The 56,413-nt window shown below is 72.1% G+C and carries 49 protein-coding genes and 1 pseudogene (2 of these 50 only partly in view); 19 read left to right on the top strand and 31 right to left on the bottom strand.

Annotated elements, in window-relative coordinates; all coding sequences use genetic code 11:
- On the bottom strand, window positions 1-1,040 hold the 5' portion of the coding sequence (locus tag ACWDRW_RS15475; RefSeq protein WP_451723432.1) for an arginine deiminase. 217 nt of this gene lie to the left of the window's left edge; the window shows 1,040 of its 1,257 coding nt (coding positions 1-1,040); the start codon lies at window positions 1,038-1,040; its stop codon lies beyond the left edge, outside the window.
- 18 nt (window positions 1,041-1,058) lie between these two features.
- Window positions 1,059-2,486, bottom strand: a complete 1,428-nt coding sequence (locus ACWDRW_RS15470) for a basic amino acid/polyamine antiporter (protein WP_451723430.1) — start codon at window positions 2,484-2,486, stop codon at window positions 1,059-1,061.
- Window positions 2,487-2,645: 159 nt separating this feature from the next.
- On the opposite strand from ACWDRW_RS15470, the gene ACWDRW_RS15465 reads away from it, so the two are divergent.
- Window positions 2,646-3,743, top strand: coding sequence for a baeRF3 domain-containing protein (locus tag ACWDRW_RS15465; protein WP_451723428.1), 1,098 nt, complete (start codon window positions 2,646-2,648; stop codon window positions 3,741-3,743).
- Window positions 3,744-3,768: 25 nt separating this feature from the next.
- Here the strand turns inward: ACWDRW_RS15465 and ACWDRW_RS15460 are convergent, their stop codons facing one another.
- A complete protein-coding gene (locus ACWDRW_RS15460; RefSeq protein ID WP_451723426.1) occupies window positions 3,769-4,182 on the bottom strand; it encodes an SsgA family sporulation/cell division regulator in 414 nt (137 codons plus the stop codon).
- 414 nt (window positions 4,183-4,596) lie between these two features.
- Between ACWDRW_RS15460 and ACWDRW_RS15455 the strand changes: the two genes are divergently transcribed.
- Window positions 4,597-6,024, top strand: coding sequence for a PP2C family protein-serine/threonine phosphatase (locus tag ACWDRW_RS15455; RefSeq protein WP_451723424.1), 1,428 nt, complete (start codon window positions 4,597-4,599; stop codon window positions 6,022-6,024).
- 133 nt (window positions 6,025-6,157) lie between these two features.
- Here ACWDRW_RS15455 and ACWDRW_RS15450 read toward each other — a convergent pair whose 3' ends face one another.
- On the bottom strand, window positions 6,158-7,648 hold the full coding sequence (locus ACWDRW_RS15450) for a DNA-binding protein NsdB (protein WP_451723422.1): 1,491 nt from the start codon (window positions 7,646-7,648) through the stop codon (window positions 6,158-6,160).
- 254 nt (window positions 7,649-7,902) lie between these two features.
- Between ACWDRW_RS15450 and ACWDRW_RS15445 the strand changes: the two genes are divergently transcribed.
- Together ACWDRW_RS15445 and ACWDRW_RS15440 are read left to right on the top strand one after the other, a co-directional pair.
- Window positions 7,903-9,042, top strand: coding sequence for an aminoglycoside phosphotransferase family protein (locus ACWDRW_RS15445; protein WP_451723420.1), 1,140 nt, complete (start codon window positions 7,903-7,905; stop codon window positions 9,040-9,042).
- Between the two features lie 172 nt (window positions 9,043-9,214).
- Window positions 9,215-11,152 carry an N-acetylmuramoyl-L-alanine amidase gene (locus tag ACWDRW_RS15440; protein ID WP_451723418.1) on the top strand — a complete coding sequence of 646 codons (1,938 nt, stop codon included), beginning with the start codon at window positions 9,215-9,217 and terminating at the stop codon, window positions 11,150-11,152.
- 5 nt (window positions 11,153-11,157) lie between these two features.
- On the opposite strand, the gene ACWDRW_RS15435 is transcribed toward ACWDRW_RS15440, so the two are convergent.
- The 7 genes from ACWDRW_RS15435 to ACWDRW_RS15405 all read right to left on the bottom strand — a co-directional run bounded on the left by ACWDRW_RS15435 (window position 11,158) and on the right by ACWDRW_RS15405 (window position 17,156).
- On the bottom strand, window positions 11,158-11,655 hold the full coding sequence (locus ACWDRW_RS15435; RefSeq protein ID WP_451723417.1) for a hypothetical protein: 498 nt from the start codon (window positions 11,653-11,655) through the stop codon (window positions 11,158-11,160).
- A 150-nt stretch (window positions 11,656-11,805) separates the two neighbouring features.
- Window positions 11,806-12,711, bottom strand: a complete 906-nt coding sequence (locus ACWDRW_RS15430) for a universal stress protein (protein WP_451723416.1) — start codon at window positions 12,709-12,711, stop codon at window positions 11,806-11,808.
- Window positions 12,712-12,844: 133 nt separating this feature from the next.
- Window positions 12,845-13,087, bottom strand: a complete 243-nt coding sequence (locus ACWDRW_RS15425) for a DUF397 domain-containing protein (protein ID WP_451723414.1) — start codon at window positions 13,085-13,087, stop codon at window positions 12,845-12,847.
- Between the two features lie 82 nt (window positions 13,088-13,169).
- On the bottom strand, window positions 13,170-14,336 hold the full coding sequence (locus tag ACWDRW_RS15420) for a thiolase domain-containing protein (protein WP_451723413.1): 1,167 nt from the start codon (window positions 14,334-14,336) through the stop codon (window positions 13,170-13,172).
- Complete coding sequence (locus ACWDRW_RS15415) at window positions 14,333-15,376, bottom strand: thiolase domain-containing protein (RefSeq protein ID WP_451723412.1); 1,044 nt, start codon at window positions 15,374-15,376, stop codon at window positions 14,333-14,335. Before ACWDRW_RS15415 ends, ACWDRW_RS15420 begins: the two co-directional genes overlap by 4 nt.
- Window positions 15,373-16,314, bottom strand: a complete 942-nt coding sequence (locus ACWDRW_RS15410; RefSeq protein WP_451723410.1) for a Zn-ribbon domain-containing OB-fold protein — start codon at window positions 16,312-16,314, stop codon at window positions 15,373-15,375. Before ACWDRW_RS15410 ends, ACWDRW_RS15415 begins: the two co-directional genes overlap by 4 nt.
- Window positions 16,315-16,325: 11 nt before the next feature.
- Window positions 16,326-17,156, bottom strand: coding sequence for a crotonase/enoyl-CoA hydratase family protein (locus ACWDRW_RS15405; protein ID WP_451723408.1), 831 nt, complete (start codon window positions 17,154-17,156; stop codon window positions 16,326-16,328).
- Window positions 17,157-17,338: 182 nt separating this feature from the next.
- Between ACWDRW_RS15405 and ACWDRW_RS15400 the strand changes: the two genes are divergently transcribed.
- The 5 genes from ACWDRW_RS15400 (at window position 17,339) to ACWDRW_RS15380 (ending at window position 24,458) form a co-directional block, all read left to right on the top strand.
- The gene (locus ACWDRW_RS15400) at window positions 17,339-18,940 is read left to right on the top strand and encodes an acyl-CoA synthetase (protein WP_451723406.1); all 1,602 of its coding nucleotides are present in this window, start codon (window positions 17,339-17,341) and stop codon (window positions 18,938-18,940) included.
- 171 nt (window positions 18,941-19,111) lie between these two features.
- The gene (locus ACWDRW_RS15395) at window positions 19,112-21,757 is read left to right on the top strand and encodes a LuxR C-terminal-related transcriptional regulator (RefSeq protein WP_451723465.1); all 2,646 of its coding nucleotides are present in this window, start codon (window positions 19,112-19,114) and stop codon (window positions 21,755-21,757) included.
- 126 nt (window positions 21,758-21,883) lie between these two features.
- A complete protein-coding gene (locus tag ACWDRW_RS15390) occupies window positions 21,884-23,515 on the top strand; it encodes an MFS transporter (protein ID WP_451723405.1) in 1,632 nt (543 codons plus the stop codon).
- Window positions 23,512-24,045: a hypothetical protein gene (locus ACWDRW_RS15385; protein WP_451723403.1), complete on the top strand. Its 534-nt coding sequence runs from the start codon at window positions 23,512-23,514 to the stop codon at window positions 24,043-24,045. The genes ACWDRW_RS15390 and ACWDRW_RS15385 overlap by 4 nt, the downstream gene beginning before the upstream one ends.
- Window positions 24,046-24,260: 215 nt before the next feature.
- Window positions 24,261-24,458, top strand: coding sequence for a hypothetical protein (locus ACWDRW_RS15380; protein ID WP_451723401.1), 198 nt, complete (start codon window positions 24,261-24,263; stop codon window positions 24,456-24,458).
- Between the two features lie 19 nt (window positions 24,459-24,477).
- Here ACWDRW_RS15380 and ACWDRW_RS15375 read toward each other — a convergent pair whose 3' ends face one another.
- Window positions 24,478-25,884: a DUF2252 domain-containing protein gene (locus ACWDRW_RS15375; RefSeq protein WP_451723399.1), complete on the bottom strand. Its 1,407-nt coding sequence runs from the start codon at window positions 25,882-25,884 to the stop codon at window positions 24,478-24,480.
- Window positions 25,885-26,119: 235 nt separating this feature from the next.
- On the opposite strand from ACWDRW_RS15375, the gene ACWDRW_RS15370 reads away from it, so the two are divergent.
- From ACWDRW_RS15370 to ACWDRW_RS15355, 4 genes are all read left to right on the top strand, one after another.
- Window positions 26,120-26,740: an HdeD family acid-resistance protein gene (locus tag ACWDRW_RS15370; RefSeq protein WP_451723398.1), complete on the top strand. Its 621-nt coding sequence runs from the start codon at window positions 26,120-26,122 to the stop codon at window positions 26,738-26,740.
- Window positions 26,741-26,833: 93 nt separating this feature from the next.
- The gene (locus tag ACWDRW_RS15365) at window positions 26,834-27,292 is read left to right on the top strand and encodes a PLDc N-terminal domain-containing protein (RefSeq protein ID WP_451723463.1); all 459 of its coding nucleotides are present in this window, start codon (window positions 26,834-26,836) and stop codon (window positions 27,290-27,292) included.
- 32 nt (window positions 27,293-27,324) lie between these two features.
- Window positions 27,325-27,744, top strand: coding sequence for a DUF7144 family membrane protein (locus tag ACWDRW_RS15360; protein ID WP_451723396.1), 420 nt, complete (start codon window positions 27,325-27,327; stop codon window positions 27,742-27,744).
- A 134-nt stretch (window positions 27,745-27,878) separates the two neighbouring features.
- Window positions 27,879-29,618 carry a sulfatase gene (locus tag ACWDRW_RS15355; RefSeq protein ID WP_451723394.1) on the top strand — a complete coding sequence of 580 codons (1,740 nt, stop codon included), beginning with the start codon at window positions 27,879-27,881 and terminating at the stop codon, window positions 29,616-29,618.
- A gap of 65 nt (window positions 29,619-29,683) precedes the next feature.
- Here ACWDRW_RS15355 and ACWDRW_RS15350 read toward each other — a convergent pair whose 3' ends face one another.
- Together ACWDRW_RS15350 and ACWDRW_RS15345 are read right to left on the bottom strand one after the other, a co-directional pair.
- The gene (locus ACWDRW_RS15350; protein WP_451723393.1) at window positions 29,684-30,532 is read right to left on the bottom strand and encodes an alpha/beta fold hydrolase; all 849 of its coding nucleotides are present in this window, start codon (window positions 30,530-30,532) and stop codon (window positions 29,684-29,686) included.
- Window positions 30,533-30,757: 225 nt separating this feature from the next.
- Window positions 30,758-32,254, bottom strand: coding sequence for an acyl-CoA synthetase (locus ACWDRW_RS15345; protein ID WP_451723391.1), 1,497 nt, complete (start codon window positions 32,252-32,254; stop codon window positions 30,758-30,760).
- Window positions 32,255-32,375: 121 nt separating this feature from the next.
- Here ACWDRW_RS15345 and ACWDRW_RS15340 point away from each other — a divergent pair, with 121 nt between their 5' ends.
- On the top strand, window positions 32,376-34,787 hold the full coding sequence (locus ACWDRW_RS15340; protein ID WP_451723390.1) for a penicillin acylase family protein: 2,412 nt from the start codon (window positions 32,376-32,378) through the stop codon (window positions 34,785-34,787).
- A 7-nt stretch (window positions 34,788-34,794) separates the two neighbouring features.
- Here ACWDRW_RS15340 and ACWDRW_RS15335 read toward each other — a convergent pair whose 3' ends face one another.
- From ACWDRW_RS15335 to ACWDRW_RS15325, 3 genes are all read right to left on the bottom strand, one after another.
- Window positions 34,795-36,051, bottom strand: coding sequence for a DUF418 domain-containing protein (locus ACWDRW_RS15335; protein WP_451723389.1), 1,257 nt, complete (start codon window positions 36,049-36,051; stop codon window positions 34,795-34,797).
- A 102-nt stretch (window positions 36,052-36,153) separates the two neighbouring features.
- Window positions 36,154-37,707 carry an acyl-CoA synthetase gene (locus ACWDRW_RS15330; protein ID WP_451723387.1) on the bottom strand — a complete coding sequence of 518 codons (1,554 nt, stop codon included), beginning with the start codon at window positions 37,705-37,707 and terminating at the stop codon, window positions 36,154-36,156.
- Window positions 37,704-38,828, bottom strand: coding sequence for an NAD(P)H-dependent flavin oxidoreductase (locus ACWDRW_RS15325; protein WP_451723385.1), 1,125 nt, complete (start codon window positions 38,826-38,828; stop codon window positions 37,704-37,706). The genes ACWDRW_RS15330 and ACWDRW_RS15325 overlap by 4 nt, the downstream gene beginning before the upstream one ends.
- A gap of 212 nt (window positions 38,829-39,040) precedes the next feature.
- Here ACWDRW_RS15325 and ACWDRW_RS15320 point away from each other — a divergent pair, with 212 nt between their 5' ends.
- Window positions 39,041-40,807 carry a serine hydrolase gene (locus ACWDRW_RS15320; protein WP_451723384.1) on the top strand — a complete coding sequence of 589 codons (1,767 nt, stop codon included), beginning with the start codon at window positions 39,041-39,043 and terminating at the stop codon, window positions 40,805-40,807.
- A gap of 254 nt (window positions 40,808-41,061) precedes the next feature.
- Here the strand turns inward: ACWDRW_RS15320 and ACWDRW_RS15315 are convergent, their stop codons facing one another.
- The 6 genes from ACWDRW_RS15315 to ACWDRW_RS15290 all read right to left on the bottom strand — a co-directional run bounded on the left by ACWDRW_RS15315 (window position 41,062) and on the right by ACWDRW_RS15290 (window position 45,093).
- Window positions 41,062-41,277, bottom strand: coding sequence for a hypothetical protein (locus tag ACWDRW_RS15315; RefSeq protein ID WP_451723383.1), 216 nt, complete (start codon window positions 41,275-41,277; stop codon window positions 41,062-41,064).
- A gap of 97 nt (window positions 41,278-41,374) precedes the next feature.
- Complete coding sequence (locus ACWDRW_RS15310) at window positions 41,375-42,370, bottom strand: MBL fold metallo-hydrolase (RefSeq protein WP_451723382.1); 996 nt, start codon at window positions 42,368-42,370, stop codon at window positions 41,375-41,377.
- Window positions 42,367-43,221 (bottom strand): NAD(P)H-binding protein, encoded by an 855-nt coding sequence (locus tag ACWDRW_RS15305; protein WP_451723381.1) that lies wholly within the window; start codon window positions 43,219-43,221, stop codon window positions 42,367-42,369. Before ACWDRW_RS15305 ends, ACWDRW_RS15310 begins: the two co-directional genes overlap by 4 nt.
- Window positions 43,218-44,105: an alpha/beta hydrolase gene (locus ACWDRW_RS15300; protein WP_451723380.1), complete on the bottom strand. Its 888-nt coding sequence runs from the start codon at window positions 44,103-44,105 to the stop codon at window positions 43,218-43,220. Before ACWDRW_RS15300 ends, ACWDRW_RS15305 begins: the two co-directional genes overlap by 4 nt.
- Window positions 44,102-44,491, bottom strand: coding sequence for a nuclear transport factor 2 family protein (locus ACWDRW_RS15295; RefSeq protein WP_451723379.1), 390 nt, complete (start codon window positions 44,489-44,491; stop codon window positions 44,102-44,104). The genes ACWDRW_RS15300 and ACWDRW_RS15295 overlap by 4 nt, the downstream gene beginning before the upstream one ends.
- 107 nt (window positions 44,492-44,598) lie before the next feature.
- A complete protein-coding gene (locus ACWDRW_RS15290) occupies window positions 44,599-45,093 on the bottom strand; it encodes a nuclear transport factor 2 family protein (protein ID WP_451723377.1) in 495 nt (164 codons plus the stop codon).
- Window positions 45,094-45,234: 141 nt separating this feature from the next.
- Between ACWDRW_RS15290 and ACWDRW_RS15285 the strand changes: the two genes are divergently transcribed.
- Window positions 45,235-46,152: a LysR family transcriptional regulator gene (locus ACWDRW_RS15285; protein ID WP_451723376.1), complete on the top strand. Its 918-nt coding sequence runs from the start codon at window positions 45,235-45,237 to the stop codon at window positions 46,150-46,152.
- A 40-nt stretch (window positions 46,153-46,192) separates the two neighbouring features.
- On the opposite strand, the gene ACWDRW_RS15280 is transcribed toward ACWDRW_RS15285, so the two are convergent.
- Window positions 46,193-47,044 carry a helix-turn-helix transcriptional regulator gene (locus ACWDRW_RS15280; RefSeq protein WP_451723374.1) on the bottom strand — a complete coding sequence of 284 codons (852 nt, stop codon included), beginning with the start codon at window positions 47,042-47,044 and terminating at the stop codon, window positions 46,193-46,195.
- 87 nt (window positions 47,045-47,131) lie between these two features.
- On the opposite strand from ACWDRW_RS15280, the gene ACWDRW_RS15275 reads away from it, so the two are divergent.
- On the top strand, window positions 47,132-47,911 hold the full coding sequence (locus ACWDRW_RS15275) for an SDR family NAD(P)-dependent oxidoreductase (RefSeq protein ID WP_451723373.1): 780 nt from the start codon (window positions 47,132-47,134) through the stop codon (window positions 47,909-47,911).
- 63 nt (window positions 47,912-47,974) lie between these two features.
- Here ACWDRW_RS15275 and ACWDRW_RS15270 read toward each other — a convergent pair whose 3' ends face one another.
- The 7 genes and pseudogenes from ACWDRW_RS15270 to ACWDRW_RS15240 all read right to left on the bottom strand — a co-directional run bounded on the left by ACWDRW_RS15270 (window position 47,975) and on the right by ACWDRW_RS15240 (window position 55,728).
- Window positions 47,975-49,546, bottom strand: a complete 1,572-nt coding sequence (locus tag ACWDRW_RS15270) for a phytoene desaturase family protein (RefSeq protein ID WP_451723372.1) — start codon at window positions 49,544-49,546, stop codon at window positions 47,975-47,977.
- A gap of 84 nt (window positions 49,547-49,630) precedes the next feature.
- Window positions 49,631-51,868, bottom strand: a complete 2,238-nt coding sequence (locus ACWDRW_RS15265) for a tetratricopeptide repeat protein (RefSeq protein ID WP_451723371.1) — start codon at window positions 51,866-51,868, stop codon at window positions 49,631-49,633.
- The gene (locus tag ACWDRW_RS15260) at window positions 51,850-52,797 is read right to left on the bottom strand and encodes an oxygenase MpaB family protein (protein WP_451723369.1); all 948 of its coding nucleotides are present in this window, start codon (window positions 52,795-52,797) and stop codon (window positions 51,850-51,852) included. The genes ACWDRW_RS15265 and ACWDRW_RS15260 overlap by 19 nt, the downstream gene beginning before the upstream one ends.
- A 383-nt stretch (window positions 52,798-53,180) precedes the next feature.
- Window positions 53,181-54,104, bottom strand: a complete 924-nt coding sequence (locus ACWDRW_RS15255) for a DUF1918 domain-containing protein (RefSeq protein ID WP_451723368.1) — start codon at window positions 54,102-54,104, stop codon at window positions 53,181-53,183.
- Window positions 54,105-54,334: 230 nt separating this feature from the next.
- Entirely contained in the window at window positions 54,335-54,793 is a 459-nt protein-coding gene (locus ACWDRW_RS15250; protein WP_451723365.1) for an Hsp20/alpha crystallin family protein, read from the bottom strand.
- A pseudogene (locus ACWDRW_RS15245) lies at window positions 54,780-55,076 on the bottom strand (nicotinate phosphoribosyltransferase); the annotation flags it as partial. The pseudogene ACWDRW_RS15245 and the gene ACWDRW_RS15250, both read right to left, overlap by 14 nt.
- Before the next feature lie 49 nt (window positions 55,077-55,125).
- A complete protein-coding gene (locus ACWDRW_RS15240) occupies window positions 55,126-55,728 on the bottom strand; it encodes an Rv1733c family protein (protein ID WP_451723363.1) in 603 nt (200 codons plus the stop codon).
- A gap of 132 nt (window positions 55,729-55,860) precedes the next feature.
- Here ACWDRW_RS15240 and ACWDRW_RS15235 point away from each other — a divergent pair, with 132 nt between their 5' ends.
- Window positions 55,861-55,989 carry a hypothetical protein gene (locus ACWDRW_RS15235; protein ID WP_451723361.1) on the top strand — a complete coding sequence of 43 codons (129 nt, stop codon included), beginning with the start codon at window positions 55,861-55,863 and terminating at the stop codon, window positions 55,987-55,989.
- A gap of 276 nt (window positions 55,990-56,265) precedes the next feature.
- Window positions 56,266-56,413 carry the 5' portion of a universal stress protein gene (locus ACWDRW_RS15230; protein WP_451723359.1) on the top strand. The gene runs 725 nt beyond the window's last position, so the window shows 148 of its 873 coding nt (coding positions 1-148); its start codon is at window positions 56,266-56,268; the stop codon falls past the right edge of the window.

Below are 56,413 nucleotides of genomic sequence, written 5' to 3'. Positions count from 1 at the left end.
ACGTCTCCGCCGGTCTCCACCACCCGGAGCCCCGGCAGCCCGAGCGCCTTGGCGACGACGTCGACGAAGGCCGCGGGGGCCTCGTCGATCAATTCGAAGCCGGGCGCCCTGTCGGTGGGGCGCAGGGAGAAGGTGTGGACGCCGTCCATGATGGTCGGATACAGGGTGACCAGGTCGCGGTCGGCGAAGGTGAACACGGTGTCCAGGTGCATGGCCGAGCGCAGCCTCGGCATGCCGGCGACGATGACGTGCTCGGCGGCGCCGCCCTCGAAGAGCGCCTTGGCGACCTGGGTGATGGCCTGGCGCGAGGTGCGCTCGCTCATCCCCATCAGGACGACGCCGTTGCCCACCGGCATGATGTCGCCGCCCTCGAACGTGGCCTGGCCCCAGTCGAGTTCGGGGTCGCCCCACCACACCCGGGAGTGCGCGTAGTCGGGGTGGAAGGTGTACACCGCCTTCATGAGCAGGGTCTCGTCGTGCCGGGCGGGCCAGTACAGCGGGTTGAGGGTGAGCCCGCCGTAGAGCCAGCACGTGGTGTCGCGGGTGTAGAGGGTGTTGGGCAGCGGCGGCATCAGGTACTCGCGGACGCCGGTGGACTCACGGGCCAGCGCGATGGTGCCGGTGCGGTGCTCGTCGGGCAGGTCGCGGGTGGACAGGCCGCCGATCAGGTACCGGGCCAGCTCGGCCGGTTCGAGGGACTCCAGGTAGGCGCGGGTGCCGTCCACCAGGCCCAGGCCGACCTCGTTGGGCACGATCTTCCGGTCCAGCAGCCAGTCGCGGGCGCCCGGCACCGCCATCGTCCGGGCCAGCAGTTCGTGCAACTCGACCACTTCGACGCCCCGTTCGCGCAGCTTGTTGACGAAGTCGGCGTGGTCGCGCTGGGCGTTCTCGACCCACATCACGTCGTCGAAGAGCAGGTCGTCGGAGTTGGTCGGGGTGAGCCGGCGATGGGCGAGCCCGGGCGCGCAGACCAGCACCTTGCGCAGCCGGCCGACCTCGGAGTGGACGCCGTACACGGGAGCGGTTTCCTGACTGGTCACGGTGCACCTTCCGGGGGTTCAGAGGCTGATCCAGCCCGCTGCCAGGGCCACGACGCCGATCACCGCTCCGGCCACCGACACGGCGAGGACGAGGAGTTCGGGCAGGCTGAAGACCCGACGGCCCTGCTCCTTGCGGGCCATCACGAACAGGACGGTGGCGGGGGCGTAGACGATGAGGGAGACGAGGAGGTACTTGAATCCCGCCGCGTAGATGAGGAACGCGGTGTAGAACGTCGCGAGCGCGGCGACGACCAGTTCGGTGGTCCGCTCCCGTTCCCCGGCCGCGGCGATCCGCAGCGCGAAGCCCGCGGCGAGCAGGAAGGGGATGAGGGTGAGCGCGCTGGTCAGGTTGAGGGCGAAGTCGAAGGCGTCGCTCGAGAAGTACGTGACGACGAGGACGACCTGACTCAGGGCCGTCGTCAACACCAGCGCGGGCACGGGGACGTCGGCGGGTGTGGACCGCTTGAGGAAGCGGGGCATGTCGTCGTCCTTGGCGGCGACGAAGAGCACTTCGGCGGCCATCAGGGTCCAGGCGAGGTAGGCACCGAGGACGGAGACGATGAGGCCGACGCTGACGAAGACCTGACCCCAGTTGCCGACGGCGTGCTCCAGCACCCCGGCCATGGAGGGCTGGCGCAGCTCGGCGATCTCCTCCATCGGCATCAGGCCGTACGACACGATGGTCACCGAGGCGAAGATCGCGAAGACGCTGAGGAAGCCGAGCACGGTCGCCCGCCCGACGTCCTCGCGGCGCCGTGCGTGCCGGGAGTAGACGCTGGCGCCCTCGACGCCGAGGAAGACGAAGACCGTGGCCAGCATGGTCCCCTTGACCTGCTGGAAGAGGGAGCCCGCATAGTCGGCGCCACCGAAGTTGTCGGCGAAGACGGCGGGCTCGAAGTAGAACAGCGCGAGCACGACGAAGACGATGATCGGCACCACCTTGGCGATGGTGACGATCCGGTTGATGGCCGCGGCCTCCTTCACCCCGCGGCTGATCAGCCAGAAGAACAGCCACAACCCCACCGAGGAGAGCACCATGGCGAGGACGGTGTCGCCGTCGCCGAGGGCGGGGGCGATCGCGCCGATCGTCGACATGATCAGCACCCAGTACGTCACGTTGCCCACGCAGGCGCTGGCCCAGTAGCCGAAGGCGGCGAAGAAGCCGAGGTACTCCCCGAACCCGGCCTTCGCGTACGCGTAGACGCCTGCGTCTAGGTCGGGGCGGCGCACCGCGAGCGTCTGGAAGACGAACGCGAGCATCAGCATGCCCGTGCCGGCCACCGCCCAGGCGATCAGCGCCCCCGCCACCCCGGTCTCCTGGGCGAACCGGCGCGGCAGGGAGAAGACACCGGCGCCGACCATGGAGCCGACGACCATCATGGTGAGGGTGGGCAGGCTGAGCTTGGCGGCGCGGGACCGCTCGGTCGCGGTCTCGACCTCGGCCATGGGCGTCCTTGCACGGGCGGGCACCACCGCAGTGCGGCGATGCGGAGCGGCATCCGGCGACCCGAGTGACGGTAACAGCGAAATGTCTGGAATGCCCGGCCAGTTTGCCCTGTATCCGCCCCCGATGCCCGATCGGCGAATCAGTCCTATCGTGCTGTCATGGAGCATGCACTGAGTCCCGCCACACTCGCCGAGCTGCGCCGCCCGCGCCCCTATCCCGCGGTGTCCGTCCTGACCCCGACGCACCGCAGGGAGCCCGAGAACGCCCAGGACCCGGTCCGGCTGCGCAATGTCGTGGCCGACGCGAAGAAGCAGCTGGAGGCGGATCCCGCGGTCAGCAGGGACCGGCGGATCGACGTCGTACACCAGCTCGAGGAAGCGCTCTCTGAGGTCGACCTGACGCACGCCGAGGACGGCCTGGTCATCTTCGCCGCCCCGGGCGAGCACCAGGTGTGGTCACTGGCGCGCACGGTTCCCGAACGCGTGGTCCTCTCGGACACCTTCCTGACCCGCAACCTGGTCTCGGCGCAGGCCGCCGAGCGGCCGTTCTGGGTGCTCTCGGTCTCCGCCGACCGCGTCACCCTGTGGAACGGCGGCACCGACCGGGTCACCGAGGAACACGCCGGCGGCTTCCCGCTCACCCGGAGCATGGACAACTTCGACGCCGAGCGACAGGAGCGGATCGGCGATCTGCAGAGCACCTTCCGCGACGAGGGCACCCGGCACTTCCTGCGGGACGCCGACACCGCGATGGGCAAGCTGCTCCGCGAGGATCCGCGCCCGCTGTACGTCACCGGCGAGACGGCCGCGCTGTCCCTGCTCGACGAGGTCGGCAGTGTCGCCCACGGCGCCGTCCACGTCCGGCACGGCGGCCTCGCGGACGCCACCCCGGACGCGGTGTGGCAGGCGGTGCGGCCCGTGGTCGCCGCCGACAGCCGCAGGACCACCGACCAGGTGTCCCGGGAACTGGAGACGGCCCGGGGCCGCAAGGCGTACGCGGCCGGTGTCGACGAGGTGTGGCAGAGCGCCCGTGAGGGCCGGGTCCGGCTGCTGGCGGTCGAGGAGAACTACCGCGCGACCGTCCGCGACGACTCCGGCGACCACCTGATCCCGGCCGAGAGCGGCGACCTCGACGCCCGCGAGGACATCGTGGACGAGATCGTCGAGCAGTGCCTGGAGACCGGGGCCGACGTCCGCTTCGTACCGGACGGCACGCTGGGCGACGCGACCGGCATCGCGGGCATCCTGCGCTACTGAGCCGGCCCCGCCGCCCGGCCACGTCTCACACGCTGCCGAAGAGCGCGCTCAGCCCCTCGTCGACGGCCGCCGCGACGTCCTCCTGTCCGACCGCGACCACGGCGTAGCTGCGCAGCAGGAAGCGGCGCAGCGCGGAGCTCTCGAAGCGCAGCAGGGCGAGCCCGTACGGCGAGTGGAACTCCAGCACCGTACGGGTCCGCCCGCACGGCCAGATGTGCACGTCTCCCGCTCCGGCCGGACCGCGCAGCCCTTCCGCGAGCAGCGCGCGGGCGAAGGTCCAGCTGACGCCCTCGCCGTCGAGCGAGGCCTCGGGCGGAAAGTCGATGTGCACGGCCAGCGGATCCGCGGAGCTGTAACGCAGCGTGGCGGGCGCGGGCAGCTCCTGCTCGTCGGCGGTGATCAGTCGACCACGGGCCGGCTGCTCCAGGATGAATTCCATGCGGTCCCCCATTGATGGTGAAAGGTCGGTCGTAACCGATCTGCCTTTAGGACCGCACAGGGGCCACTCGCAATACGCCTGAGCCCCCATTCGATGACGTGACCTGCGTCACACATGCGTCCGACGGTCCCGCATGGGCGATACCGGATAGAACACACTGCCGTAGAACATATAAATGAGCGCCCCGCCGACACCTCTCGGGACCGCCAAAACGCGTACGCCGCCTACGACTTGACCCTTCGGTGAGGTACGCCGTTCGCACGACGAGATCGTGCCGTGGAGACTGTGGCATATGCCAGAAGCACCACCGGATCGTGTGTTGCCAAATCCCTTACAGCGCGTCGTGGGCTGTGCAACAGTCGTAACGGTCCCTCCGTCAATCTGGTCGAACCGTCCCCTTCACCGGAGTGCGTCATGCCGTCCCATCTCTCCGCGGACCGCCCCGCCGCCCAGCCGCCCGGTCGCGGCTCGGTCGACGCGCTCATATCGCAGGCGCGACGCTTGAAGGTCGACGTGGACGCCGTACGGCGGGACACGCCGAGTGACGGCGCGGACCCGCAGGATCGCTGGCAGCGCGCCCTGTACGACCTCGCTCTGACCCAACTCGACGACCTCGACGCCCACTTGGCCCAGCTGCGGGAGGGACCGTCGCCGGTACCCGCCGCACCGGCGACGCCCGCGGCCGAGCCCGCGCCGCCCGCCCCGCGCGGCGGCTCACTGCTCAGCCGGGTCGGCAGCGCGGAATGGAACCTCCTGACGGACGAGGCCAGTTGGTCCGGCGAGCTGTACCAGATCCTGGGCCGGGACCCCGCCGCTCCCCCGCTGACCCTCGACGAGCTGCCGTCCCTGGTGCTCGACGAGGACCGGCCGAAGCTGACCGCGATGGTCACCGACTGCCTCGTCGACGCCAAGCCCATCGACGGGGAGTTCCGCGTCGTCCGCCCGGCCGGGGAGGTGCGGACCGTGCACATGATGGGCGAGCCCGTGCTCGGCGCCGACGGCAGCACCGCCGCCATGTGGGCCGTACTGCGGGACGTCAGCGAACTGCGCCGCAGCCAGCGCACGGTCAGCGAGACCCGTGACTCGCTCCAGCGCCAGCGGGACCGCGCGCAGAGCGAGCACCGGCTGGCGGTCGAGCTGCAGGAGGCCGTGCTGCCGCCGTGGCGCGGCACCCTGCGGCTCCCGCACCCTGGCGCGCCGAGCCTGGACCTGGCCGCCCACAGCCTCCCCTCCGCGACCGGCTCCCTCATCGGCGGCAACTGGTACGACGCCCTCGAACTCCCCGGCGGCCAGACGATGTTGAGCGTCGGCGACCTCACCGGACAGGGTGTCGCCGTGGCCTCGGGCATGGCGACGCTGCTGGGTGCCGTGCGCGGCATGGCGATGGCCGGCACCGAGCCGGGCCAGCTGATGTCCTGGCTCAACCAGCTGCTCGACGCCACCGTGCAGCCTGCCCTCGGCAGCGCGGTCTGCTGCCGCTACCAGCCCGAGACCCGCACCCTGCTGTGGGCACAGGCAGGGCACCCCGCCCCGCTGCTGTTCCGCGACGGGACGGGGTGCAGGCTGGAGCCACCGAACGGCGTCCTGCTGGGCGCCACCACCGGTGCCTCGTACGGCCAGGCGGAGATGGCCCTGGAGACCGGCGACCTGCTCGTGCTGCACACCGACGGACTGATGTCGGGGCACAGCGGCGCCGACGCCGTGGACCGTCTCCTCGACCTGGCTCCGCGGTTCGGCGAGGCACGCACCGCGCAGGACTGTGTGCGGCTGGTCGTGGAGGAGTTCGGCGAGAGCGGGCGCGAGGACCACGCCTGCGTGCTCGCCGCCAGGGTGACGTCGTAGTCGGGTGGATTCGTCAGCGTCGGATGGATTCGCCAGCGGTCGCCGGAATCCATGAGCCCCTCGGCCGGATCCGTGAGCGATCGGCCGGATCCTCAAGCCCTAGCGCACAGGCCCCCTATGCCCGTGCGCCTTCCTATGCCCGTGCGCTGTGCCCGCCCTTCGCCGTCCTCGGCAGGGCCAGCTTGATCTCCTCCCGCAGCTCGTTGATCTTCGGGTAGCCGGAGTACTCGGCGGTCAGCCGGTACATCTGGCGCAGCCGGTCCCAGGTGCGGTGGGAGGAGTTGGATCCCATCGACACCAGCGCGAGGCGCGCGTAGCGGTCGGCCTGTTCGGGGTCGTCGGCGATGAAGCAGGCGGAGGCCATGGACAGGAAGTCGAAGATCTTCGACCGCTGCCGCCCGTCGACCCGCAGCGCCAGGGCCTTCTCCGCGTAGTGCTGGGCGTGCGCGGCCGCTTGGGGCTCGAACTCCGCCAGCGTGCGGTAGGCCAGGGCCTGCATGCCGTACAGGTCCTCCTCCTTGAAGGTCTGCATCCAGCTCGGGGGCGGCACATCGCCCTTGTCGGAGACGAACAGGTCCTCCGCCTGTCCGAGGGTGCGGCGCATCGCCTGACCCTTGCCCATGGAGGCCTGCGCCCAGGCCTCGATGGTGTAGAGCATCGCCCGGGTCCGCGGCAGCACCTCGTCGCCGGAGCCGGACTGGGCGAGCTTCATCAGGTCGAGTGCGTCGTCGGGCCGGCCCAGATGCACCATCTGGCGAGCCGCTCTGGAGAGCGCCTCCCCGGCGCGGGGCCGGTCGCCGCCCTCTCGGGCCGCGTGGGCGGCGATGACGAAGTACTTCTGGGCCGTGGGCTCCAGGCCGACGTCGTGCGACATCCAGCCCGCGAGTACGGCGAGGTTGGCGGCGACGCCCCACAGGCGCCGCTGGAGGTGTTCGGGGTGGTGATAGGCGAGCATGCCGCCCACTTCGTTGAGCTGTCCCACCACAGCCTTGCGTTGCAGCCCGCCTCCGCGGGCCGCGTCCCAGGCTCGGAACACCTCCACCGAGCGCTCCAGTTCCTCGATCTCCTGCGACCCGATGGGGGCTGCCTCGTAGCGGTCGAACCCAGCGGGGTCGGCGTGCAGGGGATCGTCGAGTCGGGGAGCGTCGGCCTTGAGAGTCGGATCGGTGTGCAGCCAGTCGTGCATGGCGCTGCTGAGTGCGGATCCCGCGGCGAGCGCGGCACCCGCGCCCACCAAGCCGCGTCGGTTGAGCATGAGGTCCATTCCCGTGAATTCGGTGAGGACCGCGGCAGTCCGTTCGGGCGCCCACGGCACGCCGTCGGGATGTTCCACATTCCCGCCGCCCTGCCGCTTCCCCGCACGCCCGTGCCGGACCAGACCGAGGTCCTCGATGGTCACGACACGGCCGAGTCGCTCGGTGAACAGCGCCGCCAGCGCCCTCGGCACCGGATCGCGCGGGATCTCTCCCATGTCGATCCAACGCCGCACCCGCGAGGTGTCGGTCGACAGCTGGGGGTGGCCCATGGCCGCCGCCTGCCGGTTGACCAGCCGCGCGAGTTCGCCCTTGGACCAGCCGGCCAGGCCGAACAGGTCCGCGAGGCGGGAGTTGGGTTGTCCGTTCACGTCAAGCCCCCAGGTTCTCGGCTGAGTTGACAGTAGCCCGGTGAGAGTTGCCGGGCGACTATTCGCCAGGGTTCGCCAGGGTGCGCCAGATGGTGTGCCACTGGGCAACGGGTGTCAGGTAGGAACGCGCCACCCCGACCCGGTCGCCGCTCTCCCAAGGGCGCACTCCCCAGGGTGCTCCCGGGCGACCGGGCCGGGTAAGGGCGTTCGCGCTTCGCAGGCATTGCAGGCACACGAAGGGATCTGTTTCGCCCATGTACGCAGCATCGTCCTCCGTGTCCGCCCCGCCCCGGCCGCCGCACCCCCGCCCGGCGGGCAGCGGCCCCTACCTCGACCCCGCCCGCTCGGCGGCCCCCGTCCTCGGGGCGGGCCGGCCACGGCGCGCCGCGGGGCTCGGCACCCAACCGCTCAGCGGGAGACTCGACTTGTCCGGCCCTCAGGGCGCCCAGCTGCGCACGGCCATCGCGTCGGTGCACCGGATCTGCCCGGAGTTCGCCCCGGTCCAGGTGCTGCGCCGGAGCGGGCGGGCCGTACTCCTCGTGGGGACGACGGGGCGCAGCACGGCCGTCGCCAAGTGTTTACTGGACCACTCCCCGGGATGGGCCGAGCGGATCCGGCACGAAATAGCTGCATACCGCTCGTTCGTCCGGCACCGCCCCCCGGTGCGGGTGCCGAGGCTGATCGCAGCGGATCCGGACAACTGCACGCTGGTCATCGAGCGGATGCCGGGCCGGGTGGCCGCCCTGCAGCGGCACCCGGTCGAGCCCCCGCCCCGCGCGGACATCAGGGCGGCCCTCGGGGCGATCTGCCGGCTGAACGCCTGGCGGCCGCCGGCGGGCACCTTCGACGCCCCGCTGGACTACCCCGCGCGCATCTCCCGCTATCACGAGCTGGGGCTGCTCACCGACCGGGACATGGGCGACCTGCAGAAGCTGTTGCACGGCATCGCGCACGCGGCGGGCCGGCAGGGCATGGGCCAGTTCTGCCACGGCGAAGCACTGCTGTCGAACATCCTGCTCTCACCGGCCGGTCCAGTGCTGGTGGACTGGGAGCACGCGGGCTGGTACCTGCCGGGGTACGACCTGGCCACCCTGTGGTCGGTCCTCGGGGACGCACCGGTCGCGCGGCGACAGATCAGCCAGATCGCCCAGTCGGCGGGGCCGGCCTCCCGGGACGCCTTCCTGGTGAACCTGATGCTCGTGCTGACCCGCGAGATCCGTACCTACGAGACAGCCGTGCAGCGATCGATGCACGACACGGCCCCGGCGGCACCGGGTACGGCCCACCCGGGTGCTGCGCCGTCCGGCGAGGAACAGCGCCTGCTGCTCAGGCGGCTGCACGACGACTGCCAGCTGGCCCGCCGGGCCGTGCGTGCCGCGGTCGGCACTCGCTGACGGGGACGGTGGTCCGCGGCGCGCCCTGAACTGCGGCGCACCGCGGACCTTCGTATGCCCCCCTCCTCGCCTGCCCCTGGGCATGATTGACGGATCGTCGGCAGGCCGGTACCACGGACGCATTGCCCGGCCCCGCACGGCTCATCGCGCCCGACCGTCACAGGAGGCTGCTTTGCGACGATCCGTCACCGCCCTGAAGAGAGCCGCCGGTCCGGTGGCCTGCGCCGCGATCGTGCTTCCGCTGCTCGGCGCGGCCCCTGCCGAACCCCAGTCGTCCGCCCTCCGCCTCCAGTCGGCGTTCGCCGCGGCCGCCGCCGAGTACGGCGTCCCGCGCAGCGTGCTGCTGGGCGTCTCCTACCTCCAGTCCCGTTGGGACACGCACGCCGGTGCGCCGAGTGTGACCGGCGGCTACGGCCCGATGCATCTCACGGACGCCCGGACCGCGCTCGCGGGCGCGGCGCATCACAGCGAGGGCGTGGAGGACGCCCGCGGCGACCAGGCCCGTCCCCCGCTGGTCCCCGAGGAGCGGATCCCGGACGCCGGTGAGCTGCCGGCCCGCCTGAAGACGCTGCCGAGAGCGGCGCGGCTGACCGGCCTGAGCCCCGAGAGGCTCCGTACGGACCCGGCCGCCAACGTGGCGGGCGGTGCCGCCCTGCTCGCGGCGGCGCAGCGGAAGCTGGGCGCGCCCATGAGCGCGGATCCGGCGGACTGGTACGGCGCGGTGGCGCTGTTCTCCGGCGCCGACGACCGCGCGACGGCGGCGGCGTACGCGAACGACGTCTACGAGGTGATCCGGACCGGCGGTGAGCGGTTCACCGACGCCGGGCAGCGGGTCGTCCTGGCGGCGCGGCCGACACTGGCGCCGGACACGGGGACCCTGGCGGGCGCCGGTCTGCGTGCCTCGGCCCCCGGTGCCACCGAGTGCCCCGCGTCGGTGTCCTGCGAGTGGATCCCGGCGCCGTACGAGGAGTTCGGGGACGGCGACTACGGCAACCACGACCTGGGGAACCGGCCGGGGACGCAGAGCATCGACTACATCGTCGTGCACGACACCGAGGGCGCCTGGGAAGGTGTCCTCAAGCTCGTGCAGGACCCGACCTACGTCTCCTGGAACTACTCGCTGCGCTCCACCGACGGCCACATCGCCCAGCACCTGAAGGCGAAGGACGTCGGCTGGCACGCGGGGAACTGGTACGTCAACGCCAAGTCGATCGGCCTGGAGCACGAGGGGTTCCTGGCCGACCCGGACGCCTGGTACACGGAGGCGATGTACCGGTCCTCGGCCCGGCTGGTGCGGTACCTCGCCAAGAAGTACGACATCCCGCTCGACCGGCAGCACGTCCTCGGCCATGACACGGTGCCGGGACCGACCACGGCGACCGTCCGGGGCATGCACACCGACCCCGGCCCCTACTGGGACTGGGCGCACTACTTCGAGCTGCTCGACCGTCCGTTCGAGCCGACCGCCGGGAAGAAGGGCGGCGTGGTGACCATCCGCCCGGACTACGCCGAGCACCAGCCGCAGTACACGGGCTGCACGGCCGCCGGCCAGCCCTGCCCGGCGCACGGTTCGAGCGCGGTCCGGCTGTACTCCGGGCCCGGTACGTCGTACCCCCTGATCAAGGACATCGGCCTGGGAACGACCCCGAGCACCGGGGTGAACGACCTGTCCTCGCGGGTCTCCACCGGGCAGCAGTACGCCGTGGCCGGGCGGGACGGGGACTGGACGGCGATCTGGTATCTCGGCCAGAAGGCCTGGTTCCACAACCCGGCGAAGGAGCCGACGGCCGTGAACGCGACGGGCCTGGTGGTGACGCCCAAGGCGGGCCTGGAGGAGGTCCCGGTGTACGGGCGTGCCTATCCGGAGGCCTCCGCCTATCCGGCGGGAGTGCCCGCGCAGCCGGTGTCGCCGCTGCCGTACCGGCTGCCGAAGGGGCAGAAGTACGTGGTCGGGGACAAGGTGCCCGGGCAGTACTACTACGCGGTGACCTTCGACGAGGCATCGCACCGGGTGGTGACCGGGAAGGATCAGTACTACGAGATCCAGTTCGGCCACCGCGTGGGATTCGTGCGGGCCGCGGACGTGACGGTCGTGTCCGCGGCCGGTTAGCCGCCTCAGCCCTGCTGGAACAGCTCCGCGGGCAGCGGCTTCAGCAGGGCGTAGAGGTCGTCCGTGATCGGGCGGTCCCAGGCGGCGATGGTCACCAGGACGTTGTCGCTGCGGTCGAACTGGACGCAGGAGATCCGGCTCTCCGAGAGCTTCAGGCGGCGCACGATCAGGAGGTTGTCGCCCTGCATCACCGGCACGTCCTCGGTGCCGACGACGGTGACCTCCTCCTCGTTCTCCAGTGCCAGGAGCAACTGGGCGACCTCGAAGGGGATCTCGCCCTCTTCGGTGTCCCGGGCCGGGGAGCCCTCCGGCAGATTGCCGATGATCATCGCGGGGCCGCGGCCGCCGAACAGGTCGTAGCGCAGGAAGACGCCCTGGCAGCTGCCGTCGGGGGCGGGCAGCAGCCCGGCGCCCAGGTTGCCGGGCCAGTCGCCCGGGTCCATGGCCAGGACGTCGAATTCGGGCCCGGCGGGGGTGGCGCTGCGGCGGCGGAGGAACGACATAGCGCCATGCTACTTGGCGCTGCGCTGTGCTGGGCGGGCTGGGATACGCCTATGGGGGTGCCACGCCGCGCCGCCGGGCGAGTGCGGTCCGACGTGGCCTGTCGCGCGGTTCCCCGCGCCCCTTGGCGGTTTTGCGGCCCGGCCTTTCCTTCACTCCTCCGGCGGAGACGGCGGGACCACCGCGATCGGGCTCGCCGCGTGCAGGAGGACTGCCTGGGTGACCGAGCCGATCATGCGGGTGGGGGCCAGCAGGCGGCGGCGATGGCGGCCGACGACCACCAGGTCGGCGTTCTTGGAGGCGGCGACAAGGTGGCCCGCGGCGTCGCCGGGAGCCACGTGGGCCTCGGCCCGGACGTCCTCGTACCGGCTGCGGTGCGGGGCCAGGAAGCCCTCCGCCAGGGCTCGGGTCTCGTTCTCCACCGCCTTGTCGTCCAGCGCCGGGGGCAGGATCTGGGCGGGGGCCGCGGTCCAGATCTGGACCGGGGACGGGTAGGCGGCCACCACCTGGAGGCGGGCGGCGCGCCGGGCGGCCTCCGCGAAGGCGAAGTCGAGGATCGCCTCGTCGGGGCTGTCGACCTGGAGGCCGACGACCACGCGCGGCCCGGGGCCGGTCGGCGCGCCCTCGTGGACCTCGCGGCCGGGCCGGGGCACCACCACGACCGGGCACTCGGCGTCGCGCGCCGCGGCCATGCCGTTGGAGCCGAGCAGGAGGCTGGCGAAGCCGCCACGCCCGCGCGAGCCGAGCACCAGCAGCTGGGCCACGGAGCCCAGTTCGGGCAGCACGGCCCCCGGGGCGCCCTCCAGCGTCACGTACTCCATCTCGGGGCGGTCCGGCACGGAGGCCACGCGGGTGCGGACCTCGCCGAGGACGGGGTCGTCCTCCGGCTCCGGCGGCCCCGACACCAGCACGTCGGCCTGCATCCAGGCGGCGTACTGCCGCACATGGACCACCCGCAGCGGCGCTCCGCGGCCGCGGGCGGTGTCGAGGGCCCAGTCCAGGGCCCGCAGGCTGTCGTCCGAACCGTCGACCGCCGCGATGACCGGCAGGGTGTCCATGGGTTCCTCGCTTCCCGAGTACGACCGTCTCCCCTCCCTGGACCAGCCTGGCTCAGGCCCGGGTCCGGAAAGGGTGCCGGTGGTCGCGTGTCCGGGAAAACGTGGGGAACACCCCCCGGATCGGCCGGTCAGGTCACGTCAGGTCGAACTCCCCCTCCCGCGCTCCCGAAACGAACGCGCCCCACTCGGCGGGTGTGAAGATCAGCGAGGGGCTCTGTGGGCGGCCGCTGTTGCGCATCGCGATGAAACCCTCGACAAAGGCGATCTGGACGTCTCCCAGACCGCGGCTGCTCGAGTGCCAGTCGGCGTTGCTGAGGTCCAACTCCGGCTTGTCCCAGCCCGTGAGCGGCTGCTGCTGGATGGTGCTCTCGGCCACGTCCGTGCTCCTCCCGGTTCGTCGTCCGCGGCCAGCCTAGCGATCGGTTCCGAGTGTCAACAGGCCACATGAGGGGGACCTTTCAGGAGTCCGGGGGCTCGGCTCCCACCAGCCACATGGAGAAGAACTGTGATCCGCCGCCGTAGGCGTGTCCGAGCGCCCGGCGGGCGCCCGTCACCTGGTGTTCCCCGGCCTGTCCGCGCACCTGGAGGGCGGCCTCGGCGAACCGGATCATGCCGGAGGCGCCGATGGGGTTGGAGGAGAGGACCCCGCCCGACATGTTGACCGGCAGGTCGCCGTCGAGCTCGGTCACCCCGGACTCGGTGAGCTTCCAGCCCTCGCCCTCGGCGGCGAAACCGAGGTTCTCCAGCCACATAGGCTCGTACCAGGAGAACGGCACGTACATCTCGACGGCGTCGATCTCCCGGCGCGGGTCGGCGATGCCCGCCTGCCGGTAGACGTCCGCGGCGCAGTCCTTGCCGGCCTGCGGTGAGACGGCGTCCTTGCCCGCGAAGAGGGTCGGCTCGCTGCGCATCGCGCCGCCGTGCATCCAGGCCGGCCGCCGGGGCGCGCGGGCGGCGCCGGCCCGGTCGGTGAGGACCATCGCGCAGGCGCCGTCGGAGGAGGGGCAGGTCTCCGAGTAGCGGATCGGGTCCCACAGCATCGGCGAGGACTGGACCTTCTCCAGGGTGATGTCGTGCTCGTGGAGATGGGCGTAGGGGTTCTTCAGGGCGTTGCGCCGGTCCTTGTACGCGACGAGCGAGCCGACCGTGTCGGGGGCGCCGCTGCGCCGCATGTACGCGCGCACGTGGGGGGCGAAGAATCCGCCGGCCCCGGCGAGCAGTGGCTGCTGGAAGGGGATCGGCAGGGAGAGACCCCACATGGCGTTCGACTCGGACTGCTTCTCGAAGGCGCAGGTCAGCACGGTGCCGTGAACGCGGGACGCCACGAGGTTCGCGGCGACCAGCGCGGTCGAGCCGCCGACGGAGCCCGCGGTGTGCACCCGCAGCATCGGCTTGCCGACCGCGCCGAGCGCGTCGGCGAGGTACAGCTCGGGCATCATGACGCCCTCGAAGAAGTCGGGCGCCTTGCCGATGACGACGGCGTCGACGTCGGCCCAGGTCAGCTCGGCGTCGTCCAGGGCCCTGCGGGACGCCTCGCGGACCAGACCGGCGATGGACACGTCCCGGCGCGCCGCCACGTGCTTGGTCTGGCCGATCCCGACGACGGCCACCGGTTCCTTGCTCATCGCGGATCCCCTTCCAGTACGGCGACCAGGTTCTGTTGCAGACAGGGGCCGGAGGTGGCGTGGCCGAGGGCCCGGTCGGCCTCGCCCCGGTGGATGCGGGCGGCGGCCTCACCGATCCGGATCAGTCCTGCGGCCATGACCGGGTTGGCGGCGAGGGCGCCGCCGGAGGGATTGATCCGTACGCCGTCGCCGAGCCGCAGCGCCTTGCGCAGGATCACCTCCTGGGAGGTGAAGGGGGCGTGCAGCTCGGCGGTGTCGACGGGCCGTTCGAAGGCGCCGGCCTTCTCGGCGGCGAGGCGGGTCGAGGGCGAGTCCGTGAGGTCGCGGACGCCGGGGGAGTGTGCCTCGATCCGGTGGTCGATGCCCCGGATCCAGGCGGGCCGGGCGCACAGCTCGCGGGCCCGGTGACCGGCGGCGAGGATCACGGCGGCGGCGCCGTCGCCGATGGGTGGGCAGTCGCCGGTGCGCAGGGGGCGTACCAGATAGTCCCCCTGCGCGACCGGGCTCCGCAGCTGGGCGTGTGGGTTGTCGGTGGTGCGGCTGCGGGCGGCGATGGCCGCGAGCTGGGGTTCGTCCGTCTCGCCCGCGTCGATGAGGGCCTGGGCCTGGAGAGCGGCGAGGGCGACGGAGTCGGGCCAGAGGGGGGCGAGGTAGTACGGGTCCAGCTGTCGGGTGAGGACGTCCCGAAGGGGGCCCGGGGAGGACTTGCCGTAGGAGTAGACGAGGGCGGTGTCGGCGTCGCCGGTCAGGAGCTTGGTCCACGCCTCGTACAGGGCCCAGGCGCCGTCCATCTCCACGTGCGACTCGGAGATCGGGGGCCAGGCGCCCACGCCGTCGAGGGCGAGGGTGAAGGAGAAGGCGCGGCCCGCGAGGTAGTCGCTGGAGCCGGAGCAGGTGAAGCCGATGTCGGCGGTCTTCAGGCCGGTGCGGTCCAGGACGTCGTGCAGGACCGGCATCAGCATCTCGACCTCGGAACTGTCGTCGCTGGTGCGCCGGTGGTCGGTCTGGCCGAAGGCGACGACGGCGATCTCGCGGGTCACAGCAGCTCCCTGTAGGTGTCGTAGTCCGCGTCGGGTTCGCCGGTCGGCCGGTAGTGGTCGGGGAAGCGGGCGCCCTCGGTCCACACCGGTTCCACCCGCAGCCCCATGCGGACCTGGTCGTAGGGGATGCCTGCGATCCGGCCGTGCAGGGCGAGGCCCGCTCCGTCGAGGGCGATGTGGGCGTAGACGTAGGGCACCTCGATGTCGAGGTTCTTCGCCTTGATGTTGACGATGCAGAAGGTGGTGACCGTGCCGTGGGGGCCCACCTCGACCTGTTCGGAGGTGGCGACGCCGCAGGTGGGGCAGGCGCCCCTGGGCGGGACGTAGACCTTGCGGCAGGAGGGGCAGCGTTCGCCGACGTTGCGGTGCTCGGCGAGGGCGTTGATGTAGGCGGTCTGGGCGCGGCCTGGTGAGTAGGTGTAGTCCAGGCGGGCGTGGGCGACGATGCCGGTGACCGGGTCCTCGAACTCACCGGTGCGGCCTCGCGTTTCGGCCGCTTCGCCGTCGTACGGCTCGAAGCAGGCGATGTCGGTGATGGCGCCGGTGCGCTGCTCGGCCCAGCGGACGCGGACGCGCAGGCCGGTGCGCACGACCTCGGGGCCGGGGGCGTCGAGGGCGTGCAGGAGGGCGGTGTCGGCGCCGTCGAGGCGGACCAGCACCCAGGCGAAGGGGGTGTCCAGGGGCTGGCCCCGGCGCGGTTCGTGGTTCCAGGCCCAGGTGGTGACGGTGCCGGTGGGGGCCACCTCGACGAGGTCGCGGAGTTCGTCGGCGGTGACGGGGTCGTACTCGACGGGTGGGACGAGGGTGCGTCCGTCGGTGGTGCGCACGCCGAGGACGACGCGTTCGCGCAGGCCGGTCAGGAAGGCGCTCTGGACGGGGCCGAGGGAGCGGGTGAAGGGGAACTCGACGACGAGCGGGGCTTTGAGGACTTCGGGCATGCCGGTCTCCTTCAGTGGCGCTGGTAGTCGGGCGGCCGTTTCTCCGCGAAGGCGCGGGCGCCTTCCCTGGCGTCGGCGGTGTCGAAGATCGGCCAGCCGCGCTTGAGTTCGGCGGCTAGGCCCTCGGTCTCGGTCAGCTCGGCGGTCTCGTACACCGACGCCTTGACGGCCTCGACGGCGAGCGGGCCGCAGGCGTTGATCTGCTCGGCGATCTCCAGGGCCTTGGCGAGGGCGGTGCCGTCGGGGACGACATGGCCGATCAGGCCGATCCCGGCGGCCTCCGCGGCACTGTAGGGGCGGCCGGTGAGCAGCATCTCCAGGGCGTGGGTGCGCGGGATCTGGCGTTGCAGACGGACCGTGGAGCCACCGATCGGGAACAGTCCGCGTCGGACCTCGAAGAGGCCGAAGGTCGCGGACTCCCCCGCCACCCGGATGTCGGTGCCCTGGAGGATCTCGGTGCCGCCGGCCACGCAGTACCCCTCGACCGCCGCGATCACCGGTTTGCGCGGGCGGTGATGGCGGAGCATGGCCTTCCAGTGCAGGTCCGGGTCGGCGGTGAGCCGGTGGCGGTACTCCTCGCCCGCCATCCCCTTGCCCGCGAGGGCCTTGAGGTCCATGCCCGCGCAGAACGCGCCGCCCGCGCCGGTCAGCACGATCGAGCGGACGGCGTCGTCCGCGTCGGCCTCGATCCAGCCGTCGTACAGGCCGACGAGCATGGGCAGCGAGAGCGCGTTCTTCGCCTCGGGCCGGTTGAGCGTGAGCACGAGTGTGGCGCCCTCGCGCCGCACGTCGAGGTGTTCGGTTCCACCCCTCGCCGTTCCACCCCTCGCCGTTCCACCCATCACCCGTCTCCCCTCGTCACCCGTCTCCCCGCATCAGAACGAGAACAGGTTGCAGGAGGCGGCGGAGCACTTCAAGGGTTTTCTGACAGGCAGTCAGATTTCTTGTGCGCGGAGTCTTCACAGTCATGCCGCCCTTTGCTCTGATGACCGGCAACCGAGGGGCAGCGAGGTCAGGAGGAGCGGTGGAGTACAACCTTGCCGACCTGTTCGAGTCGGTCGTGGACGCGGTGCCGGACCGCGAGGCGCTGGTGTACCTCGACCATCCCGGCACGGGCGCGGAGCGCAGGCTGACGTACGCCGAGCTGGACGCGGCCGCCAACCGGATCGGGCACCATCTGCTGGACAGCGGGATCCGCCCCGGCGAGCACCTCGGGCTGCACCTGTACAACGGGGTCGAGTACCTGCAGACCGTGCTGGGCTGCCTGAAGGCTCGGATCGTGCCGGTGAACGTCAACTACCGTTACGTAGAAGAGGAGTTGGTCTATCTCTACCGGGACGCCGACCTGGTCGCGGTGGTCTTCGACGCCGAGTTCGAGGACCGGGTGGCGGCGGCGCGGCCACGGGCGGAGAAGCTGCGGCATCTCGTGCGGGTGGGGGACGGCACGGCGGGTGTCCCCTTCGCGGAGGCCGAGGCGGCCGGTTCGGCGGAGCGGGGGTTTCCGGCGCGGTCGGGCGACGACCAGTTCATCATCTACACCGGGGGCACGACCGGGATGCCCAAGGGCGTCATGTGGCGCCAGGAGGACCTGTTCTTCGCGGGGCTGGGCGGCGGGGCGCCGACCGGGGAACCCGTCAAGACGCCCGAGGAACTGGCCGAGCGGGTCGCGGCCGGCGGGTCCGGGATCACCTTCTTCCCCGCTCCCCCGCTGATGCACGGGACCTCCACCCTGACCGCCTTCATCGGCTTCAACTTCGGCCAACGCGTCGTGCTGCACCGCAAGTTCGTGCCCGAGGAAGTGCTGCGCACCATCGAGAAGGAGAAGGTCAGCAGCATGTCCCTGGTCGGCGACGCGATGCTGCGACCGCTCATCGACGCGCTCCGCGGGCCGATGAAGGGCACGGACTGCTCCTCGCTGTTCAGCGTGTCCTCGTCCGGGGCGATCATGTCGGAGACAGTCCGCCGGCAGTTCCTGGAACTGGTGCCGAACGTCATGCTGCTGAACAACTTCGGCTCCTCCGAGTCCGGCTTCAACGGCACGGCCACCGAGGACGCGGGCCCCGAGCGCGGCTTCCGGATCCGCGTCAACTCCCGTACTCAGGTGGTCGACCCGGCCACCCGCGAGCCGGTCGCCGTGGGCGAGGTGGGCCGGGTGGCCCAGTGCGGGCACGTCCCGCTCGGCTACTACAACGACACCGAGAAGACCGCGGAGACCTTCTTCGAGAAGGACGGCCGGCGCTGGGTGCTGCTCGGGGACATGGCGACCGTCGACGCAGAGGGCGTGGTGACCGTCCTCGGCCGCGGCTCGCAGTGCATCAACACCGGAGGCGAGAAGGTGTACCCCGAGGAGGTCGAGCAGGCACTGAAGTCCCATCCGGACGTGTACGACGCGCTGGTGGCCGGGGTCCCGGACGTGAAGTGGGGCCACCACGTGGCGGCCGTCGTCCAGCTCCGCCAGGGCGCCGAGCGGCCCTCCCTGGAGGACATCCAGACCCACTGCCGCACCCACCTGGCCGGGTACAAGATCCCCCGCCAGCTGGTGGTCACGGACGCCATCCGCCGCTCCCCGAGCGGCAAGGCCGACTACCGGTGGGCACGGGAGGTGGCCAGGACGGCCGAGGCGTAGGACAGGGCGGGGTCCGCGGGGCGGGCAAGAGGTCTTCCGCCCTGGTCCAGGGCGGAAGCGGTCCCGCCGGTGAGGCGTGGGGTCGCCGCCTCGCGTGCCGACTCGTGGGAATGCTGGGATTCTGGGGGAGGAGCACTGGCCATGGCCTGAGGAACGGTGGTGGTGGTCGGCATGGACGCGGGCAAACCCAGGGGGCCGGGCACGGCCACCGCGGGGGTCGATCCCCTCGGTGCCCCCTACCTTCCGGGACGCTTCGCCATCCCGGCCAGGCCCCCCACCTTCCTGCGCCGCAGACGACTGCATCGGCACCTGGACCTGGGCCGCGCGACTCCGTTGACCATGGTCAACGGAGCGGCGGGAGCGGGCAAGACCCTGCTGGTCGCCGACTGGGCCGCGCGCCTGGACGGACCGGTCGTCTGGTTCACCGCCGACGCCGACCGGACACCCGGCCTGTTCTGGGCCCATCTGCTGGAGGCCCTGCGCCACCAGGGCGTGCTCGCCCCCGCCGAGGTCGCCTTCCCGGCGGACGCGCACCGCGTGGACGACAAGCTGCTGGCCCGGCTCGCCGTCGCCCTCGCCGCCCGCGAACAACCCGTGGTCGTCGTGCTCGACGAGTACGAGCGCGTGACCGGCCCCGCCGTCAGCGAGCAGCTGGAGTTCGTGCTGCGCCATGCCTGGCCGGGCCTGCGCCTGGTCCTCGTCACCCGCACCGAGCCGCTGCTGCCGCTGCACCGGTACCGCGCGGCCGGCACCCTCACGGAGATCCGCAACGCCGAACTGGCCTTCACACCGGAGGAGGCCGTCGGTCTGCTCGCGCTGCACGGGATGAAGCTGTCGGTGGCCGCCGCCGGCGCGCTGGTGGAGCGCACCGGCGGCTGGGCGGCGGGCCTGCGGCTGTGCGCCCTGGCCGCGCAGGAGACCGACGACCCCGAGGCCTACCTCAAGGAATTCGAGGCCGGCCAGAGCACGGTCGCCGACTACCTGCTCGGCGAGGTGCTCAAGCGACAGCCCGCCGACACGCAGGACCTGTTGCTGCGCGTCAGCGTCCTGGACCGGTTCTCCCCCGCGCTGGCCGACACCCTCACCGGCCGCCAGGACGCCGGTCCGATCCTGGACGGGCTGCGCCGCCAGAACGCCTTCGTGGAGTCCCTGGGAGACTCGTGGTACCGCCTGCACCCCCTGCTCGGCGAGATCCTCCGGACCCATCTGGAGGTGACCCGGCCCGGTCTGCGCCCCCGGCTGCACCGCCGGGCGGCACGGTGGCTGCGCCGCTCCGGGTACCTCTCGGAGGCGCTCGCCCACGGCGCCGCGGCGGGCGACTGGGAGTTCACCGCCGCCGCGCTGGTCGACGACCTGGCCATCGGACAGTTCTTCACGGGCCTGCGCGCCGACGGCCTCGCCGACCTCTTCTCCGGCATGGCCCGCGAGACCACCGGCCCGGCCGCCGAACTCGTCCGCGCGGCCCGCGCGCTCAACCACCACGACGTCGGACGGGGCCTCGCCCACCTGCACCACGCGGAGCAGACCCTGGCCACCGAGGCGTCCGACCCCACCGCCGCCCAGCTCAGCTGCGCACTGCTGGAGGCGCACGCCGCCCGGCTGGCCGGCGCCCCCGGCCGGGCCCAGAAGGCGGCACGCTCGGCCCGACACCTCCAGGACGACGTGCCCGCCCGGCTCCTGGAGCAGCACCCCGAGCTCAACGCGCTGCTGCTCACCCACCTCGGCACGACCCATCTGTGGGCCGGGCGGTTCGAGGACGCGCGCGCCGCGTTCGACGCCGTCGTCGCCTCCCCCGCGGGCGCCGCCGCCGCCCTGCCCCGCCAGGAGAGTCTCAGCCACCTCGCGCTCATCGACTACCTGGACGGCTGGCTCGACCGTGCCGAGCGCAAGGCCTTCGCCGCGCTGACCGAGACCGAGCGCTACGGCCTGCCCCCGCTGGCGGGGTCGAGCGTGGGACACCTCGTCCGGGCCGCCGTGGCCGTCGAGCGCGACGAACTCGAGCAGGCCCAGAGCCTGCTGGACGAGGCGGGCGGATCCGTACCGGCAGGGCACGACGACCCGGTGACAGCGGCCGCGCGGGCCCTGACCACGGCGCGGCTGCGGCTCGCCCAGGGGGACGTACCGGCCGCGCTCGCCGCGACGGAAGCCACCATCAGCGCCGACGTCGTCTCGCCGTGGGAACGGGGCCACGCGGCAGCCATCGCCTGCGCCGCGCACCTCGCCGAAGGGCACCCCGAGTCGGCCGCGCGGGCGCTGCTGGAGGCTCCGGAGGACCAGTCGGCCTGCGCGGTGGGCGCCGCCCGGGCCCTGCTGGCCGCCGGGCATCCCGGCCCGGCCGTCGAGATGCTCGCCGCCGTACCGCCGGAGGGCGAGGCCGGTCCCGCGGTCACCGTGCCGGCCCTGCTGGTCCGCGCCCAGGCCTGCGAGCAGACCGGGGACTCGGCGACCGCCCGGCGGATCCTCGTCCGGGCCCTGCTGGACGCCCGCCACGAGCGGCTGCGCCGGCCCTTCCTGGACGCCCGCCCCTGGGTCGTGCGGCTGCTGGGCACGGGGCCCCGGGAGGCACTCGCCGAGAGCTGGCTGCTGCGGGACACGCCGCCCGCCACGACCGGACCGCTGGTCGTCGAGGAGCTGAGCACCCGCGAACGAGATGTCCTGGCGCGGCTCGCCCAGATGATGTCCACCGAGGAGATCGCGGCCGACCTGTATGTCTCCGTGAACACGGTCAAGACCCACCTCAAGGGCATCTTCCGGAAGCTGGCCGTGAACCGGCGCACCGACGCCGTACGACGGGCGCGGGAGCTGGGCCTGCTGTGACTCGCCCCGGGTCCCGGCAACACGCCCTCCTCCCCCGCGGCGGGTGAGGCGACCGCGGGTCGCTTCGGGTGACATGGAAACGCGGCCGGCAGCCGAGGCCGTCGCCGGACTCTGTGAGGTGGCAGCGTGGCGCACTGGCGGGCTCTGATGGTGCTCGGCACGGCCCAGTTCCTGATGGTTCTGGACACCTCCGTCATGAACGTCTCGATCAGCCAGCTGGTCGAGGACTTCGACACCGAGGTCACCGCGATCCAGGCCGTGATCACGCTGTACGCGCTGATGATGGCCGCGTTCATGGCCGTCGGCGCCAAACTCGGCGACATCCTGGGCCGCCGCCGGCTGTTCCTGCTCGGGCTGGTCGTCTACGGCGTCGGATCGGGGATCACCGCGGCCGCGCCGACCGTCTGGGTGCTGGCGATCGGCTGGTCGGTCATCGAGGGGATCGGCGCGGCCCTGGTGCTGCCGGCCATGGCCGCGCTGGTCGCGGAGTCCTACCGGGGCCGGGAGCGCGCCGTCGCCTACGGCGTCATCGGCGGCCTCGCCGGCGCCGGCATCGCGGTCGGGCCGCTGCTCGGCGGCTGGGTGACGACGTATCTCAGCTGGCGTCTGGTCTTCGCCGGCGAGGTAGTGCTCGTGCTGGCCATGCTGCTGTGCCGCCGGATGATCACCGAGGCCGCCCGGACCGGTCCGCGGCCCCGGATGGACGGGGTGGGCGCGACTCTGTCGGCGACCGGGCTCGGTCTCGGTGTCCTCGCCGTGCTGCAGAGCGGCACCTGGGGCTGGGTCCAGCCGCGGAACCCGCCGTTCACGGTGTTCGGCTTCGCGCCCACGATGTTCGTCATCGGCGCCTCGGTGCTGGTCCTGTACGCCTTCGTCGCCTGGGAGCACCGAAGGGCCGCCCGGCGCCGGGATCCGCTGGTGCACCTGACGCTGCTGGACCGCCCCGCGCTGCGGGCGGGCCTGCTCACGATGCTCAGCCAGAACCTGATCCTGCTCGGACTGTTCTTCGCCATCCCGCTCTATCTCCAGGTCGTCCAGGGCTTCGACGCCTTCGAGACCGGACTGCGGCTGCTGCCGGTCTCGGTCACCATGCTCGTCGCCTCCCTGGGCGCCTCCCGGTTCGCCCGCCGGGTGCCGGCGCGCACCCTGGTCCGGGTGGCCCTCCTGACCCTGGCGGCGGCCATCGTGTGGCTGCTGGCCACCATCGACCCGAAGATCGACGACGCCCAGTTCGGCGCGGCCATGGGCCTGCTGGGACTCGGCATGGGCCTGCTCGTCTCGCAGTTGGGCAACGTCGTGCAGTCCAGCGCCCGCGAGGACGAGCGCAGCGAGGTCGGCGGACTCCAGTACACCGCCCAGAACCTGGGCTCGGCCCTCGGCACCGCGCTGATCGGGTCGCTGCTCATCGGGGCGCTCGCGCACGCCTTCACCGCCCATGTCGAGGACGATCCGCGGTTGTCGGAGCAGGCACGGCAGCAGACGAGCGTCGCCCTGGAGGCCGGGATCTCCTTCGTCCCCACCGATCAGGTGCGGGCGGCCGCCGAGCAGGCCGAACTGCCGCCCGCCGAGGTCGACGCCCTCGTCGACTCCTACGCCTCGGCCCAGCTGAAGGGCCTGAAGGCGGCCATCCTCGCGGCGGGCGGGGTCACGCTGGCGAGCTTCCTCATCACCCCCCGGCTGCCCGGTCGCCACGACGACGTACGGCCGCCAGGGGCCGCCCCCGCCGACGCGGGACACACCACCGGGTCGGCGTCGTGAGGATCCCGGAGCCGGTCCGCGACGGCCGCGCCGCGCACCGGGCACGCCGCGCCGAGCGACGCGCCCACGAGGACTTCACCGGCGGCGTCTACGGCTCGCTGCTCGCCGCCTCCGTGGTGCTGGGCGCCGGTTCCCTCGGGAACTTCCCCCGGGTGGAGCTGGTCGTGCTGCTGCTGCTGACCGGCACGGTGTTCTGGCTCGCGCACGTGCACGCCAAGCTGTTCGGGGAGCACCTGGCGCGGCGGGCCCTGAACCGCCGGACGGTGCTGGCGGTGTGCCGCGAGGAGTGGCCGATCCTCCGGTCCGCGCTGCCGCCCGCGCTCGCCGTGGTCGTCAGTCCACTGCTCGGTCTCGACGTGAAGGGTGCCGTCTGGCTCGCGCTGGGCGTCGCGGTGGCGGGCCAGGTGGGCTGGTCGGTGCGGGCCGCCCGGGGCGTCGGGGCCTCCTGGCGGATGGTCGCCCTGACCGCGTCGGTGAATCTGGGGCTCGGTCTGCTCATCGTGGCGGTCAAGCTGTTCGTGAAGCACTGAGAGGGCCGCGGGGGTAGGCGTTCGACGGCACGACGGCCCGCCGTCTCGTGGAACACGGTGGCTCATCGCCTCCGCCCTCGCGCGTGGTGACGTGCCTGAGCCGGACATCGTGGGCTATCACCTGTGCCGGGTGAGGACGTGCGGTGCCGTGGGTCGGAGGATCGAAGGTGCCGGGTTGCGGTCAGCCCGCCTCACGCCTTTCGCGGGAGTACGGCATGCGCTATGAGATCCGCGTCGACGGGCAGATGTCGGAGACGCTCGCCAAGTCCTTCCCCGAGCTGAACCACGTGGTGATGGCCGGGCAGACCATCCTGTTCGGCTCGGTCGTCGACGAGGCGCACCTGTACGGTCTGGTGGCCCGCTGTCAGTCCCTGGGCCTGCGGATCGTGGAGATGCGCCGGCAGCCGGAGTGAGAGGGCTCGGCGCCCGGCCTCACAGGCTCCGGGCGGTGACCCTGCCGGCGCGGACGGCCGCGGCCAGCGCCTCGAAGTCCCGCTCGTTCCGATCGGCGTAGCGCTGCGCGAAGTCGGTGAGCGCGCGGTCGAAGCGGTCGCTGCCGCCGAGGTAGGAGCTGATGGCGACGGGGTCACCGGAACGGGCGTGCGCCCGGGCCAGGGACGCCCCGCACACCTGCGCGAACAGGTTCATCAGCGGCGGGTCCATGGTCTCGGGGCGTGCGATGCCCTTCCAGTCGCGCAGCTGCCGTACGTAGAAGTCTCGGCCGCGGCCGTCCAGGCCCGTGACATGGGTCCAGCCCAGCAGGATGTCGCTGGTGGTCTGGATGAGCCGCTGCCCCTCGACGACCCGGCGGCCCTGGTTGTCGTAGTCCTCCCCGTCCGTGTGGGCGGCGAGCACCGATCGCTGGGCCTCCTTGGCCTGGAGCAGGAGGGGATCGTCGTCGTCCCTGCCGAGCAGGAGCAGGATCCAGCAGCGGGTGCCGACGCTGCCGACGCCCACGACCTTGCGGGCCAGGTCGACCAGCCGGAAGTGGCGCAGCAGGTGGCGTTTCTCGGCGGACAGGCTGCTCGTGTACTGCTCGAAGATCGTCGCCAGCTCCTTCTCCGGCCCGGCCTCGCCGGGACCGGTCAGCTCGGCGAGGGGGGTGATGAGCGGCGGGTCCGGTGCGATCCGCCGGCCCTCGGGCGTGTCCCTGGTGAGCCGGGCGAAGGCCTGCATGTGCGTGCGGGTGCGGGCCTTCGCGGCGGCCTCGGCGGTGCGCCGCCTGCCCTTCTTGTCCATGGCGGAGGCCATCAGTTCCCGCATCCGGTCGGCGTCGTCCTGGGCGTACCAGATGTCCAGGGTTCGCATCCCGGCCAGCTCCCGCATCCGTTCCCGGTACGCCCGGACACACGCGCGCACCGCGCCGTCCTGCTCCCCGTCCGTGAAGCCGCCCGCGCGGGTGGCGATGGCGAAGCTGGCGGCCAGTCGCTTGACGTCCCACTCGAACGGTCCGGCGAAGGTCTCGTCGAAGTCGTTGATGTCGAAGACCAGGTGCCGCTCCGGGGAGGCCAGCAGGCGGAAGTTCAGCAGATGGGCGTCGCCGCACAACTGGACGGTGAGCCCGGTGTCCGGCGCGGCGCCAAGGTCGGCCGCCATGATCGCCGCCGCCCCGCGGTAGAAGCGGAACGGAGACTCCAGCATGCGGCCGTAGCGGATCGGCACCAGTTCCGGCAGCCGTGTGGCCGACTGGGCCTCGATCACGTCGACCGGGTCGAAGCGCCCCGGGCCCGGTTCGAACCGCGCCTGCGCCAGGCGGGGCACCCGCTTGCGCGCCCGCTTGCCGTGGGCCGCCCGTTCGCCCGGGTTCAGAGAGACGGAGAACGCGCTCCGTTGGGTCATGACCGGCCTCCTCGCCCGCACGGCGTCTCGGGGCAGCTCACGCGCCGCCCGCCGAAGCGTGCCGCATCGCTGGGCGCTGCCCGAGTCCACGTTCGTCCCCGCCCCGCGCGCGGGGATCACCCTTGGCGGGTGATCCGGTGCGGGGCGGGGCGGGGGACGCTGAGGCGGTGGGAACTCCACACTCCGCCCCGCCGGTGTCCGGCGGCGGCGCGTTCCGCAGGAGCGAGGAGGAGCCATGACCGAATCGCCGACCGCGGCACGGCCGACCGGCCCCGGGCAGCAACCCGGCGGGGCGGCGCACGAAGACCCCGAGGACGTCCTCGGTCGTCTCGGCGGCTCGTGGACGTGGATGCTGGGAACGGCCCTCGCCACCCTGGTACCGGGGATCATGCTCCTGGTCTGGCCGGACGCCACGCTCCAGGTGGTCGCCGTCCTCTTCGGTCTGTACCTGCTCGTGACCGGCGCCTTCCGGTTCGTGGCGGTGTTCGGTCAGGAGCGCGGTGACCGGGTGCCGGGGCTGCTGATCGCGGTGCTGTACGTGCTGGCCGGGGTGTTGTGCATGCGCAACCCTCTGCAGACCATCGCCGCCCTGTCGGTGATCGTCGGCGTCGTGTGGCTGGTGTCCGGGCTGCTGACGGCTTACGCGGCCCTCGCCGCGAAGGGGCTGCCGCACCGCGGCGTCCTCCTCGGCGCGGCCCTTCTCGGCGTCGTGGCGGGCATCGTCGTGCTGGCCCTGCCGAGCGAGTCGGCGGTTGCCCTCACCCGGCTGCTCGGCCTGTGGCTGGTGCTGCTCGGCGTCATGGAGCTCGCGGTCGCCTTCGCCTGGCGGGCGGCCCTGCGCCGGATCACCCCCTGAGGGTGAGGCCGGCCCCCTGTTGCCGTGGGCACGCTGAGAACGCACAACGACCTTCGGGCCTGGGGCCCGGACGGAGGCGACAACATGGACACGATGTACCTCGCGTACGACTTCCCCCTGCTGAGCACCTTCTGGGCGATGCTCTGGTTCTTCCTGTGGATCCTGTGGTTCATCCTGCTGTTCCGGATCATCGTGGACATCTTCCGCGACGACGCGATGAGCGGCTGGGGCAAGGCGGGCTGGCTCGTCTTCGTCATCGTGCTGCCCTTCCTCGGCGTGCTCGTCTACGTGATCGCCCGGGGCAAGAACATGGGACGCCGGGAGATCGCGCAGGCACGCGCCCAGCAGGAGGCCTTCGACTCCTACGTCCGCGAGACGGCCGGAGGCCAGCACACCAGCGCCGACGAACTGGCCAAGCTGGCGCGACTGAAGGAGAGCGGCGACATCTCGGACGACGAGTTCCGCAGGGCCAAGGAACTGATTTTCAGCGACTACGGCCCGGCGGGCGTCCGCAAGAACCGAGAGTCCGCCACTCCGGCCGCCGGCGTCTGAGGCCGGCGCACGAGACGAGATGAGGCACCGGAATGACTGCCACACACAGCGCGCCCGCCGGCACGGCGAAGCAGAGCTGGGCCAGCGGCCTGACGGTCTTCGCAGCCGTGATGCTGATGATCGGCGGCGTGCTCGCCATCACGCGGGGCATCATGGGCATCGCCGAGGACGACGTCTTCGTCAGCACCCCCAACTACGTCTTCGAGTTCGATCTGACCAGTTGGGGCTGGATCCATCTGATCCTCGGCGCGATCGCCGTGCTGGTCTCCCTGGGGCTGTTCACCGAGGCGGCCTGGGCACGCGTCTCCGGCGTGGCGATCGGCGCACTCGTCATCATCGCCAACTTCCTCTCCCTGCCGTACTACCCGGTGTGGTCGGTGGTGCTGATCGGGGTCTCCGCACTGATCATCTGGGCCCTGTGCGTGGAGCGGCCCGATCACCCGGTCACCTGAGCCGACACGGCCGCGGTCTCCCGCGGTGACCCGACCCCCTGCGCGTACCGTGTGCGTTCGACCGGCTCGGCGTGTGAACGGAAGACGACGGCCGACCGTACGCATGATGACGGGACGCAGGGAAGGGACCACGGGTGTCGCACGTGACGGGGCAACTACCGGACGCCGAGACGGAGGAGACGAAAGAACAGGAACAGGAGCGGGAAGACCAGTCCGAGGGCATGTCACAGCGCCCCGGGCCGCACGGATGGCGGGGACGGTGTCCGCGGGCGGCCCGGGGCCTCTCCGTGTCGGTCACCGTCCTGGCCGGCCTGGTCGTCCTGGGCGCGCTCCTGCTGCCCAACCGTGTCGAGCGGCTGTCGTTCGGCGCGTTCGTCCGCATCCCCGCCGAGGGCGTCCTCCTCGCCGGTCTGCTGCTGTCGCTTCCACCACGGCCCCGGCGGATCACCGCGATCGCGACCGGCGCGCTGCTCGGCGTCCTGACCGTCCTCAAGTTCCTGGACATGGGCTTCTACCAGGTACTCGCCCGCCCCTTCGACCTGGTCCTCGACTGGATCCTGCTCGACGACGGGGTGTCCTTCCTGGGTGAGTCGTTCGGCCGGACGGGCCAGGTCCTGGCGGTGGCGGGTGTGCTGGCCCTCCTCGTGGTCGTCCTCGTCGCGACCACCCTGTCGGCCGTACGGCTCACCGACCTGATGGTCCGGCACCGTTCGGTCGCCTCCCGGACCACCCTGATCCTCGGTACCGCCTGGATCACCTGCGTCACGCTCGGCGTCCAGGTCACCGAGGTGCCGGTCGCCTCGAAGATCAACGCGGACTATGTCGACAACCGTGTCGAGCAGGTCCGGGCCGGGCTGCGGGACGCGGCGGTGTTCGAGCAGCAGGCCTCCGTCGACGCCTTCGCCGACACCCCGCCCGATCAGTTGCTGACCGGACTGCGCGGCAAGGACGTGCTGTTCACGTTCATCGAGAGCTACGGCCGGGTCGCGCTCGACGATCCGGACATGGCCGGGCAGACCGACGCGGTGCTCGCCGAGGGCACCGAGCGCCTGGAGTCGGCCGGGTTCGCCTCGCGCAGTGCCTGGCTGCGTTCCCCCGTGACGGGCGCGGGCAGTTGGCTCGCCCACTCCACGTTCCTGTCCGGGCTGTGGATCAAGAACCAGCAGCGGTACCGCACGCTGACCACCAGCGACCGTGCCACGCTGGGAAGTTACTTCCGCAAGACGGGTGCGTGGCGCACGGTCGGGATCGTGCCCGGGGTGCGCAGGGCGTGGCCGGAGGGGAAGTTCTTCGCCCTCGATCACATCTACGACTCCGAGCATCTCGGCTATCACGGCCCGTACTTCAGCTGGACGCCCGTGCCGGACCAGTTCAGCCTGGAGGCCTTCGAGCGTCTGGAGCACGGCAGGAAGGACCGGGAGCCGATCATGGCCGAGATCATCCTGGCCTCCAGCCACAATCCCTGGTCCCCCATCGCCCGCATGATCGACTGGGACGACCTCGGTGACGGGTCGGTCTTCCACAAGATCAAGGAGGAGGGCAAGGACCCCAAGGAGGTCTGGAAGAACCCCGACAGCGTCCGCGCCGAGTACGCGAACGCCATCGAGTACTCGCTGCGCAGCCTCGTCGAGTACGTCGAGCGCTACGGCGACGACGACACCGTCCTGGTCTTCCTCGGCGACCACCAGCCGGTCCCGACGGTGACGGCGGGCAGCCGGAGCAAGGACGTCCCGATCACGATCGTGGCCCGCGACCAGAAGGTCCTGGACCGGATCGAGGACTGGGGCTGGACGGACGGCCTGAAGCCGGCCCAGGACGCTCCTCAGTGGCCCATGGACAAGTTCCGCGACCGCTTCATGACGGCCTACCGCTGACGTCCCCCGGGAACTCCCGCGCGGGGTCGGCGACGTCCCGGGCTCACCGCGCCGACCCCGCGCCCCTACTCCGCCGAGGGTCGAGCCAGGAAACCGGCCACGCGCCCCGCGAACCATTCCGGATCGTCCAGCCAGGGGAAGTGGCCGCCGCCGGGCTGGACCGCCACCTCGGCGTGCGGGAAGACCTCCGCGGTCCTGCGGGCGAGTTCCGGGTTCGGGGCGCCGTCGAGTTCGCCGGCGAGGACGAGGACGGGAGAGGTGAGGCGGGCGAGGGCGGCGCGGGTCGCGGGTGGGTCGTAGGCGCCCTCGGAGCCGTACACCTCGGCGGCCTCGTCGTTGAACTCCTCGTCCCCGCGGGCGTCGTGCTCCTGGGCCGCGCGGTCCCAGCGGCCGTAGAAGAGAGGGACGAGTTCCGGCCCGAAGTCCGCGGTACCCGCGAGCCAGGACTCCATGGCCGCGAAGGCCTCCTCGAACCAGGGCTCACCCTTGCGCAGCCGCGCGGCCGACAGCCGGTCCTCGGGCGTCGCGGGGGTGCCCAGCGCCCACGGGTTGGCGGCGACGAGCACCAGCCGCCGGATCCGCTCGGGGTGACGGGCGGCGTAGAGCATCGCGAGGCTGCCGCCCGCGGAGTGGCCCAGCAGGTCGATCCGCTCCAGGCCCAGGTGGATCCGGAGCGCTTCGACGTCGTCCACGAGCCGGTCGCATCGGTACGTCGCCGGATCGGCCGGGACCTGCGAGTCGCCGGTCCCCCGCAGATCGAGCCGGATCAGTCGGCGTCCGGCGTCGAGTCCGCCCAGGTTCCCGAGGTAGGAGGAGCCGCGCATCGGGCCCCCGGGCACGACGACGAGAGGGTCGCCCTCGCCGTGCTGGTGGTAGGCGAGCGTGGTCCGGTCAGAGGCTGTGAAGGTCGGCACGCCACCGATCCTAGTGCCGCGTCAGGCAACGTTTGCCCGTCAAGGAGCGGCGTCCGGTGCGTGCTCTCGGCGTGCCGGGCGCAAGCCCTCGTACTGGATGTACTTGGGCTTGTGCCCGGTGCGGCGAGAGTGCGTGCCGGGCGCCGCGACGGGGCGAACGTTGCCTGACGCGGCACTAGGCTGCGGTCATGACGGCCGTACCGGCCCTGACCGCCGCCGAGCGGCTCAGGGGGCGAACCGGCCCCTGAGCTCCCGCTTGAGGATCTTCCCGCTCGCGTTGCGGGGCAGCTCGTCCACGAACAGGACCCGCTTGGGGGCCTTGAAGTGGGCGAGCTTCTCCCGCGCGTGGTCGATCAGTTCGGTCTCGGTGACGTCCCCGCGCGGCACCACGACGGCGGTGACCGCCTCGATCCAGCGCTCGTCGGGCAGCCCGACCACCGCCACCTCGGCCACCGCCTCATGGGTGTACAGCGCGTCCTCGACCTGACGTGAGGCCACCAGCACACCACCGGAGTTGATGACGTCCTTCACCCGGTCCACGATCGTGAAGTAGCCCTCGGCGTCCTTGACCGCGAGGTCGCCGGAGTGGAACCAGCCGTCACGGAAGGCCTCTTCGGTCTCCTCGGACTTGTCCCAGTAGCCCTCGCACAACTGCGGGGAGCGGTAGACGATTTCACCGGGGGTGCCGTCGGGCACGTCCTTGCCGTCCTCGTCGACCACGCGCGCGTCGACGAAGAGCACCGGCCGCCCGCAGGAGTCCATGCGCCCCTCGTGCTCGTCGGGGGCGAGGACGGTGGCCAGGGGACCGATCTCGCTCTGTCCGAAGCAGTTGTAGAAGCGCAGCTCCGGCAGCCGTTCGCGGAGCCGCACCAGTACGGGCACCGGCATGATCGAGGCGCCGTAGTACGCCTTGCGCAGGCCGGTCAGGTCGCGGGTGGTGAAGTCGGGGCGGTTGGCCAGGCCGATCCACACGGTGGGCGGTGCGAAGAGGCTGTCCACGCGGCCGGCTTCGATCAGGTCGAAGAGCCGGTCACCGTCGGGGGCGTCGAGGATGACGTTGGTCGCGCCGACCGCGAGGCAGGGCAGCAGGAAGACGTGCATCTGCGCCGAGTGGTACAGGGGCAGCGAGTGCACCGGACGGTCCCCGGCGCTCAGGTCGAGGGCGGTGATGGCGCTCAGGTACTCGTGCACCAGGGCGCGATGGGTCATCATCGCGCCCTTCGGCAGGGCGGTCGTGCCCGAGGTGTACAGCAGTTGCACGAGGTCCTCGCCGCGCGGCTCCGGGCCGTCGTACGCCGGGGCCGAGGCCAGCCGTTCCAGCAGCGAGCCCTCGGCGTCCCGCAGCGGCAACGCCCGTACGCCGTCCGGCAGCCGGTCCGCCAGGTCCGGGTCGGTGAGGACGAGGGAGCTGCCGGACTGGCCGACGAGGTAGGCCAGATCGTCGCCGGTGAGGTTCTGGTTGACGGGCACGTGCACCAGCCCGGCGCGGGAGCAGGCGAGGAAGCCGATCAGGTAGGCGTCGGAGTTGTGGCCGTAGGAGCCCACGCGGTCGCCGGGTTCGAGGCCCTGGCCGAGCAGCACGCTCGCGGCGCGGGAGACGGCGTCGTCGAACTCCTCGTACGTCCATGTCCGGTCGCGGTACTCGACCGCGACGCGTGCCGGGGTGCGCCGGGCGCTGCGCCGCAGCACCCCGTCAACCGTGCTGCCGTGTCCGGGCGTCATGACAGTCGATCCTCGGCCCCCGCCGAAGGGAGGTCAAGCATCCGACGATCGACACGTTCCGTGGACACATACCCGTTGGTACGCTCAACCGCCCCTTCCCCCAATGATGTTGGGAGGCCTGATGCGCATCCGCCTCAGACGGCTCGTCGTCGCGACCGTCGCCCTGCTCACCGCCACCGTCACGCTCCCGGCGAGCGCGGCCGAGCGCCCCGACCGCCATGACCGTCCCTCGTCCGGTGGCCTGTCGGCCCTGATCCGCTACACCGAGTACGGCATTCCGCACATCGTCGCGAAGGACTACGCGAACCTGGGCTTCGGCACCGGGTGGGCGCAGGCCGCCGACCAGGTGTGCACCCTCGCCGACGGCTTCGTGACCGTGCGGGGCGAGCGCTCCCAGTTCTTCGGGCCGGACGCGGCGACCGACTTCTCGCTCTCCTCGGCGACCAAGAACCTCTCCAGCGACCTCTACTTCCGTGGCGTACGGGAGACGCGCACGGTGGAGAAGCTGCTCGCCGAACCGGCGCCGCGCGGTCCGAGCCGCCAGGTCGAGGAGCTGATGCGGGGCTTCGCGGCCGGCTACAACGCCTGGCTGCGCCAGAACCGGATCACCGACCCGGCTTGCGCGGGCGCCGCCTGGGTGCGACCCGTCACCACGCTCGACGTGGCCACGCGCGGCTTCGCACTCGCCGTCCTGGGCGGCCAGGGCCGGGCCGTGGACGGCATCACGGCCGCGCAGCCGCCCTCCGCCACGACGACCGCTCCGGCGCCCGACGCCCAGGACACCGCCCGCGCCGCGCGTGAACTGCTCGCCGCGGACACCGCCGACATGGGCTCCAACGCCGTCGCCTTCGGCGGCACCACGACCGCGAACGGGCGCGGCCTGCTGCTGGGCAACCCGCACTACCCGTGGCAGGGCGGCCGCCGCTTCTGGCAGTCGCAGCAGACCATTCCCGGCGAGCTCAACGTGGCGGGCGGTTCGCTGCTCGGCAGCGCCACGATCTCCATAGGCCACAACGCCCGCGTGGCCTGGAGCCACACCGTCGCGACGGGCGTCACCCTCAACCTCCACCAGCTGGCGCTCGATCCGGCGGACCCGACGGTCTACCTCGTCGACGGCAAGCCGGAGCGGATGACGAAGCGCACGGTGAGCGTGGCCGTGAAGGACGGCGCTCCCGTGACCCGGACCCAGTGGTGGACGCGGTACGGCCCGGTGGTCACCTCGCTCGGCGCGTCGCTGCCGCTGCCGTGGACGAGCACGACGGCGTACGCGGTCAACGACCCCAACGCCGTCAACCTGCGCGGCAACGACACCGCGCTCGGCTTCAGCAAGGCCCGCAGCACCACGGAGGTGCTCGGCGCGCTCCAGCGGACCCAGGGCCTGCCGTGGGTGAACACCATCGCCGCGGACGCCGCGGGCCACACCCTGTTCACCCAGTCCCAGGTGCTCCCCCGGATCACCGACGAGCTGGCCCAGTCCTGCTCCACCCCGCTCGGCAAGGTCACCTATCCCTCCGCGGGCCTGGCGATCCTCGACGGCTCCCGCGGTGCCTGCGCCCTCGGCGCCGACCCCGACGCCGTACAGCCGGGGATCTTCGGACCCGCGAAGCTGCCGACACTGAAGGACGCGCCGTACGCGGAGAACTCCAACGACAGCGCCTGGCTGTCCAACGCGGACCGTCCGCTGACCGGGTACGAGCGGGTCTTCGGCACCATCGCCACACAGCGCACCCTGCGCACGCGCGGGGCGATCGAGGACGTGGCCAGGATGGCGGAGCGCGGCGGGCTGACCGTGCGTGACCTCCAGACGCAGCAGTTCGCCAACCGGGCGCCCGCCGGTGACCTGGCCGCGAAGGACGCGGCGGCGGCCTGCGCGGCCCTGCCGGGCGGAACCGCGACAGGCAGCGACGGCACGACGGTCGACGTCTCCGGCGCCTGCGCGGTGCTCGCGGCGTGGGACCGCCGCACTGACACCGGCAGCCGGGGCGCGCTGCTGTTCGACCGGTTCTGGCGGAAGCTGACGGGCACGGTTCCGGCCGCCCAGCTGTGGAAGGTGCCGTTCTCGGCCGCTGACCCGGTGGGCACCCCGAACACCCTCAACACGGCCGCGCCGGGCTTCGCCACGGCCCTCGCGGACGCGGTCGGCGAGCTGAGGGCGGCGGGCATCGCGCTCGACTCCCCGCTCGGGCAGCACCAGTTCGTCGTACGGAACGGGCAGCGCATCCCCGTCCCCGGCGGCACCGAGAGCCTGGGTGTGTGGAACAAGGTCGAGCCGGTGTGGGACCCGGCCAAGGGCGGCTACACGGAGGTGACGACCGGCTCCAGCTACATCCAGGCCGTGGGCTGGGACGGCGGCCGCTGCCCGGTGGCGCGCACGCTGCTGTCGTACTCCCAGTCCTCGAACCCGGGTTCGGCCCACTACAGCGACCAGACCCGGTTGTTCTCCGCCGAGAGGTGGGTGACGTCGCGGTTCTGCGAGAAGGACATCCTGACCTCGCCAGCGCTGAAGGTGGTCGTGGCACGCGAGCGCCGCTGACCTGCGCTCATCGCGTCCGGCCGTACATCAGCCGCCGCAGCACCGCTTCGGCGGGGCCGCGGCGGCCCGCGCGTTCCAGGGCGTGGGCGCCGGCCACGGTGACCAGCCAGACGGCGAGCGCGAAGAGGGCCATCGTGGTGCTGCCGAGGTGTTCACCGAGGCCGAGGCCCCAGGCGGCGAGGACCGGCGCGAAGAGCAGGGAGTGCGCCAGGTAGCAGGACAGGGAGCGTTTGCCGACGGCGGTGACCGCGGCCACGGCGGTGCCGCCCCGGCGGTGCTCCCGGCCGCTCCACCAGTGCGCGAACAGGGCGAGGGCGGCGACGTAACCGACTCCCGCGGCGTTGCCGGTGGCGTCCCGCAGCAGGGTCAGGGCGCCGCTCTCGCTCTCGGCGTCGGGCGGTACGTCGAGGGCGCCGACGTGGGCGAGCGCGGCGGGCAGGGCGCCGAGCCAGCCGACGGCGATCCCGGCGACGGCGGTGCGGCGCAGCAGGGAGCGGTGGCGGCCGGGTTCCTCCAGGACGCGGTGGCGGGCCGCGAGGAAGCCGAGCAGGAAGAGCACGAAGCCGCCGCCGACGAGGGAGAGCGGGGCGGCCGCGAAGGTGAGGAACAGGCCGGTGCCGAGCCGGGTCCTTGCGGCGTCGAGCCAGTTGCCCTCACCGGCGCCGAACGCCTCGAAGGCCGGATCGGCGCCCGCGTCGCCCAGCGCGCCCAGTTCGCCCCGCAGCCACGCGTCGACGATCGGCAGGGCCGTCGTGAGCACCAGCAGCGCGACGGCGACGACGGTCCAGCGTTTCAGGGCGCGTTCGCTTCGCCGCAGGAAGAGCAGGCCGACGACGAGGCTGAGCACGCCGTAGTAGCCGAGGATGTCACCCGCCATCAGCAAGGTGGCGTGCGCGAGACCGAGGACGATCAGCCACAGGCTGCGGCGGCGCAGGATCCGGGCGGCGTCGCACTCGATGGTTCCGGCGGCGGTCTGGCGGAGGAAGAGCTGCATCATGCCGTAGCCGAAGAGGAACGCGAAGAGCGGATAGAACCGCAGGTCGAGCACCGTGATCATGGTGAACTGCACGGTGTGGTCGAGCCGGTTGCCGTCCGCCGGCTGCCATCCGGACGGCCCGCGCCGGGCCGCCCAGAGATGGAAGGCGGTGTTGGACAGCACGATGCCCAGCAGCATGATGCCCCGGGACAGATCGGGGGCGAGCGCCCGCTCGCCCGGCCGTACGCCCCCGCGCTTCAGGCGGCCCTCCGTGCTCGTGGTCGTCATGCGTCCACGCTAGGAAGCCGCCGAACCGCCGGACATCGGCCGAAGGTCGAGCGCGGGCCGACCAAAGGATGACGCCCGGTCCCGCGCCCGCGACCGACGGCGTCACATCGCCCGGTCGCGCCCCTCCCAGTACGGGTCCCGCAGCCGTCGCTTGTACAGCTTGCCGTTGGGGTCCCGGGGCATCTCGGTGATGAAGTCGACGCTCCTGGGGCGCTTGTAGCCGGCGAGCCGCTCGGCGCAGTGGTCGAGGAGTGCGGCGGCGAGGCCGGGTCCCGGCTCCTGGCCGGGACCCGGTTCGACGACGGCCTTGACCTCCTCGCCCCAGTCGTCGTGCGGTACGCCGAAGACGGCGGCGTCGGCGACGGCGGGATGGGCGAGCAGCGCGGACTCGATCTCGGCGGGGTAGATGTTGACCCCGCCGGAGATGATCATGTCGATCTTGCGGTCACGGAGGAAGAGATAGCCGTCCTCGTCGAGATAGCCGAGGTCGCCGACGGTGAAGAAGTCGCCGATGCGGTTCTTCTTCGTCTTCTGCTCGTCCTTGTGGTAGGCGAAGCCGCCGGTGTTCATCTTCAGGTAGACGGTGCCGAGTTCGCCGGGCGGCAGCCGGTTTCCGTCGTCGTCGAAGACGGCGAGTTCGCTGATGGGCCAGGCCTTTCCGACGGTTCCCGGTTTCTTCAGCCAGTCCTGCGCGGTCGCGAAGGCGCCGCCGCCCTCGCTGGCGGCGTAGTACTCCTCCACACACGGGCCCCACCAGTCGAGCATCGCCCGCTTCACGTGGTCGGGGCAGGGCGCGGCTCCGTGGATGGCGTGGCGCATGGAGGAGACGTCGTAGCGGTCCTTGACCTCCTGCGGAAGCGCCAGCAGGCGGTGGAACTGGGTCGGGACCATGTGGGTGTGTGTGCAGCGGTGGGCGTCGATGAGCCGCAGCATCTCCTCGGGGGTCCACTTGTCCATCAGCACCAGAGGGTGGCCGATGTGCAGGGACGCGCCCGCGAACTGGAGCACCGCCGTGTGGTACAGCGGCGAGCAGACGAGGTGCACATTGCCGTCGTACGGCTTGATGCCGAAGATGCCGAGGAAGCCGCCGAGGTAGGCCTCCTCGGGAGGCTTGCCGGGCAGCGGGCGGCGAATGCCGCGGGGGCGGCCCGTGGTGCCCGAGGTGTAGTTCATCACCCAGCCGAGGGTCCGGTCGTCCGGCGGCGAATCCGGTTGCCCGCCCGGGAGTTCGGCGTACGGCCGGAAGCCCTCGACGGCGCCGACGCCGTACCGGTGGGTGGCCGGGAGGCCCGCCTCGTCGGCCGCGTGGCGGGCGGGCTTGGCGAACCGCTCGTGCGCGATGAGGACCTTGGCGCCGGAGTCGGCGACGATCCAGGCGATCTCGGGTCCGACGAAGTGGTGGTTGACGGGCACGAGGTAGAAGCCGGCCTGGGTGGCGGCGAGATAGGCGGTGAGGAGCTCGGTGCCGTTGGGCAGCACCACCGCGAAGGCGTCGCCGCGTTCGAGGCCCGCTGCGCGCAGTCCGTGGACGAGGCGGTTGGCGGCGGAGTGCAGCCGTCCGGCGGTCCACACCTCGCCGTCGGGGGCGACGAGGACCCCGCGGTCGGGGTCCTGGCCGGCCTGGGCCCAGAAGCCCACAGGTGGTGTGCTGGTCACTGGCCGCTCCTTCCGGCGATGCGGTTGACGCGTTCCACCGCCTGCTCGAAACCCCGGGTGAGGTCGTCGAAGACGGCCTGGACACTGCGTTCGCTGGTCATCCGGCCGACGATCTGGCCGACGGGCGTGCCGAGCAGCGGCTCGACCTCGTACTTCTGGATGCGCGAGACGGCCTCGGCGACGAGGAGCCCCTGGAGCGGCATCGGGAGCGTGCCGGGTCCGGCGGGGTCGTCCCAGGCGTCGGTCCACTCGGTGCGCAACTGGCGGGCGGGTTTTCCGGTCAGCGCCCGGGAGCGGACGGTGTCGCCGGAGCCCGCGGCGAGCAGCTTGCGGGTCAGGGCCGGTGAGTGCAGATCGGCCTCTGTGGTGGTGAGCCACAGGGAGCCCAGCCACACGCCCTGGGCGCCCAAGGCGAGTGCGGCGGCCACCTGTTGGCCGCTGCCGATCCCCCCGGCGGCCAGGACGGGCAGCGGGGCGACGGCCTCCACGACCTCGGGGGTGAGCACCATGGAGGCGATCTCCCCGGTGTGGCCACCGGCCTCGTAGCCCTGGGCGACGACGATGTCGATGCCCGCCTCCTGGTGCTTACGGGCGTGGCGGGCACTGCCCGCGAGGGCGGCGACCAGGATGTCCTGGTCGTGGGCGCGGTCCACGATGTCGGCGGGCGGAGAGCCGAGGGCGTTGGCGAGCAGTCTGATCGGGTAGTCGAAGGCGACGTCCAGCTGGGTGCGGGCGACCTGTTCCATCCAGCCCGTGATCCGCCACCCGGACGCCTCGCCCTCGGCCAGCTCGGGCACGCCGAACTTGGCGAGGGTGTCCTGGACGAACTGGCGGTGCCCCTCCGGGATCATCGCCTCGACCTCGGCCTCGCTCAGCGTCTGATCCTTCGGGGCCTCCACCTTCTTCGCGGGCATGACGACGTCCAGGCCGTAGGGCCTGGCGTCGACATGCGCCTCGATCCAGTCGAGGTCGCGTTTGAGGTCGTCGGGGGCGGTGTAGCGGACCGCGCCGAGCACGCCGAAACCGCCGGCCCTGCTGATGGCCGCGGCGACGGCGGGGAACGGCGTGAAGCCGAAGACGGCGTGCTCGACTCCCAGTTGCTTGCTCAGCTCCGTCTGCATGGGCGCAGAATGCCGGAGTCCTCCCAAGGACGGAAGGGGTTTTCTGACAGCTCGTCAGATCCATTTCGACGTACGGCCGGTTCATTCCTGATCTGACATCAGATTTATCGGGTGAACGCCTGGTTGACACGACCTCCGTCTGACACGAAAGTTTCAGCGCGCACGGTGATCCCGGAAAGATACTTTCAGGCGGACTCGCGGGAGGAACCCCGATGACCGACGACAGACGCGGCCTGACCCGGCGTCAGCTGACCCGAGGAGCACTCGCCCTGGGCGGTGCGCTGACCCTCGCCCCCTTCCCGGTGGGCCCGGCGGCGGCGGCTTCCCCCGGCCGCGGCACCCTGCGGTACGGCTCCCCGGAGCGGGCCGGGCTGCTCCCCGCACACCTGCGGAAACTCGTCACCGACGCCGAGGCCTTCCTCGGCCCCTCCCCCAAGCACCCCTGGTACGCGGGCGCCGTGCTGCTCGCCGGGCGGGGCGGCACCGTGGCCCTGCACGAGCCGATCGGCATGGCGGTGCGCTACTCCGCGTACGACGAGAAGACCGACACCGGCGTCGAGTTCCCGGCCGACCAGCGGATCCCCATGACCGAGGACACCGTCTTCGACCTGGCCTCGGTGTCCAAGCTGTTCACCTCGATGCTCGCCGTGCAGCAGGTCGAGCGGGGCACGCTGGAGCTGGAGGCCACGGTCGCCTCGTACCTGCCCGAGTTCGGCCGCGCGGGCAAGCAGGACATGACTATCCGTCAACTCCTCACCCACACCTCCGGGTTCCGCGCCTGGATCCCGCTGTACAGCGCGCCGACCCACGAGGCCAGACTCCAGCTCATCTGGAACGAGGCCCCGCTGAATCCGCCGGGCACCCGGTACCTCTACTCCGACCTGAACCTGATCTCGCTCCAGCTCGTGCTGGAGAAGATCACCGGGCGGCCGCTCGACACCCTGCTCGACGAGGAGATCACCGGCCCGCTCGGCATGGACCGCACCCGCTACAACCCGCCTGCCTCCTGGAAACCCCGGATCGCCGCCACCGAGGACGCCCGCAAGCCCTGGTCGGGCCTGGACCGGGGACTGGTGTGGGGCGAGGTGCACGACGAGAACGCCTTCAGCCTCGGGGGCGTCGCCGGACACGCGGGCGTCTTCTCCTGCGCCTGGGATCTGGCGGTGCTCGGCCGGACGCTGCTCAACGGCGGAGTGTACGGCCGTACGCGCATCCTCGAACCGGAGTCGGTGGAGCTGATGTTCACCGACTTCAACACCGCTTTCCCCGGCGACGAACACGGCTTGGGCTTCGAGCTCTACCAGCACTGGTACATGGGCGCGATGGCCACTCCGCGTACCGCGGGCCACACCGGGTTCACCGGCACCTCACTGGTCCTCGATCCTACGACCGACTCGTTCCTCGTGGTGCTCGGCAACTCGGTCCACCCAGTGCGCAGTTGGCGCTCCGGCTCCGCCCCGCGCGTGGCCGCCGCCAACAACCTGGCCCGAGCCGTACCGGTCCGACCCCGCCACGGCCGTACGGCCTGGTTCTCCGGGATGACGAGCTCCACCACCGCCACCCTCTCCCTGCCCGCGCTGGACACCTCGGCCGGCGGAGCGCGGCTGCGCTGCGGCCTGTGGTGGGACACCGAGCCGCAGGCGGACGTCCTCGCCCTGGAGGCCACCACGGACGGCGGCGCGACCTGGCAGCCGGTGCCGTTCACCACCGTCAGCCCCCGCGAGCGGCCCCAGGAACGTCCCGCGGGTTCGGTCACCGGCTGGTCGGGCCGCGCCTGGCACCGGCTGACCGCGCGCCTCCCGGCCGCCGAAGCCCTCGCGGTGCGCTGGCGTTACGCCACCGACCGGCTCTACGTCGGCCGGGGTGCCTATGTGGACGGGCTGCGCGTCGAGGACCCGGACGGCACCCTGTTCGACGAGACCCGGCCGGCGGACGCGGCACGGATCACGGCGACGGGCTGGACCGCGTCCTCCGACTGAGGCGGGCCGAGGGGTAATTCGGATGCCGCCCGCCAAGGCGCCGCCGTACTGTGGGCGTCGTTCAGGTGCGCAGGCCGCGGCTACTTCGCCTCTCCAGCGGGTGACGCGGGTTCGAATCCCGTCGCCGGTGCCAAGCCGGTGTCGTCCAGTGGCCCAGGACACCTACAGTGCGCCGCCGCCGTATCGGATCTCTGAACACCTCATCACGAGCCGCCCGCCGGAATACCGGCGGGCGGCTTCGCGTACGCGTCCTCTCAGGTCTCCCACACCTCCGGTCCGCCGCCCTGCCAGTCGATCAGGGGGGACTGGACCACGTCCATCTCGTCCCAGTCCTGAAGGCCGGCCTCCTGAAGGAACGCCGTGACGTCGAGGAGGTGGTAGGCGATGCCGACGTATCGGCCGTCGATACGGACGCGCCGACCGCCGTCCGAAGTGGGCGGGAGCACTACGACAGGGTGATCGGTGGCCATGAGCCCAACCTCGCCGCAGGACGGGCCGGGCGCACCACGGGCTGGTCCGGATGCGGGACGGCACCGCGCCCGGCGCGGACACCCCCACCCGGCCGAGCTACTGCCCCGAATCCGCGCAGACGCCCGGCACGCGGGCGGGGTCCTCCGCGGTCAGCTCCTCGGCGACGGCCTTGATGTTCTCCTGCGCGATGGTCGGAAGGTCCGCGACCGGCGGATGGTCCGGGTAGTCGCGTTCCAGCTCGGTGGTGATCGAGTGGCGCTCGCCGGGGGTGACCTCGCCGCCCCCAGGCGTGTCCGGGGCGAGGGCGGGACGTACCAGGGCGCGGAATCGCTGGAGGTAACGCCGCTCGTCGTCGATGAGGGTCCGGGCCGGGCCCGGCGCTCCGTGCCCCGGGTACATCGTCCCGGCGTCCGGGAAGCGCGCGCTCAGTCTCCCGAGGATCCGGAGCCAGCCGCAGGTATGGCCCTCGATCAGCGCGGGCGTGACACCGCTGCCCGCCAGGTCGCCGGAGTACAGGTCAGCGGTGTCGGGACGGTAGTAGACGGTCGCGGTGTCGGACTCGCCGTCGGTGAACCGCGCGGTCTCGAACCGGAGCCCCCCGGCCCGCACCGGGGTGCCGTCCTCGAAGGTGCGGTCGGCGTAGGTGACTTCGGCGGGAAAGCGGGGGTTCGCCGAGCGGGCCAGCGGATAGAACCCGCGCCGGTCCTCCCGCATCGCGGTGTCGGTCGCCTCGGAGGCGTGCACCTGCGCCCGCGGGAACGCCCTGTGGAAGGCGCCCGCGCCGCCCACGTGGTCGGGATGGGAATGGGTGAGCAGGATGGCGACGACTGGTTCGCCGGTCTTCCTGATCTCCGACAGCGCCGCTCGGGCCTCGGCCGGCGTGCGCAGGGTGTCGACGAGTACCAGGCCTTCGGGCGCCCGGATCCAGTAGGTGTTGACCGACCCCGGGTTGGGCGAGGCGAATCGTCCGGGCGGTTCGGCCCGCCGGCCGGGATCTTCGGAGCGGTCGTCGCTCGAGCAGCCCATCACCCCTGCGGCGGCGCAGACGGCGGCGAGGCCCGCCGACAGCAGGCGCCGCGGTCGCCGGTTCATCGCGGGCCCTGACGGCGTCGGCCGGGCCAAGGCGGGACGAAGGCGTCGCGGTGGGCGAGGGCCCAGTCGTGGAAGGTTCGCGGGGGGCGACCGGTCACCTCCTCCACAGTGGGATGGATTCCGGACTCGTCGATGGTCCCGTCGCTGTAGAAGCTGAAGAACGCGTCGATGTACTCCTCGGGGACGCGTCCGTTCATGTCGGCTCGGGCCTCCTCGTCGGTGAGGGGCCGGAACCGCAGGTCGCGGTCGAGCACCTCGGCCAGGACCGCCAACCGCTCGGCCGGCCGGAGCCGTTCCGGGCCGCTCAGGAGGTGGACACGCTCCCGGTGGCCCGGGTCGAGCAGCGCCCGTACGGCCACGGCCGCGATGTCGTAGGGGTCGACGGAGGCGATGGGGACGTCACCGAAGGCGTCCCGCACGACGTCGCCCTCGCTCAACTGGGGCAGCCAGCGCAGGGCGTTGGACATGAAGGCATTGGGGCGCAGGATCGTCCAGGCCAGTCCGGAGGCGCGGACCGCCTCCTCGGAGCGGATCATGAATTCGGAGATGGCGTTGCGGGTGTCGGTGGCGACGGCGGCCGGGCTGGACACCAGCACCACCCGTTCCACACCGGCCCGTCCCATCGCGGCGAGCAGACCCGGCATGTCCCGGTAGCCGGGCAGCAGGAAGACCCCGTGCACGCCGTCGAGGGCGGGGGCGAGCGAGTCCGGGTCGTCGAGATCGCCGACGGACTGTTCGACCGGAAGGGCGGCGGCTCGGCGCACCAGGGCGCGGGCCGGCTGCCCGGCCTCGACGAGCGCCTCGACGACTTTGCCGCCGACCTGGCCGGTCGCTCCGGTGACGAGGATCATCGCAGGGTCCTTCCGAAGTGGGCGGCGACCGTGTCCGCCGCGAGCGTGACCTGCGGCTCCTGGTCGTAGAAGTCGAACTGGGTGCCCTGCGTCCACAGGATGTCCCTGGCACCGGCGAGCCCCGCGTGGAAGCGGCGGGCACCCTCGGGGATGGCGGCGTCCTCGCTGTGGACGAGCAGGGTGGGCCGGGTGATCCGGGGGGCCAGCGCGACGGCGTCGTAGGTCAGCCAGTTCTCCCAGGCCAGCACGGCGAAGCGGTTGGGCCAGGCCGGGATCGCGCCGCGCTCGGGGTTGAGGTAGAAGTCGATGTCGTACGGCATGGCGGCCCGTACGTCGGTGGCGCTGACCACCGGGACGTAGTCGATCTCTCCGCTGCGCGTGTACCGGGCACGGGCCTCCCGGGCGAGCTCGATCTTCTGGGCCACGGCGTCCGCGCCCCCGTAGGCGGCCGCGCAGATCTCCGCGTCGTGCAGCCAGGGCGCGACCAGGGCGAGGGAGCCGACCCGGGGGTCGTTCGCCGCGTTGTCGGCCATGTACATCGCGGCCGCGCAGATCCCCAGGGCGCCCAGCCGGCCGGTGTCGACGGACGGGTGCCCGGCCAGGAACGTGATCGCGTGATGGATGTCCCGGACCTTGCGCGCCGGGTCCTCCACGTCGCGAGGTTCGCCCGCGGACTCGCCGAAGCCGGTGAAGTCGAACGACAGGGCCGCGTATCCGCGCTCCGCGAGTCGTTCGGCGTACCGGTCGGCCATCAGCTCCTTGACGCTGGTCCAGGTTCCGGCCACCACGATCCCCGGCGCCGGGGTCTCGCCGCCGGGAAGGAACAGGTTGCCGGTCAGCGTCGTCCCGCCGCTGGGGAAGGTGACCCTGTGCTGGGTCGTCACGAACGGTCCTCTCTGGAGGGTCGGTCGGCGTAGGTCAGGTCGGCTCGGGTGACGGCCGAGCCGGACACGGTGAAGGCGTAGTGCGCGGCGAAGCCCTCGCCGCCACCGGGTGCGAAGGTGACCAGCAGCTTCTGGTAGCCCGCCCGGCTCTCGACCACGGCGTCGACGCTCAGCGCACCGCCGATGACCTCCCGGTCGGCCCAGCCTCGGATGGCGTCCCGGCCGGAGAAGGAGCGGCCGACGTCGATCACTTCGGCGTCCGGGGCGAAGGCAGCCACCAGGGCGTCCAGGTTCTGGGCCGCCACGGCCCGGACGTAGGCGGCGACGGGATCGAGCAGTTCGTTCCGCGGGACCGGCCCGGAGTCGGCCGGGGCCGCCGTCGACACCACAGGTCCACCGGAACCCGACGGGGGCGCTCCGGCGGTCCCGGACTCGGCCGAGCAGGCCGGCGTGAGAACAAGGGCGGCCAGCAGTACTGCGCTGTGCCGCCGGGTCATCCGGCGGCCTTCGCGGCCGGCGTCACCAGTGCCTTGTTGCCGTCGGCCCAGGTCGCGTTCATCACCACCGCGCTGATCCGCCACGCGCCGCCGACGCGGACGAAGTCGAACCGGTAGGTGCCGCCGAGCGTCCACAGCGGTGCCCCGAACGGGTTCGCCAGCCGGTGGGTGGCGTGGAACGCCGCGGTGCACACCGCGGTGTCGTCCGCCAGCGTCACCAGGTGGTTGGCGAGCAGGTGCTGGGTCACGTCGTACCCGCCCAGCACCTGGGACCAGGCGTCCACGATCTGCTCCGGCGACAGCACGGCGGGCTCGCCGCCGTTGAGGCTCGTGCAGTCGAGGCGTACCTCGTCGGCGAACACGGACTTCAGCGCCTCCAACTCGCGCTGGTCGGAGTGCCACGCCATGCGCGTGCAGACGTCGACGACGGCCTGGCGCTCCAGGAGGCGTCGGGTCTCCCCCGCGAGGGCCGACTGTTCGGTCGTGCTCACTGGTCTCCCCTGTCATGACGTCGAGCAGGGCTCGACGGCTTTGCCGGACAGGAGGATTGTGTGCACGACGGCGCCACGGACGGAAACAACGGAATCTTGTGGCTGCCACCCAACATCACTGTGGGAGTTAGGGTGTTGGACGTGAGCGACATCGATCTGCGGCACCTGCGGTCGTTTCTGGCCGTGGCCCGGCGGCGGTCCATCACCGGCGCCGGGACGGAACTCCATCTGACGCAGCAGGCGGTCTCGACGCACGTGCGACAGCTCGAACGCGCCCTGGGCGTGACCCTGTTGGTCCGCACGTCACGCGGTGTGCTGCTCACCCCCGCCGGAGAGGAACTCGCCGCCGGGGGTGCGACCGTCGTCGACGGCGTGGACCGCCTGGCGGCACGTGTCCGTGCCGCGGCGAACGCCCAGTCCGGCACCCTTCGCCTGGCCTGCTGTCCCGCCGCCACCACACTCTTCGCCGTCGACGTCGCCGATGCCCTGGAGGCGGCGGTCCCGGGTCTGCGCGTGGCGTTGAAGGGTGCGCAGACGCCCCGGCAGGAACTCGCGCTCCTCCGCGACGGGCACGCGGACGCGGCCTTCATGTGGCTGCCGGTCGGCGACGTGGGCCTGCACACCGCGGTCGTCCGCACGGATCCCCGGGCCGTGGTGCTCTCCGCCCGTCACCCGCTCGCCGACCGTCCCTCGCTGACGCTCACCGAGCTCGCCGACGACCCCGTGGTGCGTCCCGACGTCCTCGCCTCGCCGGAGGCCGATCGGTTCTGGATCGCGGACCCCCGGCCCGACGGACGTCCCGCACCCAGTGGCCCGATCGTGCCCACCGTGGAGGACTGCATGCTGCAGGTCGGCCAGGGCAGGGGAGTCTGGTTCGCCCCCAAACCGCTGGAGTCGCTGGTGCCCGCGGGCAACGTGCGCTGGATCCCGGTCACGGACGCGGAACCCTTCGACCTGGCGGTGGTGTGGCCCGACACCGCCCCGCAACCGGTGATCACGCGCCTGATCGCCGAGGTCCGCGACGTCACCGGTCACGATCGGCGCCTGCACGCCGCCTGACAGCATCCGCCTGGCCGTATGGGTCAGTTGAGCAAGGGGTTCACCCAGGGACGTCCATCCTCTGGGTGCCGACCACCGACAGCAGCCGTAGTGCCTCCTCGGAGCGTGAGCCCGGCTCGGCGGTGTAGATGACGACGCGCTGGTCGCGGTCGGTGATGTCCAGGACATCGCAGTTGACGGAGACCTGCCCGACCAGCGGGTGGTCGAAGGTCTTGTGCAGGGCGGGCCGGGCGATCACGCAGTGCTGGGCCCACAGGCGGGCGAACTTCTCGCTGCCCGCGAGGAGTTCGGCGACGAGACCGGCCACTTCGGGGTCGCCCGGATAGCGGGCCGCGGCGGCTCGCAGGTCGTTGGTGGCCGAGGCGGCGAACTCGTCGGCGTCCGAGACGCCGTACAGCGGTCGCCCCTCACGGTACGGGCCGAGGAAGCAGCGCCGGATCAGGTTGCGGTCGCGGCGGGGCAGCGCGGAGAAGTCCTCCATCAGGGCGGCCGCCAGCTCGTTCCAGGCGATGACCTCGTACGTCGCCGAGATCACGATCGCAGCGGCCTGCGGCAGCCTGCGCAGCAGGTCGACGATGCTCTGGCGGACCTCGCGCGAAGGGCCCGGCGGCGGCGCGGGCGGGGTGCCCGCGAGATGGTGCAGGTGGTCGCGCTCGGGGTCGGACAGGCGCAGGGCGCGGGCGAGCTGGGCCAGCACCTCCCGCGACGGGTGCGGGCCGCGGGCCTGTTCGAGCCTGGTGTAGTACTCGGTGGAGATGTACGCCAGCTGCGCCACCTCCTCGCGGCGCAGCCCCGGCGTGCGGCGGCGCGGTCCGGCGGGCAGCCCCACGTCGGCGGGGGTGATGCGCTCGCGTCGGCCGCGCAGGAAGTCGGCCAGTTCTCGTCGGTCCACGCCTTCAGTGTGCGCGGGCCCGGGTGAGCGCAGCCAGGTACTGGCGGTGCCTGGATGCCCACCGCGCCGGGTCGCAGGCTCGACGGCATGACAGACACCACCGCAATCACTCCCCTGCTCGCCGACAAGGTCGCCTTCGTCACCGGTGCCGGACGAGGCATCGGCGCGGCGGCCGCGAAGCTCTTCGCCCGCGAAGGCGCCCGCGTCCTGCTCGCGGCCCGCACCGAGGCCCAGCTCAAGGCGGTCACCGAGGAGATCACGGCGGCCGGGGGCACGGCCGACCACTTCGTATGCGACCTGGCGGACCCCGACAGCCTGCGCGCCGCCGTGGACCGGGCCGTCGAGCTGTACGGACGGCTCGACATCGCCTTCAACAACGCGGCGACGGCCCAGCCGCCCGGCCCGATGGACCAGCTCCCGGAGTCCGACTTCGACCGGCTCTACACCGTCAACCTCAAGGGCGTCTGGCTGGCCATGAACGCCGAGATCGCCGCCATCCGGGCCACCGCCGGAGGCGGGGCGATCGTCAACACCTCCAGCGTCGGCAGCCTCATGGCCAACCCGTGGCTGCCCGCGTACGGCGCCCTGAAGCGGGCGGTCAACAGCCTCACCTCGTCCGCCGCCACCACCTACGGCCCCGAGGGCATCCGGGTCAACGCCGTCTCACCGGGCACCACGCTCACCGAGATGCTCCACGAGTGGGACGCGAACACGCCCGGCACCATCGACCAGCTCATCGCCCAGGCCCCCTTGCGCCGCGCCGCCGCCCCGGAGGAGGTCGCCGAGGCGGCGGCCTGGCTGCTGAGCGACCGCGCGTCGTACGTCACGGGGACGGTGCTGCGGGTGGACGGCGGCATGTGGGCCTAGGTTCTCGAAGGGCCCTGGCTTTCGAAGGTCGCGGGTTTCCGAAGGGGCAGGTTCTCGGAGGGCCTACGAACCCTCCAGCACCGCCATCGCCGCATTGTGCCCCGGCACCCCGCTCACCCCTCCCCCGCGCACCGCGCCCGCCCCGCACAGCAGGACGTTCGCGTGCTCCGTCTCCACGCCCCAGCGGCCCGTGCCGTCCTGGGCGTGGGGCCAGGACAGGTCGCGGTGGAAGATGTTGCCGCCCGGCAGGCGCAGGTCCCGTTCCAGGTCGAGCGGGGTCTTCGCCTCGATGCACGGCCTTCCCTCGGCGTCGGTCGCCAGACAGTCGGCGAGGGGTTCGGCCAGATGGGCGTCGAGCTGCGCCAGCGTCGACTTGAGCAGCTCCTCGCGTACGGCGTCGTTGTCGCGCGCGAAGAGCCGGGCCGGCGTGTGCAGTCCGAAGAGGGTGAGCGTCTGGTAGCCGCGGTCGACGAGGTCGGGGCCGAGGATCGTCGGGTCGGTGAGCGAGTGGCAGTAGATCTCCGAGGGCGGGGCGGTGGGCAGTTCGCCCGCGGCGGCCTGGGCGTGGGCGGTGGCCAGCTGTTCGTAACCCTCGGCGATGTGGAAGGTCCCGGAGAACGCCTCGCGCGGGTCGACGGAACCGTCCTTCAGCCGGGGCAGCCGCTTGAGCAGCATGTTCACCTTCAGCTGGGCGCCCTCGGCGGGATCCGCGGGGGTGGTTCCGGTCAGCGCGGCCAGCTCCTGGGGGGAGGCGCCCACCAGGACGTGCCGGGCGGCGGCGACGCCCTCGCCGTCGGCGGTGCGGTAGGTGACCTCGGCCCTCGTGCCGTCCGTGTCGATCCGTACGGCCTCGTGGCCGGTGGCGAAGACGACGCCGGCCGCCCGGGCCGCCCCCGCGATCGCGTCGGTGAGGGCGCCCATGCCGCCGACGGGCACGTCCCAGGCGCCGGTGCCGCCGCCGATGACGTGGTAGAGGAAGCAGCGGTTCTGCTTCAGGGAGGGGTCGTGGGCGTCGGCGAAGGTGCCGATGAGGGCGTCGGTGAGGACGACTCCGCGCACGAGGTCGTCGCTGAAGCGGTCCTCGATGGCGGTGCCGATGGGCTCCTCGAACAGGATCCGCCAGGCCTCCTCGTCGTCGACGCGGCGGCGCAGCTCCTCGCGGGTGGGCAGCGGTTCGGTGAGCGTGGGGAAGACCCGCTGGGCGACCTCCCCGGTCAGGCCGTAGAAGCGCTGCCAGGCGGCGTACTCGCGCTCCCCGCCGGTGAGCCTGCCGAACGCCTCCCGGGTGCGCCGTTCACCGCCGCCGACGAGCAGGCCGGTGGACTGTCCGGCCCGCTCCACGGGGGTGTACGAGGAGACGGTGCGGGTGCGGACCCGGAAGTTCAGGCCGAGGTCCCGCACGATCTTCTTGGGAAGCAGGCTGACCAGGTAGGAGTAGCGGGACAGCCGTGCGTCCACGCCCGCGAAGGGGCGGGTGGAGATGGCGGCGCCGCCGGTGTGGTCCAGCCGCTCCAGCACCAGCACGGACCGTCCGGCCCGGGCCAGATAGGTGGCGGCGACCAGACCGTTGTGGCCGCCTCCGACGATGACGGCGTCGTACGCGCGATGTCCCGGGTGTCCCTCGTGTGCAGGCATGGTCCTTCGTAACACGAGATGATCTAGGTCGGCCAGGGCTGCGGAGCGAACAGGTCCGGTCGGCTCCGAGGGCCGGGGCCGGGGTCAGTGGCCGCCCGTCGCGTGCTGCTGCCGCAGCGCCGCGACCCTGCGGTACAGGTCGACGGCCTCGGCGGCGCGGCCCAGTTGTTCCAGGCAGTGGGCCTCGTCGTTGCGGCTGGCGAGGGTGTCGGGGTGGGCCGCGCCCAGGACGCGTTCGCGGGCCTGGGCGACCCCGCGGTACTCGGTGAGCGCGTCGGGCCAGCGGCCGAGCCAGCCGAGCCCGACGGCGACCTCGCGGCGGCTGACCAGGGTGTCGGGGTGGTCGGCGCCGAGGACGCGTTCGCGGATCGCGCAGACGTCGCGGGACTCGGCGAGGGCCTCCTCCCATCGCCCGAGCCGGCCGAGGTTGACGCCTAGGCCGTGGCGGGCGCGCAGGGTCTCGGGGTGGGTGGGGCCGTGCACCCGGGTGCGGTCCTCGATCAGCTCGCGGTACAGCTGGAGGGCCTCCGCGCTGCGGCCGAGCCGGCCGAGGCTGATGCCGACCTCGTAGCGGGCGGCGAGGGTGTCGGCGTGGTCGGGGCCGAGCGCCTGGGCGCGGGCCTCGGCGACCTCGCGGTAGGTGTGCAGGGCCTCCGCCCAGCGACCCAACTGACCCAGTGCGTAAGCGACTTCGTACCGAGTGACGAGGGTTTCCGGGTGGTCCGGGCCGAGCACCCTGGCACGTGCGGCGGCGACCTCGCGGGCCATGCGGTACGAGTCCTCCAGGCGGCCGAGCCGGCTGAGGTTGAAGGCCAGGTTGTGGCGGCAGCGCAGGGTGTCGGGGTGTTCGGCGCCCATGGTCCGCTCACGGGCGGCGAGCACCGACTGGTAGACCTGGTGGGCGTCGAAGTGACGGCCCAACTGGCCGAGCACGTAGGCCATTTCCTGGCGGGCGGCGAGCGTTTCCGGGTGGTCGGGGCCGAGCGCCAGGCTCCTGGCCCGGGCGACGTGCTTGTACTCGCGCAGGGCGTCGGCTGCGCGGCCGGTGCGGCTGAGGGTGAAGGCGACCTCGAAGCGGCTGGCGAGGGTGTCGGGGTGCTCGGGTCCGAGCAGGTGCTCGCGCTCGGCGGCGACGGCCCGGTGGACCTCGCCGGCCTCCGCCCAGCGGCCGAGGCGCCCGAGGCTGAGCCCCGCGTTGTGCCGTCCGGCGAGCGCGGTGAGTGCCCCCGTGTCGGGGGCGGGCGGATCCTGGGTGGCGGGCTCCTCGGGCCGGCCGCCCGACGGACGGGGGATCCACTCGCCGGTCAGTCCGGCTCCGGCGTCCGGGGGTGTGCTGCGCAGTCCGGCGCCGGTGGCCTTGTGGCCGGTGGTCATGCCCTGGGTCCAGGACGGCAGCCGGGTCTCGCGGCCGACGGGCTCGGGCGGGCGCGGCGCGGGGCGGGGGGTGACGACGGTCGGCACGTACGTCGGGGTGCCGCGGCCGAGGCCGATGCGGCGGGCCACCTCACGGGCGTCGTGCGGCCGGTCCTCGGGGCGCTTGGCCAGCAGGTCGAGGATGACCTTCTCCAGGTACGCGGGGAGTTCAAAGCGGTGTTCGCGGGGTGGTCGCGGCGGGGTGTCGCGGTGGCCGACGAGGACGGCCCAGGCGTCGTCGAGGTCGAAGGGCGGTACGCCGGTGGCGATCTCGTAGAGGACACAGCCCAGCGAGTACAGGTCGCTGCGCTGGTCCACCTCCGCGCCGCCGATCTGTTCCGGGGACATGTAGTGCGGGGTGCCCATGGCGATGCCGGTGCCGGTGAGCCGGGAGGTGAAGCCGATGTCGGCGCCGAGGCGGGCGATGCCGAAGTCGCAGATCTTCACGGTGCCGTCGGTCAGCCGCACGATGTTCGCGGGTTTCAAGTCGCGGTGCACGATGCCCTGTTGATGGGTGTAGGCGAGGGCGGCGGTGACCTGGTCGGCGATGTCGACGACGGCCGGCACGGGCAGCGGATGGTGCTTGTTGTCCTCCAGCAGCTGACTGAGGTTGCGTCCCTCCAGCAGTTCCATCACGAGATAGAGGACGCCGTCGGACTCGCCGAAGTCATGGACGACCGTGACGCCGCGGTGCTGCAGGGCGGCGGCCACCCGGGCCTCTCGTCGGAAGCGCTCCCTGAGGACACGGGTGAAGGACTGGTCGTGGTGCGCTCCCAGCGGTTTGAGGCACTTGACGGCAACCTGACGACCGAGCGACTCGTCGCGCGCCCGCCACACCTCGCCCATGCCGCCGCGCCCGATCGGATCCAGCAACCGGTACCGGCCGTGGATCAGCCTGCTGTCCCCCATCTCCCGCGCTCGCCCCCGTCGCTGTGATGCCCGCCCTCCCCCGGCTCGTCCAGTATGGCGAGCTGTCGTCCGAGTTTGTACGGTGCCGGGCGCGCGCCCGGACCGATCCGGTCCATGGCCCGCAGGATGTGTTTGGGCGGCAGCTGCCAGCGCAGCCGTGCGGGAATGCGCCGTAGCACCATGCCCGCGACACGCAACTGACGGACGACGGCGGCCGGTTGGGGGGCCGGTCTGCCGTACAGCTCGTGGGCGTACGGCGGCAGGGCGGCGTACGCCAGTTGCGCCACGCGCCGCCACACCACAGCGCGCGCCGGGACCAGCAGGGGGTGCGTCGGCGGACGGAGCAGGAAGTCGTCCGCCGCGCGTGCTTCTGCTCCGGCGGCCAAATCGGGGCGCACCTTCTCGAAGTACGCCGCCATCTCGGCCTGGTCGGCGGGCACGTCCTCGGGGTCGAGCCCCACCAGCCGTGCGCTGACGCGCTGTTCGCGGATGTACCGGTCGGCCTCGGAGTCGGTGAGCCGGAACCCCGACCGCCGCGCGACGCTCAGGTAGGAGTCGATCTCGGCGCAGTGAACCCACAGCAGCAGCTCGGGTTCGTCGACCCCGTACTCCTCACCGGTGCCGGGGTCGGTGGCCCGCAGCTTGGCGTGGATCTTCCGCACCCGGGCACCGGCCTTCTCGGCCGCCTCGCCGGTGCCGTACGAGATGGTCCCGACGAAGTTGGCGGTACGCAGCAGCCGGCCCCACGCGTCGTGCCGGAAGTCGGAGTTCTGCATGACGCCGCGCACCGCCCTCGGGTGCAGGGCCTGCAGGTAGAGCGCGCGTACTCCGGCGATCCACATCATCGGATCACCGTGCATCTGCCAGGTCACCGAGTCCGGCCCGAACAGACCGGGGTCGGGTGTACGGGAGGCATCCACACGCGCCATTCTGTGCGGACCGCCCTCGGCCATCAAGCAGGTGAACCGAAGACACAGGTGTCCAAGCGCGGAAGGGACGAGCTCAGCGGAGTCCCTTCGGTCGGGTGGAGCGGGCAGGCAGGGCACCCGGATCAGCACCTGACGCCCAGGCGGCGCGCGGCTGCCGTTCCGTCCATCGCGCATGGGGCCCTGCCCCGCGCTTGCGCGGCCCGAAGGCGTACGGCGGGACTCGGTCGTCTGCGGTCCCGGCCGACGGGACGTCGGTAGGCGTCCACCGCGCCAGGTCCTCTCCACCGCCGAGGTCGGTGATGTTGCGTGCCGCGGCCTGGACCAGTTCCAGCACCTCCCGCAGATGCCACGAGGTCGGCCGCTCCTTCATGGCCCGTGGGCGCCTACTGGTCGGCGGGAGTGATGCGCCGGCCCGTGAGGTGGGCGGGACGGATCGACACCCACATATCGCGTGCGCCGCCCGCCCACGGCTCGGTGTGCGCGCGCTTGACGAGCCCGCGCACGGCGTCGGGCTCGGTGACGGCGTTCGCGGGGCCGACCGCGAGCACGCTCCAGCCCTGGCTCATCGCCTCGTCCACGTGGTCGACCTCGAAGGCGACCTCCCTTCCGACAGCCGCCGCGGGCACGGAGTCCGGCATGGTCCGGAAGACGATCTCGCCCTCCACGACCTCGTAGTTGACCGGGACTACCGCGGGGCGGCCGTCGGGCGTCGATACCGCGATGCGCCCCACGCCGTGCGTGGACAGCAGGTGGCGGCATTCCTCCGGGCTGAGGTCCCGCAGTCGTGGATGCAGCAATGCGTGACCCTGACCGGGTGGCAGGTCGACGCCCGCCCCGCGGAGGGCCGTGGCTGTGGTGCCCAACGCGTCGGCCAGCCTGAGGAGAGTCGCCATGCTCGGGTCAGCCGACTGTTCCTCCAGATAAGCCAGGTACTCCGGCGACATTCGGGCGCGTCGGGCCGTTTCCTCCCGGCTCAGCCCACGCCTGCGGCGTTCGACGGCCACGCGCCGGCCGATGTCGCCCGGACCGGGTGCCCCGGTCGGCGGAGCGGCCGCGGACCCGGCCTCCGCCTCGCCCCTGTCCGGCGCGGAAGATCCGCGGGTGGTGCCGGGCTGCCCGTGCTCCGTGTGCCGGATGTGCGCGTCGGGCCCGGGGAAGACGAGCGTCACTTCGTCCGTGTCCGACCAGCGCACGTCGTACGGGGGCGTTCCGTCCTCGTGGTGGAGTCCGACGATCTCGCCGTCGCGCCTGGTCGCGCCGGTCTTCTGGCTTTCGATGACGAGTTGGTCGCCGAGGTGAGCTCGCATGATCGCCGCCCTCTCCTCAGATGGGTGCTGTATCCAACGTGCCACGCGAGGCAGGCGGCCGCATGGGGCGACCGGGCCCCTGTTGCGGAGAGGCGGGGACGACGGCATCCGCGACGACATCACCGAGCGCCTCACATACCACCTCGGAGACACGCCAGATGGTGGCCGTGCGAGGCCTGCGGAGCCGTCGGCCTCGCACAGGGGGACTGGACGGACGCGCCCAACCCGGCTCAGCCCGTGATCTCGATGCGGTGCGCCTTCCCCGTCTCGGTTTTCGGGACGCGCACCGTGAGGACTCCGCTCGTCAGGTCCGCGCTGATGTGCTCGGTGTCGGAGTTCGGCGGCAGAGTCGTGCGGTAGTCGAACTGCCCTTTGCGGCGGGTGTGCCTGCGGACCACCCCGGTTTCTTCCTTCTCCTTGATCTCACCGCGGATGTCGAGCTCGCCCTCCGCGACCTCCACGGTGATCTGGTCCTTGTCCACGCCGGGAAGCTCCAGTTCCACCAGGTAGGCGTCCTCGGTGTCCACGACATCGGCCAGCGGCGCCCACGGCTCCACCGTGCCGAACTCGGGGTAGGCGCCGACGGGGAAGACGGCGTGCATGAGCTGGTCCATCCGGGTTCGCAGATCGTCCAGTTCATGCAGGGCTGCCGAAAGCCCACCTCTGCTGTGTCGTGCGGGCTGTGTCATGGCTGACCTCCTTGCCTTGTTTCCTCACCCGGGCAACCACAACCGGATGCCCGGCCGCCGCGAGAACGCATCGTGCGGTCCTCGAGGCGATGGCGGTCTGGTGGCTGAGCTGGTTGAGGACGTACGTCCCGGCCGGCTGCGCCTGCGGGAGCGGCGCGGTCACCTCCAGCAGGGGCTCCCCCGCCGGCACGATCCGTCCTTCCGGCACCGCCCGCACGTCACCGGTGAACTCCAGGCCGAGCAGGGGCTGAAGGTCCTGCCGCGGTCGAGGTAGCGCGGACGCGTCGGACATCAGCCTCGCCTCCTCGGCTCCCGTCCGGGTTTGCTGTCCGTCAGCGGTGGAAGCGCGCGGACCACAAGGGCTCGACCAGATCCCACTCGGCGTCCCACTGCGCGTACCTTCTCCGGTCCAGCACCCAGCGCATGCCTGCCCGGGCCGCGTAGACTCCCGCGCCCACGCCGATCGCGGCCATACCGCCCGCGAACCAGCCGTTTGTCTGTGCGGTGAGCTCGTTCATCGGCGGACTGGTGACGGTCCCCTCCCGGTCCACCCACACCCGCACGGCGGCGCCCTTCACCGTTCCCGCCGTCACGAGGGTCGTCCCCGTCCGCACCGTGCCGTTGTCGTCGGTCCAGCGGACCTGCGCCTGTCGCTTCCCCTCTTCGGGGTCGCCCTTGACCTCCGACGTCAGCCGGGCGGTGACCTCATGCCGATCCGCCGACTGGGCTTGCACGGTGTGCATCGACGACTCGTACGCCGCCAGCCCCGCGCTGACCGCGGCCACGGGCAGGCCGAGCACGAGGAGCAGCATCAGCAGGCCGCGAACCCAGGACTCGCATCGATCGGACGTACGTCGCAGAGGGGTGACGCCCTTGGCCGCATGCTCCGGGCGCGGGGGCGGACCGGACGGGTGCGGTGAATTCCGTGCGCTCATGACTCGGCCTCCAGCAAGTGGCTGGTCCGTTCCCCCACTGCTTTGTTCCCACCATCGGACGGCGGCGGCCTCCGGTCACAGGGCCGAAAGTCCCTGGGCGGACGACTTCCGGTCCCGCCGGGGCTGGCTGTCATGGTTGATCAGTCCCAGTTGCAGGCCCGGGTGCCCTTGTCGTCCGCGGGCCCCGACGACCAGCAGGTCCGCCCGCAGGCCGCCTCCAGCAGGGCCGGCGTGCCGGTCCGTCGATCACCCGTCGGCTGACCGAGGCGCCGAGCCCCGGCGCAAAAGCGCTCGGCAGGGGCACCGTGGAAGCACCCTCCCTTGCGGTCCCGCCCCCTGCCTCCGCTCGCCCGGGTTCCGCGTCTGGCGCACCTTGCGGTCCACATGCGCCACGGCGGGGATTGAGGTACTCCTCGAATGAGAGAACCCGCCATGCCATCCCGGCATGGCGACGATGTCCGGACCGTCCGCACCGTCGGATTCGCGCACCGTCATCCACCGCCATCTCCAGCTTCGTACGAGACGGAGGCCGCCGCCATGCAACCAGCCGTCACCGTGGGCCTGGACGGCTCACCGGCCAGTCTTGCCGCCGCCCGCTGGGCCGCCGAGGAGGCCGAGAAGCGCAAGCTCACCCTCCGTCTGCTGCACGCCTGGCCGCTGCTGGCACCGGAGCCGACGCACCTCC

The organism is Streptomyces sp. NPDC003635 (assembly GCF_053587635.1).
This window is presented reverse-complemented; position numbering and strand designations above follow the sequence as displayed.

Bases quoted from the DNA above. Each gene is read 5' to 3' on its own strand.
- ACWDRW_RS15470 (WP_451723430.1), bottom strand. From the start codon at position 2,486: ATGGCCGAGGTCGAGACCGCGACCGAGCGGTCCCGCGCCGCCAAGCTC.
- ACWDRW_RS15465 (WP_451723428.1), top strand. From the start codon at position 2,646: ATGGAGCATGCACTGAGTCCCGCCACACTCGCCGAGCTGCGCCGCCCG.
- ACWDRW_RS15460 (WP_451723426.1), bottom strand. From the start codon at position 4,182: ATGGAATTCATCCTGGAGCAGCCGGCCCGTGGTCGACTGATCACCGCC.
- ACWDRW_RS15455 (WP_451723424.1), top strand. From the start codon at position 4,597: ATGCCGTCCCATCTCTCCGCGGACCGCCCCGCCGCCCAGCCGCCCGGT.
- ACWDRW_RS15445 (WP_451723420.1), top strand. From the start codon at position 7,903: ATGTACGCAGCATCGTCCTCCGTGTCCGCCCCGCCCCGGCCGCCGCAC.
- ACWDRW_RS15435 (WP_451723417.1), bottom strand. From the start codon at position 11,655: ATGTCGTTCCTCCGCCGCCGCAGCGCCACCCCCGCCGGGCCCGAATTC.
- ACWDRW_RS15430 (WP_451723416.1), bottom strand. From the start codon at position 12,711: ATGGACACCCTGCCGGTCATCGCGGCGGTCGACGGTTCGGACGACAGC.
- ACWDRW_RS15420 (WP_451723413.1), bottom strand. From the start codon at position 14,336: ATGAGCAAGGAACCGGTGGCCGTCGTCGGGATCGGCCAGACCAAGCAC.
- ACWDRW_RS15410 (WP_451723410.1), bottom strand. From the start codon at position 16,314: ATGCCCGAAGTCCTCAAAGCCCCGCTCGTCGTCGAGTTCCCCTTCACC.
- ACWDRW_RS15405 (WP_451723408.1), bottom strand. From the start codon at position 17,156: ATGGGTGGAACGGCGAGGGGTGGAACGGCGAGGGGTGGAACCGAACAC.
- ACWDRW_RS15395 (WP_451723465.1), top strand. From the start codon at position 19,112: ATGGACGCGGGCAAACCCAGGGGGCCGGGCACGGCCACCGCGGGGGTC.
- ACWDRW_RS15380 (WP_451723401.1), top strand. From the start codon at position 24,261: ATGCGCTATGAGATCCGCGTCGACGGGCAGATGTCGGAGACGCTCGCC.
- ACWDRW_RS15375 (WP_451723399.1), bottom strand. From the start codon at position 25,884: ATGACCCAACGGAGCGCGTTCTCCGTCTCTCTGAACCCGGGCGAACGG.
- ACWDRW_RS15370 (WP_451723398.1), top strand. From the start codon at position 26,120: ATGACCGAATCGCCGACCGCGGCACGGCCGACCGGCCCCGGGCAGCAA.
- ACWDRW_RS15365 (WP_451723463.1), top strand. From the start codon at position 26,834: ATGTACCTCGCGTACGACTTCCCCCTGCTGAGCACCTTCTGGGCGATG.
- ACWDRW_RS15360 (WP_451723396.1), top strand. From the start codon at position 27,325: ATGACTGCCACACACAGCGCGCCCGCCGGCACGGCGAAGCAGAGCTGG.
- ACWDRW_RS15345 (WP_451723391.1), bottom strand. From the start codon at position 32,254: ATGACGCCCGGACACGGCAGCACGGTTGACGGGGTGCTGCGGCGCAGC.
- ACWDRW_RS15340 (WP_451723390.1), top strand. From the start codon at position 32,376: ATGCGCATCCGCCTCAGACGGCTCGTCGTCGCGACCGTCGCCCTGCTC.
- ACWDRW_RS15335 (WP_451723389.1), bottom strand. From the start codon at position 36,051: ATGACGACCACGAGCACGGAGGGCCGCCTGAAGCGCGGGGGCGTACGG.
- ACWDRW_RS15325 (WP_451723385.1), bottom strand. From the start codon at position 38,828: ATGCAGACGGAGCTGAGCAAGCAACTGGGAGTCGAGCACGCCGTCTTC.
- ACWDRW_RS15320 (WP_451723384.1), top strand. From the start codon at position 39,041: ATGACCGACGACAGACGCGGCCTGACCCGGCGTCAGCTGACCCGAGGA.
- ACWDRW_RS15315 (WP_451723383.1), bottom strand. From the start codon at position 41,277: ATGGCCACCGATCACCCTGTCGTAGTGCTCCCGCCCACTTCGGACGGC.
- ACWDRW_RS15310 (WP_451723382.1), bottom strand. From the start codon at position 42,370: ATGAACCGGCGACCGCGGCGCCTGCTGTCGGCGGGCCTCGCCGCCGTC.
- ACWDRW_RS15305 (WP_451723381.1), bottom strand. From the start codon at position 43,221: ATGATCCTCGTCACCGGAGCGACCGGCCAGGTCGGCGGCAAAGTCGTC.
- ACWDRW_RS15275 (WP_451723373.1), top strand. From the start codon at position 47,132: ATGACAGACACCACCGCAATCACTCCCCTGCTCGCCGACAAGGTCGCC.
- ACWDRW_RS15270 (WP_451723372.1), bottom strand. From the start codon at position 49,546: ATGCCTGCACACGAGGGACACCCGGGACATCGCGCGTACGACGCCGTC.
- ACWDRW_RS15265 (WP_451723371.1), bottom strand. From the start codon at position 51,868: ATGGGGGACAGCAGGCTGATCCACGGCCGGTACCGGTTGCTGGATCCG.
- ACWDRW_RS15260 (WP_451723369.1), bottom strand. From the start codon at position 52,797: ATGGCGCGTGTGGATGCCTCCCGTACACCCGACCCCGGTCTGTTCGGG.
- ACWDRW_RS15255 (WP_451723368.1), bottom strand. From the start codon at position 54,104: ATGCGAGCTCACCTCGGCGACCAACTCGTCATCGAAAGCCAGAAGACC.
- ACWDRW_RS15250 (WP_451723365.1), bottom strand. From the start codon at position 54,793: ATGACACAGCCCGCACGACACAGCAGAGGTGGGCTTTCGGCAGCCCTG.
- ACWDRW_RS15240 (WP_451723363.1), bottom strand. From the start codon at position 55,728: ATGAGCGCACGGAATTCACCGCACCCGTCCGGTCCGCCCCCGCGCCCG.
- ACWDRW_RS15235 (WP_451723361.1), top strand. From the start codon at position 55,861: ATGGTTGATCAGTCCCAGTTGCAGGCCCGGGTGCCCTTGTCGTCCGCG.